General features: G+C 72.4%; 52 protein-coding genes and 2 pseudogenes (1 of these 54 cut by a window edge). 37 read left to right on the top strand and 17 right to left on the bottom strand.

The genetic code is table 11. The features are described from left to right. The 4 genes from IG88_RS0110035 to IG88_RS0110020 all read left to right on the top strand — a co-directional run. A protein-coding gene (locus IG88_RS0110035; RefSeq protein ID WP_031037688.1) for a bifunctional GNAT family N-acetyltransferase/acetate--CoA ligase family protein crosses the window boundary here: on the top strand, window positions 1–2445 show its 3' portion. 375 nt of this gene lie to the left of the window's left edge; the window shows 2445 of its 2820 coding nt (coding positions 376–2820); the start codon falls outside the window, past its left edge; its stop codon occupies window positions 2443–2445. Between the two features lie 109 nt (window positions 2446–2554). Next, window positions 2555–3151, top strand: coding sequence for a DUF5998 family protein (locus IG88_RS0110030; protein WP_030402578.1), 597 nt, complete (start codon window positions 2555–2557; stop codon window positions 3149–3151). Further along, window positions 3151–4344, top strand: a complete 1194-nt coding sequence (locus IG88_RS0110025) for an alkaline phosphatase family protein (protein ID WP_031037685.1) — start codon at window positions 3151–3153, stop codon at window positions 4342–4344. Before IG88_RS0110030 ends, IG88_RS0110025 begins: the two co-directional genes overlap by 1 nt. Before the next feature lie 44 nt (window positions 4345–4388). Further along, window positions 4389–5039, top strand: coding sequence for a thymidine kinase (locus IG88_RS0110020; protein ID WP_031037682.1), 651 nt, complete (start codon window positions 4389–4391; stop codon window positions 5037–5039). Window positions 5040–5045: 6 nt separating this feature from the next. Here IG88_RS0110020 and IG88_RS0110015 read toward each other — a convergent pair whose 3' ends face one another. Beyond that, window positions 5046–5849 carry a VOC family protein gene (locus IG88_RS0110015; RefSeq protein WP_031037679.1) on the bottom strand — a complete coding sequence of 268 codons (804 nt, stop codon included), beginning with the start codon at window positions 5847–5849 and terminating at the stop codon, window positions 5046–5048. A 249-nt stretch (window positions 5850–6098) separates the two neighbouring features. On the opposite strand from IG88_RS0110015, the gene IG88_RS0110010 reads away from it, so the two are divergent. Continuing rightward, window positions 6099–6950 (top strand): sulfurtransferase, encoded by an 852-nt coding sequence (locus IG88_RS0110010; protein WP_031037674.1) that lies wholly within the window; start codon window positions 6099–6101, stop codon window positions 6948–6950. Window positions 6951–7014: 64 nt separating this feature from the next. Here the strand turns inward: IG88_RS0110010 and sepH are convergent, their stop codons facing one another. Beyond that, window positions 7015–8073 (bottom strand): septation protein SepH, encoded by a 1059-nt coding sequence (gene sepH / locus IG88_RS0110005; protein ID WP_031037672.1) that lies wholly within the window; start codon window positions 8071–8073, stop codon window positions 7015–7017. Window positions 8074–8545: 472 nt separating this feature from the next. Between sepH and IG88_RS0110000 the strand changes: the two genes are divergently transcribed. Beyond that, a complete protein-coding gene (locus tag IG88_RS0110000) occupies window positions 8546–9454 on the top strand; it encodes a hypothetical protein (RefSeq protein ID WP_031037670.1) in 909 nt (302 codons plus the stop codon). Here IG88_RS0110000 and IG88_RS0109995 read toward each other — a convergent pair. Both IG88_RS0109995 and IG88_RS0109990 read right to left on the bottom strand, forming a co-directional pair. Beyond that, a complete protein-coding gene (locus IG88_RS0109995; protein WP_031037668.1) occupies window positions 9378–10739 on the bottom strand; it encodes a D-arabinono-1,4-lactone oxidase in 1362 nt (453 codons plus the stop codon). The genes IG88_RS0110000 and IG88_RS0109995 overlap by 77 nt on opposite strands. Further along, window positions 10657–11937, bottom strand: coding sequence for an MFS transporter (locus IG88_RS0109990; protein ID WP_031037665.1), 1281 nt, complete (start codon window positions 11935–11937; stop codon window positions 10657–10659). Before IG88_RS0109990 ends, IG88_RS0109995 begins: the two co-directional genes overlap by 83 nt. A gap of 173 nt (window positions 11938–12110) precedes the next feature. On the opposite strand from IG88_RS0109990, the gene IG88_RS0109985 reads away from it, so the two are divergent. After that, window positions 12111–13238, top strand: a complete 1128-nt coding sequence (locus tag IG88_RS0109985) for a ferrochelatase (RefSeq protein ID WP_031037662.1) — start codon at window positions 12111–12113, stop codon at window positions 13236–13238. Between the two features lie 8 nt (window positions 13239–13246). Continuing rightward, entirely contained in the window at window positions 13247–14065 is an 819-nt protein-coding gene (locus IG88_RS0109980) for an inositol monophosphatase family protein (RefSeq protein WP_031037658.1), read from the top strand. Between the two features lie 336 nt (window positions 14066–14401). Here IG88_RS0109980 and IG88_RS43760 read toward each other — a convergent pair whose 3' ends face one another. Then, complete coding sequence (locus IG88_RS43760; protein WP_007387792.1) at window positions 14402–14575, bottom strand: hypothetical protein; 174 nt, start codon at window positions 14573–14575, stop codon at window positions 14402–14404. A 427-nt stretch (window positions 14576–15002) separates the two neighbouring features. Between IG88_RS43760 and IG88_RS0109970 the strand changes: the two genes are divergently transcribed. The 4 genes from IG88_RS0109970 to IG88_RS0109955 all read left to right on the top strand — a co-directional run bounded on the left by IG88_RS0109970 (window position 15003) and on the right by IG88_RS0109955 (window position 18579). Then, complete coding sequence (locus IG88_RS0109970; protein WP_007387794.1) at window positions 15003–15656, top strand: response regulator transcription factor; 654 nt, start codon at window positions 15003–15005, stop codon at window positions 15654–15656. A gap of 6 nt (window positions 15657–15662) precedes the next feature. Beyond that, window positions 15663–16907 (top strand): sensor histidine kinase, encoded by a 1245-nt coding sequence (locus IG88_RS0109965; protein ID WP_031037654.1) that lies wholly within the window; start codon window positions 15663–15665, stop codon window positions 16905–16907. A gap of 405 nt (window positions 16908–17312) precedes the next feature. Beyond that, on the top strand, window positions 17313–17609 hold the full coding sequence (locus IG88_RS0109960; RefSeq protein WP_003993510.1) for a DUF4193 domain-containing protein: 297 nt from the start codon (window positions 17313–17315) through the stop codon (window positions 17607–17609). 13 nt (window positions 17610–17622) lie between these two features. Continuing rightward, the gene (locus IG88_RS0109955; protein WP_031037652.1) at window positions 17623–18579 is read left to right on the top strand and encodes a hypothetical protein; all 957 of its coding nucleotides are present in this window, start codon (window positions 17623–17625) and stop codon (window positions 18577–18579) included. A 25-nt stretch (window positions 18580–18604) separates the two neighbouring features. Here the strand turns inward: IG88_RS0109955 and IG88_RS0109950 are convergent, their stop codons facing one another. After that, on the bottom strand, window positions 18605–19066 hold the full coding sequence (locus tag IG88_RS0109950) for a DUF3093 domain-containing protein (protein WP_031037649.1): 462 nt from the start codon (window positions 19064–19066) through the stop codon (window positions 18605–18607). Between the two features lie 57 nt (window positions 19067–19123). On the opposite strand from IG88_RS0109950, the gene IG88_RS0109945 reads away from it, so the two are divergent. The 8 genes from IG88_RS0109945 (at window position 19124) to IG88_RS0109910 (ending at window position 26635) form a co-directional block, all read left to right on the top strand. Further along, on the top strand, window positions 19124–19708 hold the full coding sequence (locus tag IG88_RS0109945) for a PaaI family thioesterase (protein WP_031037646.1): 585 nt from the start codon (window positions 19124–19126) through the stop codon (window positions 19706–19708). Then, the gene (dut, locus tag IG88_RS0109940) at window positions 19705–20256 is read left to right on the top strand and encodes a dUTP diphosphatase (RefSeq protein WP_031037643.1); all 552 of its coding nucleotides are present in this window, start codon (window positions 19705–19707) and stop codon (window positions 20254–20256) included. The genes IG88_RS0109945 and dut overlap by 4 nt, the downstream gene beginning before the upstream one ends. 1 nt (window position 20257) lies before the next feature. Then, the gene (locus IG88_RS0109935) at window positions 20258–21010 is read left to right on the top strand and encodes a DUF3710 domain-containing protein (RefSeq protein WP_031037640.1); all 753 of its coding nucleotides are present in this window, start codon (window positions 20258–20260) and stop codon (window positions 21008–21010) included. Window positions 21011–21213: 203 nt separating this feature from the next. Further along, window positions 21214–21906, top strand: a complete 693-nt coding sequence (locus tag IG88_RS0109930) for an ABC transporter ATP-binding protein (protein WP_031037637.1) — start codon at window positions 21214–21216, stop codon at window positions 21904–21906. Window positions 21907–22039: 133 nt separating this feature from the next. Further along, window positions 22040–24649: a sensor histidine kinase gene (locus IG88_RS0109925; RefSeq protein WP_031037635.1), complete on the top strand. Its 2610-nt coding sequence runs from the start codon at window positions 22040–22042 to the stop codon at window positions 24647–24649. After that, window positions 24646–25329 carry a response regulator gene (locus IG88_RS0109920; RefSeq protein ID WP_031037633.1) on the top strand — a complete coding sequence of 228 codons (684 nt, stop codon included), beginning with the start codon at window positions 24646–24648 and terminating at the stop codon, window positions 25327–25329. Before IG88_RS0109925 ends, IG88_RS0109920 begins: the two co-directional genes overlap by 4 nt. A gap of 94 nt (window positions 25330–25423) precedes the next feature. Then, window positions 25424–25822, top strand: a complete 399-nt coding sequence (locus tag IG88_RS0109915) for an OB-fold nucleic acid binding domain-containing protein (protein WP_076976707.1) — start codon at window positions 25424–25426, stop codon at window positions 25820–25822. 3 nt (window positions 25823–25825) lie between these two features. Next, the gene (locus IG88_RS0109910; protein ID WP_031037631.1) at window positions 25826–26635 is read left to right on the top strand and encodes a DUF3159 domain-containing protein; all 810 of its coding nucleotides are present in this window, start codon (window positions 25826–25828) and stop codon (window positions 26633–26635) included. A gap of 148 nt (window positions 26636–26783) precedes the next feature. Here the strand turns inward: IG88_RS0109910 and IG88_RS0109905 are convergent, their stop codons facing one another. After that, complete coding sequence (locus IG88_RS0109905) at window positions 26784–27464, bottom strand: potassium channel family protein (RefSeq protein WP_031037629.1); 681 nt, start codon at window positions 27462–27464, stop codon at window positions 26784–26786. Continuing rightward, window positions 27464–28135 (bottom strand): potassium channel family protein, encoded by a 672-nt coding sequence (locus tag IG88_RS0109900; RefSeq protein ID WP_031037626.1) that lies wholly within the window; start codon window positions 28133–28135, stop codon window positions 27464–27466. The genes IG88_RS0109905 and IG88_RS0109900 overlap by 1 nt, the downstream gene beginning before the upstream one ends. A gap of 547 nt (window positions 28136–28682) precedes the next feature. Here IG88_RS0109900 and IG88_RS0109890 point away from each other — a divergent pair. Beyond that, window positions 28683–30752, top strand: coding sequence for an APC family permease (locus IG88_RS0109890; RefSeq protein WP_031037623.1), 2070 nt, complete (start codon window positions 28683–28685; stop codon window positions 30750–30752). Window positions 30753–30802: 50 nt separating this feature from the next. Continuing rightward, on the top strand, window positions 30803–32143 hold the full coding sequence (locus tag IG88_RS0109885) for a class I SAM-dependent RNA methyltransferase (RefSeq protein ID WP_031037620.1): 1341 nt from the start codon (window positions 30803–30805) through the stop codon (window positions 32141–32143). Window positions 32144–32209: 66 nt separating this feature from the next. Here the strand turns inward: IG88_RS0109885 and IG88_RS44230 are convergent, their stop codons facing one another. Beyond that, window positions 32210–32896 (bottom strand): hypothetical protein, encoded by a 687-nt coding sequence (locus IG88_RS44230; RefSeq protein WP_234332109.1) that lies wholly within the window; start codon window positions 32894–32896, stop codon window positions 32210–32212. A 209-nt stretch (window positions 32897–33105) separates the two neighbouring features. After that, entirely contained in the window at window positions 33106–33882 is a 777-nt protein-coding gene (locus IG88_RS0109875) for an IclR family transcriptional regulator (protein ID WP_031037615.1), read from the bottom strand. Window positions 33883–33950: 68 nt separating this feature from the next. Between IG88_RS0109875 and IG88_RS0109870 the strand changes: the two genes are divergently transcribed. From IG88_RS0109870 to IG88_RS0109835, 8 genes and pseudogenes are all read left to right on the top strand, one after another. After that, the gene (locus IG88_RS0109870; protein ID WP_031037613.1) at window positions 33951–35111 is read left to right on the top strand and encodes a cupin domain-containing protein; all 1161 of its coding nucleotides are present in this window, start codon (window positions 33951–33953) and stop codon (window positions 35109–35111) included. 1 nt (window position 35112) lies between these two features. Further along, entirely contained in the window at window positions 35113–35940 is an 828-nt protein-coding gene (locus IG88_RS0109865) for a fumarylacetoacetate hydrolase family protein (protein ID WP_031037610.1), read from the top strand. Next, the gene (locus IG88_RS0109860) at window positions 35937–36572 is read left to right on the top strand and encodes a maleylpyruvate isomerase family mycothiol-dependent enzyme (protein WP_031037607.1); all 636 of its coding nucleotides are present in this window, start codon (window positions 35937–35939) and stop codon (window positions 36570–36572) included. Before IG88_RS0109865 ends, IG88_RS0109860 begins: the two co-directional genes overlap by 4 nt. Window positions 36573–36585: 13 nt before the next feature. Continuing rightward, on the top strand, window positions 36586–37854 hold the full coding sequence (locus IG88_RS0109855; RefSeq protein WP_031037604.1) for an FAD-dependent oxidoreductase: 1269 nt from the start codon (window positions 36586–36588) through the stop codon (window positions 37852–37854). Beyond that, window positions 37851–38635: pseudogene (locus IG88_RS38570) on the top strand (thiolase family protein); the annotation flags it as partial. The gene IG88_RS0109855 and the pseudogene IG88_RS38570, both read left to right, overlap by 4 nt. Beyond that, window positions 38608–38901, top strand: a pseudogene (locus IG88_RS0109845) (CoA-transferase); the annotation flags it as partial. The pseudogenes IG88_RS38570 and IG88_RS0109845, both read left to right, overlap by 28 nt. Next, window positions 38901–39563, top strand: coding sequence for a 3-oxoacid CoA-transferase subunit B (locus IG88_RS0109840; protein ID WP_031037599.1), 663 nt, complete (start codon window positions 38901–38903; stop codon window positions 39561–39563). The pseudogene IG88_RS0109845 and the gene IG88_RS0109840, both read left to right, overlap by 1 nt. An 88-nt stretch (window positions 39564–39651) precedes the next feature. Beyond that, window positions 39652–40260, top strand: coding sequence for a TetR/AcrR family transcriptional regulator (locus IG88_RS0109835; protein WP_031037596.1), 609 nt, complete (start codon window positions 39652–39654; stop codon window positions 40258–40260). 7 nt (window positions 40261–40267) lie between these two features. On the opposite strand, the gene IG88_RS0109830 is transcribed toward IG88_RS0109835, so the two are convergent. Continuing rightward, on the bottom strand, window positions 40268–41413 hold the full coding sequence (locus IG88_RS0109830; RefSeq protein WP_234332108.1) for a LysR family transcriptional regulator: 1146 nt from the start codon (window positions 41411–41413) through the stop codon (window positions 40268–40270). 121 nt (window positions 41414–41534) lie between these two features. On the opposite strand from IG88_RS0109830, the gene IG88_RS0109825 reads away from it, so the two are divergent. From IG88_RS0109825 to IG88_RS0109800, 6 genes are read left to right on the top strand one after another with little or no spacing between them, the layout of a single operon-like run. Continuing rightward, window positions 41535–42509, top strand: a complete 975-nt coding sequence (locus IG88_RS0109825) for an aryldialkylphosphatase (RefSeq protein WP_031037591.1) — start codon at window positions 41535–41537, stop codon at window positions 42507–42509. 48 nt (window positions 42510–42557) lie between these two features. Continuing rightward, the gene (locus IG88_RS0109820; protein WP_031037588.1) at window positions 42558–43514 is read left to right on the top strand and encodes an aryldialkylphosphatase; all 957 of its coding nucleotides are present in this window, start codon (window positions 42558–42560) and stop codon (window positions 43512–43514) included. Window positions 43515–43526: 12 nt separating this feature from the next. Continuing rightward, window positions 43527–44639 (top strand): FAD-dependent oxidoreductase, encoded by a 1113-nt coding sequence (locus IG88_RS0109815; protein WP_031037586.1) that lies wholly within the window; start codon window positions 43527–43529, stop codon window positions 44637–44639. Window positions 44640–44643: 4 nt separating this feature from the next. After that, entirely contained in the window at window positions 44644–45567 is a 924-nt protein-coding gene (locus IG88_RS0109810) for an alpha/beta hydrolase (RefSeq protein WP_031037583.1), read from the top strand. A gap of 20 nt (window positions 45568–45587) precedes the next feature. Further along, entirely contained in the window at window positions 45588–46529 is a 942-nt protein-coding gene (locus IG88_RS0109805) for an MBL fold metallo-hydrolase (protein ID WP_031037578.1), read from the top strand. Window positions 46530–46546: 17 nt separating this feature from the next. Continuing rightward, entirely contained in the window at window positions 46547–48274 is a 1728-nt protein-coding gene (locus tag IG88_RS0109800; RefSeq protein WP_031037574.1) for a CocE/NonD family hydrolase, read from the top strand. Window positions 48275–48340: 66 nt separating this feature from the next. Here IG88_RS0109800 and IG88_RS0109795 read toward each other — a convergent pair whose 3' ends face one another. The 4 genes from IG88_RS0109795 to IG88_RS43750 all read right to left on the bottom strand — a co-directional run bounded on the left by IG88_RS0109795 (window position 48341) and on the right by IG88_RS43750 (window position 52809). Further along, window positions 48341–48589, bottom strand: a complete 249-nt coding sequence (locus tag IG88_RS0109795) for a hypothetical protein (protein ID WP_031037570.1) — start codon at window positions 48587–48589, stop codon at window positions 48341–48343. A gap of 399 nt (window positions 48590–48988) precedes the next feature. Beyond that, on the bottom strand, window positions 48989–51715 hold the full coding sequence (locus tag IG88_RS0109790) for an ATP-binding protein (protein ID WP_031037567.1): 2727 nt from the start codon (window positions 51713–51715) through the stop codon (window positions 48989–48991). A 588-nt stretch (window positions 51716–52303) separates the two neighbouring features. Further along, window positions 52304–52639, bottom strand: coding sequence for a hypothetical protein (locus IG88_RS41075; protein ID WP_078861457.1), 336 nt, complete (start codon window positions 52637–52639; stop codon window positions 52304–52306). Window positions 52640–52671: 32 nt separating this feature from the next. After that, window positions 52672–52809, bottom strand: a complete 138-nt coding sequence (locus IG88_RS43750) for a hypothetical protein (protein ID WP_199807436.1) — start codon at window positions 52807–52809, stop codon at window positions 52672–52674. 543 nt (window positions 52810–53352) lie between these two features. On the opposite strand from IG88_RS43750, the gene IG88_RS0109780 reads away from it, so the two are divergent. Then, the gene (locus tag IG88_RS0109780) at window positions 53353–55995 is read left to right on the top strand and encodes a helix-turn-helix transcriptional regulator (RefSeq protein WP_234332107.1); all 2643 of its coding nucleotides are present in this window, start codon (window positions 53353–53355) and stop codon (window positions 55993–55995) included. Between the two features lie 200 nt (window positions 55996–56195). Here the strand turns inward: IG88_RS0109780 and IG88_RS44225 are convergent, their stop codons facing one another. Both IG88_RS44225 and IG88_RS0109775 read right to left on the bottom strand, forming a co-directional pair. Next, window positions 56196–56543 (bottom strand): ImmA/IrrE family metallo-endopeptidase, encoded by a 348-nt coding sequence (locus IG88_RS44225; RefSeq protein WP_267884654.1) that lies wholly within the window; start codon window positions 56541–56543, stop codon window positions 56196–56198. Window positions 56544–56580: 37 nt separating this feature from the next. Beyond that, a partial coding sequence (locus IG88_RS0109775; RefSeq protein WP_031037556.1) for a response regulator transcription factor occupies window positions 56581–56836 on the bottom strand: 256 nt, incomplete at its 5' end.

The following is a 56836-nucleotide window of genomic DNA, read 5'->3' as shown; positions in this document are numbered from 1 at the left end:
GGCGTCGCCTCCGCACTCCTGGAGCACATCGCCGCCGTCGCCCGCGAGCGCGGCATCCGCCGCTTCGCCGCCGAGGTGCTGCCCGCCAACACCAAGATGATCAAAGTCTTCATGGATGCCGGGTACACCCAGAAGCGGAGCTTCGAGGACGGCGTGGTCCGCCTGGAATTCGGCCTCGAACCCACCGACCGCTCGCTCGCCGTGCAGTACGCCCGCGAGCACCGCGCGGAGGCCCGTTCCGTCCAGCGGCTGCTGCAGCCCGGCTCGGTCGCGGTCGTCGGCACCGGCCGCGCGCCGGGCGGCGTCGGCCGCAGCATCCTCGGCAACGTCCGGGACGCCGGCTACACCGGCCGCCTGTACGCCGTGAACAGGGCCTTCCCCGAGGACCAGAAAGAACTGGACGGGGTACCGGCGTGCCGCTCCGTGCGCGACATCGACGGCTCCGTGGACCTCGCCGTCGTCACCGTGCCCGCCGCGCACGTCCCCGACGTCGTCGCCGAGTGCGGCGAGCACGGCGTGCAGGGACTCGTGGTGATCTCCGCCGGCTACGCCGACAGCGGCCCCGAGGGACGCGAACGCCAGCGCGCCCTCGTGCGCCAGGCGCGCTCGTACGGCATGCGGATCATCGGGCCCAACGCCTTCGGGATCATCAACACCTCGCCCGACGTGCGCCTCAACGCCTCCCTCGCCCCCGAGATGCCGCGCCCCGGCCGGATCGGCCTGTTCGCGCAGTCCGGCGCCATCGGCATCGCCCTGCTGTCCCGCCTGCACCGGCGCGGCGGCGGCGTCACCGGCCACACCGGCGTCTCCACCTTCGTCTCCTCCGGCAACCGCGCCGACGTCTCGGGCAACGACGTCCTCCAGTACTGGTACGACGACCCGGACACCGACGTCGCCCTCATGTACCTGGAGTCCATCGGCAACCCGCGCAAGTTCACCCGCCTGGCGCGGCGCACCGCGGCCGCCAAGCCGCTGGTCGTGGTGCAGGGCGCCCGGCACGGCGGCGTGGCACCCCAGGGGCACGCCGTACGGGCGACACGGCTGCCGCACGCGACGGTCTCCGCGCTGCTGCGCCAGGCCGGCGTGATCCGGGTCGACACGATCACGGAGCTGGTCGACGCCGGGCTGCTGCTCGCCCGCCAGCCGCTGCCCGCCGGTCCGAGGGTCGCCGTCCTGGGCAACTCCGAGTCCCTGGGACTGCTCACCTACGACGCGTGCCTGTCCGAGGGACTGCGCCCGCAGCCCCCGCTGGACCTGACGACCGCCGCCTCGGCCGACGACTTCCACGCGGCCCTGTCCCGGGCCCTGGCCGACGACACCTGCGACGCCGTCGTGGTGACCGCCATCCCCACGGTGGGGGAGGGAGCGGCCGGGGACGCCGCGCTGGCCGAGGCGCTGCGCTCGGCGGCGGCCGCGGTCCCCACCAAGCCGGTCCTCGTGGTCCACGTGGAGCTCGGCGGCCTCGCGGAGGCCCTGTCCGCGGCGGCGAGCACGGCACCGCAGGCCGCCCCGGACCGTGCCGAGGACGCCGGGTCCGCCGCCCCGGCCGAGCAGCCGCCCGTCGTCAGGGCCCCGGCCGGGACCCATCTGATCCCCGCCTACCCCGCCGCCGAACGCGCCGCCCGCGCCCTCGGCGAGGCCGTCGCCTACGCCCGGTGGCGGCGCGAGGCCGCCGACCCCGGCAAGGTGCCCGAGTACGAGGACATCGACGAGAAGGGCGCCGCCGAGCAGATAGCGGGCCACCTCGCGCGCGGGCAGGGGCTCACGCTCGGCACCCGGGAGACCTGCGAGCTGCTCGCCACGTACGGCCTCCACGTCCACCGCGCCCTGCCCGCCCCCACCCCCGAAGACGCCGCGGCCGCCGCGCGGACCCTCGGCTACCCCGTCGCCCTCAAGGCCACCGCCCCCCACCTGCGCCACCGCGCCGACCTGGGCGGCGTACGCCTCGACCTCGCGGACGAGGAGCAGTTGCGACGGGCCTACGCCGAGCTGACCGAGCTGTTCGGGCAGCCCGCGGAGCTGCGCCCGGTGGTGCAGGGCATGGCCCCGCGCGGCGTGGACACCGTCGTGCGCGCGGTCATCGACCCGGCGGCCGGCGCGGTGCTCTCCTTCGGCCTCGCCGGTGCCGCCACGCAACTGCTCGGCGACATGGCGCACCGGCTGATCCCGGTCACCGACCGGGACGCCACCGCGCTCGTCCGCTCGATCCGCACGGCACCCCTGCTCTTCGGCTGGCGCGGCTCGGCGCCCGTCGACTCCGCCGCGCTGGAGGAGCTGCTGCTGCGGGTCTCACGGCTGGTCGACGACCACCCGGAGGTCGTCGCGGTCACCCTGGAACCGGTCGTGGTCGCCCCGCACGGCCTGAGCGTCCTCGGCGCCTCCGTCCGCCTCGCGCCCCCTCCCGCCCGCGACGACCTGGGGCCGCGGACGCTGCCCGCCTACTGAGCCGCGGCGCTCCCGGGGCGCCGCCGGTGCCTCGCCCCGGATGCCGCCCGCGTGCGGCCCGGGACGGGTGGCGCAGGAGCGTCCCTCGCAGTCAGCGGGTCCCCGTAGGATGGACCGCATGGCCAAGACCAGTACGACGACCCAGGGGCTGCGAGCGGCGATCGAGCGCAGCGGCTACTACCCGGCCCTCGTGGCCGAGGCGGTGGAGGCCGCCGTGGGCGGCGAGCCCGTGCGGTCGTACCTGGTCCACCAGGAGACGACGTTCGACCAGAACGAGGTGCGGCGGCACGTGACCGTGCTGGTCCTCACCGGCAACCGGTTCATCGTCAGCCACACCGACGAGCAGGCCGCCGACGACACCTCCCCGACGCCGTACGCCACGACCTCCACGGAGTCCGTCAAGCTCGGCCGGATCTCGTCCATCGTCGTCAGCCGCGTCGTCGCCAACCCGGAGCAGTACAAGCCGGGCACGCTGCCCCGCGAGATCGTGCTGACCATCGGCTGGGGCGCCGTCTCCCGCCTCGACCTGGAGCCCGCCGCCTGCGGCGACCCCAACTGCGAGGCCGACCACGGCTACACGGGCAGCTCGACCGCCGACGACCTCAGCCTGCGCGTCAGCGAGGCGGGCGACGGGCCCGAGACGGTGCGTCAGGCGCTCGCCTTCGCCCAGGCCCTCTCCGAGGCGACCGCGGACTCCGCCCGCTGATGGTGCAGCACACCGCCTGGGACACCCACCCGGAGCCGCTCCCGGTCGACTCCGCGCCCGTCCCCCAGTACGGCACGGGCTCCCTCGCCGATCTCCTGCCCACCCTGGCCGCCGGGCTGGGCGTCCCCGGCATGACCGCGGGGATCGCCGAGCTGACGCCCGCCGACCGCGCCTGCGTCTTCCTGATCGACGGCCTCGGCTGGGAGCAACTGCGCGCCCACCCGGACGACGCCCCCTTCCTCGCCTCCCTCCTGGACAGCTCGCGCGGCGGCACCGGACGCCCGATCACCGCCGGGTACCCCGCGACCACCGCGACCTCCCTCGCCTCCGTCGGCACCGGACTCCCGCCGGGCGCCCACGGCCTGCCGGGCTACACGGTGCGCGACCCCGCCACCGGCGCGCTGATGAACCAGTTGCGCTGGCAGCCCTGGACGGCGCCGGGGCCCTGGCAGCCGTACCCCACCGTCTTCGGCCTCGCCCACGAGGCGGGCGTCCACGCCGCCCAGGTCTCCTCGCCGACCTTCGCCAACACCCCACTGACCAAGGTCGCCCTGAGCGGCGGCGAGTTCCACGGGCGCCTGTCCGGCGAGGACCGGATGGACTGCGCCGCCGAGCAACTGGCCCGCGCCGACCGCGCCCTCGTCTACACGTACTACTCCGAGGTCGACGGGGCCGGTCACCGCTTCGGCGTCGACTCCGACACCTGGCGCGGCCAGCTCGGCCACGTCGACCGGCTCGCCCAGCGCCTCGCCGAGCAACTGCCGCCGCGCAGCGCCCTGTACGTCACCGCCGACCACGGCATGGTCGACGTGCCCTTCGACGAGGACCACCGCATCGACTTCGACGAGGACTGGGAGCTGAAGGCCGGCGTCGCCCTCCTCGGCGGCGAGGGCCGCGCCCGCCACGTCTACGCCGTCCCCGGCGCGCAGAACGACGTGCTGACCTGCTGGCGCGAGGTGCTCGGCGAGCAGTTCTGGGTGGCCTCGCGGGACGAGGCGATCGCGGCCGGCTGGTTCGGCCCCCGCATCGACGACCGGGTGTACGCCCGCATCGGCGACGTGGTCGCCGCCGCCCGCGACGACGTCCTGCTCATCGCCTCCGAACGCGAGCCCAAGGAGTCGGCGATGGTCGGCAACCACGGTTCGATGACCCCCGCCGAGCAGCTCGTCCCGCTGCTCGAAGTACGCTCCTGACCCCGCCCGCCCCCTCTCTCTTGCCGAAAGGTGTCCAACCCCTCATGCCCGAGCTGGTGTTCTTCTCCGGAACGATGGACTGCGGGAAGTCGACACTGGCTCTCCAGATCGAGCACAACCGCTCGGCACGCGGACTGGCCGGCATGATCTTCACCCGCGACGACCGCGCGGGCGAGGGCAAGCTCTCCTCCCGCCTCGGCCTCGTCACCGACGCGGTCGAGGTCGGCGACGGCCAGGACCTGTACGCCCACGTCGTCGACCACCTCTCGCAGGGCGGCCGCGTGGACTACGTCATCGCGGACGAGGCGCAGTTCCTCGCGCCGGACCAGATCGACCAGCTCGCCCGCGTGGTCGACGACCTCGACGTCGACGTGTACGCCTTCGGCATCACCACCGACTTCCGCTCCAAGCTCTTCCCCGGCTCCCAGCGCCTGGTCGAACTCGCCGACCGGGTCGAGGTGCTCCAGGTCGAGGCCCTGTGCTGGTGCGGCGCCCGTGCCACGCACAACGCCCGCACCGTGGGCGGCGTCATGGTGGTCGAGGGCGCGCAGGTGGTCGTGGGCGACGTGGCCCAGTCTCCCGACGAGATCGGCTACGAGGTCCTGTGCCGCCGCCACCACCGACGCCGTACGACCGCCGCGACGGCTCGTGCGGCGGCCCTGTCGCCGGACGTGCTGCCCGTGTCCCCGGGCTGAAGGCCGCTAGCCGGAGCGTCCCAGGAGGGCGAACCGTGCCCCCTCCGGATCGGCCACCGTCGCCGTCCGGCCGCGGGGGGTGTCCCGGGCCGGTGCGAGGACGTGTCCGCCCAGCCCGGTGAGCAGTGCCACCGACTCGTCCGTGTCGGCCACTTCGAAGTACGTCATCCAGTGCGGGCCCCGGTCGTTCGGCAGGGCGTCGCCGACGCCGTGGACGCCGGCGACGGGGCGGCCGTCGCGACGCAGAGTGACGTAGTCGCGGCCGGTGGAGGTCTCCGGGACCGGCTCGAGGCCGAACACCGACTCGTAGAACTTGACGACGTCCGTCGTCTCGTACGTCAGCAACTCGTTCCACGCCGGTGTGCCGGGGACCCCGGCGACGGCCGTGCCCAGGTGCGCGGCGGCCTGCCAGATGCCGAAGACGGCACCCGCGGGGTCGGAACCGAGCGCCATGCGGCCCGCCTCGCCCGCGTCCAGCGGGCCGACGCCTACCGTGCCGCCGCACAGGCGCACCGTTCCGGCGGTCCGGTTGACGTCGTCGGAGGCGAAGTAGGGCGTCCAGGCGGTGGGCAGTTGCCGGTCCGGGGGGAGCTGACCGATGCCGGCCACCTCGCGCCCGTCGAGCAGGGCCCGTGCGTACGGGCCCAGTTGCTGGGGGCCCGGCCGGAACTCCCAGCCGAACAGGGCACCGTAGAAGTCGTGGGTGGCGGCCGGTCCGTGCACCATCAGGCTCACCCAGCAGGGCGTGCCGGGCGCGCGCCGGGCGTTCGTTTCGCCGGTCGGGCCGTCCGAGCCCCGTGCGTCGGTCATCGTCACCCTCTTCTCGGCCCCGTGCGGGCCGTGCGTCCGCTTCCGCTCCGACGGGCCTGCGTGGCTCGCGCCCGGAGCCGGTACCGGATCCGGTGCGGCGCTTCGGACGGGGTCGCGCTCGTGGGGCGGCCCGCCTGCCCGGTCAGTACAGCATGTGGCCGAACCCGTACGCCTCGTGATCGGTACTGTCCGGCGGGCAGAGTAGCCCGACATCGACGCCTCGGCCACTCGGTACGCCAGGATGGGGCCATGAACGCCATCATCTCCGCATCCGAACTGGCCGGCGAACTGGCCGGCGCGCACCCGCCCGTCCTCCTCGACGTCCGCTGGCAGTTGAGCACGGCGAAGACGGCCGGCGCCCCGTCGTTCGACGGGCGGGCCGAGTACGAGGCCGGGCACCTGCCCGGCGCCGTCTACGTCGACCTGGACAGCGAACTCGCCTCCGCGCCCGGCGCGAACGGCCGGCACCCGCTGCCCGACGTGGCGGAGTTCGGCGCGGCGATGCGCCGCGCGGGCGTGTCGCAGGAACGGCCGGTCGTCGTCTACGACGGCGGACAGGGGTGGGCGGCGGCCCGCGCCTGGTGGCTGCTGCGCTGGACGGGCCACCCGAACGTGCGGGTCCTGGACGGCGGGTTGACGGCCTGGGAGGCACCCCTGTCGACGGACGTCCCGGCGCCCGCGGAGGGCGACTTCGCGCCGGTGCCGGGCGCGACCGGACTGCTGGACGCGGACCAGGCAGCCGCGCTGGCGCGGTCGGGGGTCCTGTTCGACGCCCGCGCGGGGGAGCGCTACCGGGGCGAGGTCGAGCCGATCGACCGGGTCGGCGGCCACATCCCCGGCGCCGTGTCAGCGCCCACGACCGCCAACGTGGCAGCCGACGGGCGCTTCCTGCCCGCCGGGGAACTCCGGGCGCGTTTCACGTCCTTGGGTGCCACGGAGGACGGTGCGGTCGGCGTGTACTGCGGTTCGGGCGTGTCGGGCGCCCACGAAGTGCTCGCGCTGGCGGTGGCGGGCATTCCGGCGGCGCTGTACGTGGGTTCGTGGTCGGAGTGGTCGTCGGACCCGGACCGGCCCGTCGCGGTGGGGCCCAAGCCGCAGTAGGGCACGCCGAAGGGGCCGCACCCGCACGGGTGCGGCCCCTTCGGCGTGCCTCGGGCGAAGCCGGCTACTCCTGCTTCTTGCGCCGTGTGCCGAACACGATCTCGTCCCAGCTCGGCACCGCCGCGCGGCGGCCCGGCCGGACGCCGTCGGCCTCTGCCTGGCGGTCGGTGGAACCGGTGAGACGGTCGCGGTGGCTGGCCACCGAGCGCGGCATGAGCACGTCCGCGTAGGCGGAACCGGCCGACGCCGCGGGCGCGGGGGGCTCCTCCACCTCGGGTTCCTCGACGGGCTCCTCCACCGGTTCCGGAGCGCGCTCGGGCACCACCAGGTCGCCGCGGAAGCTCGGTACGGCCTCCAACAGGCTGGTGAGCGAGTCGCGGTCGCGTTCGCCCGAGGCGGTGGCCGCGGTGTCCGCGTCCGGCTCGGACGGCGGCGGGGGCAGGCTCGGACGCTCGCGCTGCTCCCGGTCGAGGGTGCGGTCCAGCGGCCGGTCGCGCGGCAGCCGGGCGATGCGCGGCACGAACGGGAAGCTGGGCTCGGGCGCGGCGAGGTCGTCGGACTCGCCGATCAGCGCGCGTGCCTCCGCGTCGACGGCCTGGACGAGCCGCCGGGGCGGGTCGTACGTCCAGCTCGCCGAGTGCGGTTCGCCCGCGACCAGGTAGACCAGCAGGACCTCCCAGGTGCCGTCGTCGCGGCGCCAGGAGTCCCACTGGACGGTGTCCTTGTCGGCGCCGCGCAGCAGCAGCCGCTCCTGGACGGCCTCACCGAGGGGCGGTCCGGAGTTCTCGCCGGGGCGGCGGACGGGCGTCTTGCGGGCCCGCTCCGCCATGAAGGCGCGCTCGGCGAGCACGGGGCCCTCGAAGCGCCGTACCCGGTCGACGGGGATACCGGCCATCTGCGCGACCTCTTCCGCGGTCGCGCCGGCTCGTATCCGCGCCTGGATGTCGCGGGGGCGGAGATGGCTCTCCACCTCGATCTCGATCTGGCCGAGGCGGGGACGGTCGCCGCGAACGGCGGCCCGGAGCCGCTCGTCGATCGGAAGCGTGTACTCCGTGCTGTCCGCAGCCTTCAGCACCAGCCGTGTGCCGTCATTCGAGACGGCCACGACACGCAGTTCGGGCATGGGGACCTCCCGGGTGGTGCCTGCCGACGTCACGTGCGTCGCTGCTTCCGCTCTGTCGAGTGTGGCCTGCCCGGGTGCAGCCTGCCACAACCTTGCCGAGTTGCCCGGCGTGTCGGGCACGGGCCCTGGATCGCCGTTATGGCACGGTTACCTGTTCGCAACGCTAAGTGACCAACTCCGTCACCCTGTGCAACTAGCCCCCTCCCGGCGGTCCTTCGAGGTGCCGGACACCCTGTCGGGAGACCGGCTCCAGGGCTCGCAACAGTACTCCATTCGGGCCACGTGCGTGGATTGGCACGCCGCCCGACTTCTCGCAAGAGGGGGCACCCGGCCGTCCCCGGCGCGATTTCCGTGATCTTGGACGTGGCGTACTTCACGCAATCACCAGAAACGGAACTAATGGTTTCGGTCGCGCGTCCCTTTGTCGTGCAGTTGATCGCTCCCGTGCCGGAAAGGAAGGCAAGGTCCGAGGATGCGTGAAAGGTCCGATGGCGCAGGTGAGGCGGACGTGAGTTCCAAGGGTGAGTCCAGGCGGATCGACCTGAGCGTGCCCCAGGTCGCGGGCAGCGCCCTGGCCGCGGTGGTGGCCGCCAAGCTGGCCTCCTCCTTCGGCGTCTACGGCACGATCGCCGGCGCCGGTCTGATCAGCGTCGTCGCCACCTGCGGGGGCTCGGTGCTCCAGCACTTCTTCAAGCGCACCGGGGAGCAGATCCGGGTGAAGCGCACCGTCGCGGCCGTGCGGATCGGCGGGCGGACCGCGTCCGTCCCCGCCGCGGTGCCGGCTGCGGCTCCGGGGTCTGCTTCGGCCTCCGGTCCGGGGACGGGTTCGGCCTCGGGCGACTTCACCGCGGGGACCGTCTACCGCGCGCGGGCCAAGGGCTGGCGGCGTCCGGTGGTCGCGGCGGCCCTCGTCTTCGGGATCACCATGGCCGGGATCACCGTGTACGAGGTCGCCTCCGGCCAGAACCTGAGCGGCGGCCGCAGCACCACCGTGGGGAGCGCCTTCACCGGGCACAACAAGCCGGCGTCCGACTCGGGCGATTCGGGGGAGTCCGGCGGTTCGGGCGGCTCCGGCGGCTCCGAGGACGTGCAGGACGGCCGGGACCCGGGGAACTCCGGCGGTCCGACGGACCCCGGATCCGGGAACGGCTCCCCCGCCCCCACCCCCTCGGCGAGCCCGGACGGCGGCGCCGGGGGCGGCGGTACGCAGGACGGGAGCACGGCCCCGAGCCCGGCGCCCACCCCGGACGCCACGGGCGGCGAGGGCACCGGTGACACCGGCACCCCCGACCCGGGAGCCTCGGCTACGGCCCCAGCACCCGGCGCAAGTAGTCGTTCTGGAACAGACGGTCAGGGTCAAGACGGTCCCGCAGCGCCGTGAACTCGCCGAAGCGCGGATACACCCGCGAGAAGTACTCGGCGTCCCGGGTGTGGATCTTCCCCCAGTGCGGCCGGCCCTCGTGTGCGGTGAAGATGCGCTCGGCGGCGGTGAAGTACGCCTGGTAGGGCGTGCCCCGGAACATGTGCACCGCGATGTACGCGCTGTCGCGGCCGGAGGCGGTGGACAGGGTGATGTCGTCGGCCGGGGCGGTGCGCACCTCGACCGGGAAGCTGATCCGCAGCCGTGAGCGGTCGACCATCGCCCTCAGCTCGCGCAGCGTCTCGACGACGGCCTCGCGCGGAACGGCGTACTCCATCTCCACGAACCGCACCCGGCGCGGGGATGTGAAGACCTTGTAGGGAGTGTCCGTGTACGTCCGCGCGGACAGCGCCCTGCTGGAGATCCGGGCGATCGCCGGGATGGTGCCGGGCGCCGCGCGGCCGACCCAGTTGGCCGCCTGGAAGACCCCGTTGGAGAGGAACTCGTCGTCCAGCCAGCCCTGGAACCGGCCCACCGGCTGCTCCGGACCGGCGCTGCGGTTGTTGCGCTTGGTGTTGGTGCTGCCGGTGTGGGGGAACCAGTAGAACTCGAAGTGCTCGTTCTCCGACCACAGTGCGTCGAAGTCGGACAGAACCCGGTCGAGGGGCATCGGCTCCTCGCGGGCCGTGAGCAGGAAGACCGGCTCCACCGCGAAGGTGATCGCGGTGACCACGCCCAGCGCCCCCAGACCGATCCGCGCGGCCGCGAACACCTCGGGGTGCTCGTCCTCGGAGCAGTTCAGCACCGAGCCGTCCGCCGTGACCAGCTCCAGCGCCCGGATCTGGGCGGAGATCGAGGCGGAGTCGCGTCCGGTGCCGTGGGTGCCGGTACTGGTGGCCCCGGAGACGGTCTGCTCCATGATGTCGCCCATGTTGGTCAGCGACAGGCCCTCCCGCGCGAGCGCCATGTTGAGCCTCTTGAGCGGAGTGCCGGCCTCGACCGTGACCGTCATGGCGTCGCGGTCGATGCCGCGGATGCCCGTCAACAGGTACGGGCGGATCAACAGACCGTCCGTCGCGGCTATCGACGTGAACGAGTGCCCGGTGCCGACAGCCTTGACCCGCAGCCCGTCCCCGGCCGCCCCGCGCACCGCGTCGGCCAGTTCGTCGACCGAGGCGGGAGCGACCTCCCGCGCGGGGCGCGCCGATATGTTGCCGCCCCAGTTACGCCACGTGCCGTTCCGGCCGCTCGGCCGTCCGCCCGGCCGTCCGTTCGCCCTGCCGCTCGCCGTGCGTGTGCTGCTCAACGGTCCCTCCCCGACGCGGTTCCGGCCGCTTGAGCCGGCGGTACCCGAGGAAACCGACCGCGACCGCGACGGCACCGGCCACCGCCGGAACCCCGTACCCGGCACGCGCCCCGGAGGCGTCGATCACCCAGCCGCCCGCGGAGGAGCCGAGCGCGACCCCGACCGCGAGTCCGGTGCTCACCCAGGTCATGCCCTCGGTGAGCTGCGTGCGTGGTACGTGCTCTTCGATGAGGGACATCGTCGTGATCATCGTGGGAGCGATGGACAGACCCGCAACGAACAGCGCCACGGCCAGAAACGGCAGGTTCCCGACCAGTAGGAGGGGGATCATACTCACGGCCATCGCACACACGCCCAGGAGCCAGCGGCGTTCCGGCGGCCCGGCGAAGCGCAGCAGCCCGAATATCATCGCCGCCGTGCACGACCCGGCCGCGTAGAGGGCGAGGACGAGGCTGGCGGCGGCCTTGTGCCCCTCCTCCTCGGCGAACGCCACGGTGACCACGTCGACGGCCCCGAAGATCGTCCCTGTGGCCGCGAAGGTGCAGACCAGGACCTGCAGGCCCCGGGAGCGCAGCGCCGTGCCGCCGCCCCTGTGCTCGCGCGGGTGCGGTTCGGGCTCGGTGGCGCGCTGCGAGGTCAGCCAGAACACGCCCGTCGCCAGGAAGCAGGCGGCGAGCAGCGGCCCGGCCTCCGGGAACCAGGCCGTGGACAGGCCGATGGAGATGATCGGGCCGAAGATGAAGCAGATCTCGTCCACCACGGACTCGAAGGAGTACGCGGTGTGCAACTGCGGCGTGCCCCAGTACAGGGCCGCCCAGCGGGCCCGGACCATCGCACCGAGGCTCGGCACGCAGCCGATGCCGACGCAGGCCACGAACAGCACCCAGTCCGGCCATCCGTAGTGCGCGGCCACCAGCAGCACGGCCGCCGCGGTCAGCGACACCAGGGTCGCCGGGCGCAGCACCCGGCGCTGCCCGTACCGGTCCACCAGCCGGGAGACCTGCGGTCCCGCCACGGCGGCGGCGAGCGCGACGGTCGCCGACAGGGCCCCGGCCAGTCCGTACCGCCCCGTGAGCTGGGAGATCATGGTCACCACGCCGATGCCCATCATCGACAGCGGCATCCGGCCGAGGAAGCCCGCGGCGGAGAAGGACCTGGTGCCGGGGGCGGCGAACAGGGCACGGTAGGGACTGGCCAACGAGGTCTCCGGAACGGCTCAGCGGCGGCGTGGTGACGACCGGGTAAGGTGCGACCGCAGTCGATACAGCTTACTCGCCGCCGCGGCTGGAAACACCCCCTCGGACCTGGTGGAACGCACGGCCGGTGCCCCACCGTTTCCCCGCTGTCAGTGCCGGGTGGCAGGATCGAGACATGCCAGACGTGCTCGATGCCAGCCCCTACGACGCCCTGCTCCTGCTCTCGTTCGGCGGCCCGGAGGGCCCGGACGACGTGGTCCCGTTCCTGGAGAACGTGACCCGGGGACGCGGCATCCCCAAGGAACGCCTCAAGGAAGTCGGACAGCACTACTTCCTCTTCGGCGGGGTCAGCCCCATCAACGCCCAGAACCGCGCCCTGCTGGACGCCCTGCGCAAGGACTTCGCCGAGCACGGCCTGGACCTGCCGGTCTACTGGGGCAACCGCAACTGGGCGCCGTACCTGACCGACACGCTGCGCGAGATGGTCCGCGACGGCCGCCGGCGCATCCTCGTCCTCGCCACCAGCGCCTACGCCTCGTACTCGGGCTGCCGCCAGTACCGCGAGAACCTGGCGGACGCGCTCGCCGCCCTGGAGGCGGAGGGCCTGGAGCTGCCGGCGATCGACAAGCTCCGGCACTACTTCAACCACCCGGGCTTCGTCGAGCCCATGGTCGACGGGGTCGTCCGCTCCCTCGCCGAGCTGCCCGAGGAGGTGCGGGACGGCGCGCACATCGCGTTCTGCACCCACTCCATCCCCGACTCGGCCGCCGACACCTCCGGACCCGTCGAGGAGCACGGCGACGGCGGGGCGTACGTGCGCCAGCACCTGGACGTGGCGGAGCTGATCGCGGACGCGGTGCGCGAGCGCACCGGCGTCGACCACCCCTGGCAGCTCGTGTACCAGTCGCGCTCGGGCGCGCCGCACATCCCGTGGCTGGAGCCCGACATCTGCGACCACCTGGAGGAGCGGCACGCGGCCGGTGTCCCCGCCGTGGTCATGGCCCCCATCGGGTTCGTCTCCGACCACATGGAGGTCCTGTACGACCTCGACACGGAGGCCACCGCCAAGGCCGCGGAACTGGGGCTCCCGGTGCGCCGCTCGGCCACCGTGGGCGCCGACGCGCGGTTCGCCGCGGCCGTGCGCGACCTGGTCCTGGAGCGCGCGGGGGCCGAGCGCGGGCAGGAGGTCACGCCCTGTGCCCTCGGCACGCTCGGCGCGAGCCACAACCTGTGCCCGGTCGGCTGCTGCCCCGCCCGTACCCCCCGCCCCGCCGCCGCGGGCGCCGACAGCCCCTACGCGTGAGGAGTCCCGTGACCGACCCGAAGCCCGACCCGCTCCGTGCCGAGCTGCTGACGATCGCCCAGGAGGCCGCCCGGCGCGCGGGCGAACTGCTGCGGGACGGCCGCCCGGCCGACCTCGCGGTCGCCGCCACCAAGTCCAGCCCGATCGACGTGGTCACCGAGATGGACATCGCGGCGGAGAAGCTGATCACCGGGCTGATCGCCGACCGCCGCCCCGACGACGGCTTCCTCGGCGAGGAGGGCGCCGCCGCGGAGGGCACCAGCGGCGTCCGGTGGGTCATCGACCCGCTCGACGGCACGGTGAACTACCTGTACGGACTGCCCACCTGGGCGGTCTCCGTCGCCGCCGAGCAGGACGGCGAGCGGGTGGCCGGCGTGGTCGTGGCCCCGATGCGGGGCGAGACGTACCAGGCGGTGCTGGGCGGCGGAGCCTGGGCGACGGGCGCCTGGGAGGGCGAACGCAGGCTCGCCTGCCGGCCGGGGGCACCTTTGGACCAGGCCCTGGTCTCCACCGGCTTCAACTACGTCGCCGACGTCCGCGCGGAACAGGCCGAGATCGCGCGGCGGCTGATTCCCCTGGTCCGTGACATCCGGCGCGGTGGTTCGGCGGCGATCGACCTGTGCGACGTGGCCGCGGGACGCCTGGACGGCTACTACGAGCGGGGCCTGCACCCCTGGGACCTCGCGGCGGGCGACCTGATCGCCCGGGAGGCGGGCGCGCTGACCGGAGGACGCCCCGGTGAGCGTCCCACCGGCACCCTGACCATCGCCGCCACCCCGGCCGTCTTCGAACCGCTCCAGCGGCTCCTGACGGACTTCGGGGCGTAGACCCCCGGCGGGTCCGGGAGGGCGAGGGGGTGCCGGTGCGTGCGGGGGAGCGCAGCCGCCGTCCACGCGGGCCACGCCGGGGCGGGGGCCGGTGGTGGCCGCCCCGAGGCGACGGACGCGCGGTTCCCGGGGCAGCCGGGCGCGCGTCCGCCCCCGAGCACCGGTGCGCCGTGGCCGCCGTGCTGCCCCGCACCCCACCTGCCCTGTGCGGCCGGCCCGCCGCCACGCCCCGGCAGGCGTCCCCGTGACCGCCCCTGGCCGTCCACCGCCCGACGCCACGCACACGGCGAGGCCCCGGCGGTGGATCCCGCCGGGGCCTCGTCCTCCGTGGGCCGGTCAGGCGTTGGTCGCGCTGACCTCCACACCGTGCTCGGCAGCGAGACGGCGCAGATCGTCGAGCTCGCCCAGCTCCACCTCGACGAGGAACTCGTCGCCCTCGTCGCGGGCCCGGGAGAGGTCGGACTCCGTCGTCTTTATGCGCTGCAGAAGTCCTGCGGTGAAAGCGTCCATGCTGCGCCCCCTCGTCCTGGGTCGTGGGTCTTTGGCACGGGGGTGTGCCGATCGGAAGGGACGATCACGTCTCCGGTGGAGTGCCCAGCGCTGCCCCACCGGGCGGCGACGGTGCCGGACACCCACGCCCGCTCTGCGGAAGCGGACCGCGGCGTACCGCGCGGTAACGCGGTACAGGCAGAGCGTGATCGCGGGGTGTAAAGCCGTCCTCCCCCCGCTCCCCTTCGCGGAAACCTCAACCGCGCGAGAAAATCCCGCATTCCCGCTTCCCCGGCCTTTCCGCGCCCGTCTTCGTCACCGGCCCCTCACCCGGCTTACAGCCGACTTATGGCCGAAAAGGGCAGGATGGAGGCAACACACCCACCAGGCCCCTGCCCTCGTGCGTCCGAGAAGCGCTACGCGGGTGGACACAGGAAGGACAAGCGACGTGCGCGTACTCGTCGTCGAGGACGAGCAACTGCTCGCCGATGCGGTGGCCACCGGACTGCGCCGGGAGGCCATGGCCGTCGACGTCGTGTACGACGGTGCGGCCGCCCTGGAACGCATCGGCGTCAACGACTACGACGTGGTCGTCCTCGACCGCGACCTCCCCCTCGTGCACGGCGACGACGTGTGCCGCAGGATCGTCGAGCTGGGCATGCCCACGCGCGTGCTCATGCTCACGGCCTCCGGCGACGTCAGTGACCGGGTCGAGGGCCTGGAGATCGGCGCCGACGACTACCTGCCCAAGCCCTTCGCGTTCAGCGAGCTGATCGCGCGCGTGCGCGCCCTGGGCCGGCGCACCAGCGTGCCCCTGCCGCCCGTCCTGGAGCGCGCCGGGATCAAGCTGGACCCCAACCGCCGCGAGGTCTTCCGCGACGGCAAGGAGGTTCAGCTCGCGCCCAAGGAGTTCGCCGTGCTGGAGGTCCTCATGCGCAGCGAGGGCGCCGTGGTCTCCGCCGAGCAGTTGCTGGAGAAGGCCTGGGACGAGAACACCGACCCGTTCACCAACGTCGTGCGCGTGACCGTGATGACCCTGCGCCGCAAGCTGGGCGAGCCGCCCGTCATCGTCACCGTCCCCGGCTCGGGCTACCGGATCTGACCGGCCGTGGCGACGACACCCGCGCCTCCCGGGGCGCCCCCCAAACCCACGTGGGACCCGCGCTCGGCCACGCCCCTGCCGTGGCTGCGGCCCACCATCCGGATAAGGCTCACGCTGCTGTACGGCGGCATGTTCCTGATCGCCGGCATCCTGCTGCTGTCGATCATCTACCTGCTCGCCGCCCAGGCGGTGCGCACCGGCAACGAACCGCTGTACAAGATCGTCGACTTCACCGACCTCAAGGTCTCCAGCAGCACCTGCCCCGTGGTCGACAACGGCGGACTGTCGCTGTCCGACTTCAACGCGGCGATCAGCGAGTGCATGGACCACCAGCGCAAGGTGGCCCTGGACAACCTGCTCAGCCGCTCCCTGCTGGCGCTGCTCGGCCTCGCCGTGATCGCCTTCGCCTTCGGCTACGCCATGGCCGGCCGCGTCCTGTCCCCGCTGGGCCGGATCACCCGCACCGCGCGCGCGGTGGCCGGCTCCGACCTCTCCCGCCGGATCGAGCTGGACGGTCCGGACGACGAGCTCAAGGAGCTGGCGGACACCTTCGACGACATGCTGGAGCGGCTGCAGCGGGCCTTCACCGCCCAGCAGCGCTTCGTCGGCAACGCCTCCCACGAGCTGCGCACCCCCCTGGCGATCAACCGCACCCTCCTGGAGGTGCACCTGTCCGACCCGGGTGCCCCGGTGGAGCTCCAGCAGCTCGGCAAGACCCTGCTGGCGACCAACGAGCGCAGTGAGCAGCTCGTCGAGGGGCTGCTGCTGCTGGCCCGCAGCGACAACCAGATCGTCGAGCGCAAACCGGTGGACCTCGCCGAGGTGGCCGGCCAGGCCATCGACCAGGTGCACGCCGAGGCGGAGAGCAAGGGCGTGGAGCTGCGCGGCACCCGCGAGGCGGCGGTGGTCCAGGGCAACGGCGTCCTGCTGGAGCGCATCGCCCTGAACCTCGTCCAGAACGCCGTGCGCTACAACGTGGCCGAACAGGGCTGGGTGGAGGTCACCACGGCTGTGGAGGGAGGTCAGGCGGTCCTGGTGGTCACCAACACGGGCCCGGTCGTCCCGGCGTACGAGGTGGACAACCTCTTCGAGCCGTTCCGGCGGCTGCGCACCGAGCGGACGGGCAGTGACAAGGGCGTCGGGCTCGGGCTGTCCATCGCGCGGTCCGTGGCCCGGGCACACGGCGGGCACATCTACGCCCGGCCGCGCGAGGGCGGAGGGCTTGTGATGCGTGTGACGTTGCCCATCTGAGACCATGGCCCCGACATCTCACCGAGACCCGAGGATGTTCGCTTTGAGCGGAATTTCCAGGCCATCGGCCCGGAAGTCACGTGTGTGATCGATCACAACGAAGGCTTTCCCGTCCTCCACTCTCCGTGATCATGCACCCTGGCGGAAAGCCGGGAAAATCCTGGTTTTCGGGGGTCGGGATCACGGGAAGTACACGGTGAGACGCCTTTGGCGTGCGGCATTCGGACCGTGTACGGTCCCCATCGCCATCCAAGCCGATCACTCATGAGAGGTCCGGTTGGGTGTCGATTGAGTAACAGACCTTGATGTGAGGCAAAATCTCCGCCTCGGGTCGGGCACAAGTCCGGCCCCTCACGCGTTACGTGCGCTGAAGACACCGCAGACACCCAGAGGGGGAGAGCGACCATGGCAACCGATTACGACACTCCACGCAAGACCGACGACGACGTCGACTCGGACAGCCTCGAAGAGCTGAAGGCCCGGCGGAACGACAAGTCCGCCTCGGCCGTCGACGTCGACGAGTTCGAGGCCGCGGAAGGCCTCGAACTTCCCGGCGCCGACCTCTCGAACGAGGAACTGGCCGTCCGTGTGCTGCCCAAGCAGCAGGACGAGTTCACCTGCATGAGCTGCTTCCTGGTGCACCACCGCAGCCAGCTGGCCCGCGAGAAGAACGGCCAGCCGATCTGCCGCGACTGCGACTGAGGCGGGGTCGGCCGTGACCACCGGCTCGACCCCTCCCTGGAAGCGCCGTTCCTCCCGGCGAGGGGCGGACCAAGGGCCGTCAGACGGTCCGTACAGCGCGCGTGACGACGAGCGGGGCCCGACCGGCACGGGGAAGGCCCCGCTCGAGCCCGTGGCCGACCGGAGTGACCTCCCGGCGACCGCGCGGCCCCCGGCACCCGCTGCCCGCCGCAGGGCAGCGGCGTTCCGCGAGAAGGCAGGACAGGGCGTCCGCAACGGCGGCGCCCGCGCCAGGGCCGCCCTGGCACACCTCGCCGACCGGGTCATCGACCTGGCACCCCGCGTCCCCGTGCGCGACCTGGAGACGTTGCGCAGCCAGTTCCCCGGCCTGGGGCCGGAGGAGATCGCCGACCGGCTGGTGGCCGGCGCGGCCAAGGCCACGGCGACCGTGGGAGCCGGTGTCGGAGCGGCGGCGATGCTGCCCGTACCGCCCGCCATGCCCACCGAACTGGCCGCCGAGGTCACCGGCGTCGCGGCGATCGAGCTGAAGCTGATCGCCGAACTCCACGAGGTCTACGGCGTACGCCCGCCCGGCAGCCTCGCGCAGCGCAGCACCGCGTACCTGAACGCGTGGTCCGACGAACGCGGCGTCGACGTGTCCAAGCCGTCGACCCTCGGCTCCGCGATGAACAGCCACATGAAACGGCAGTTGCGCCAGCAGATCATGAAGCGGATGGTGCGCGACCTGCCGAACCTGATGCCCTTCCTGGTGGGCGCGGCCGTCGGCGCCGTCATGAACCGCCGCGACACCAGAAAACTGGCCGCCAGGATCCGCGCCGACCTGCGCAAGCAGCAGGTCGCCTGGAGCGCCCTGGCCGGCCTTCCCGCGCTGGAACGCCCCGAGAACGCCCTGGACATGGGCGAGATCACCAAGGGGGCGGGCCCCGGCCGTCCCGGCCGCGGGAAAAAGTTCGGCAAAGACGGCCGTTGACCCGCGGGTGCTGGAGCCGCAGGTGCTAGGCCGCCGCCTTCGCCGCCGTCAGGGCCGCTACGAGCCGCTCCGGCTCACGCGTCGACAGGTACAGGTACGGAGTCGGGTCATCCGGGTCCGTGACCTCCACCCGTACGGCCCGCGGGATGTAGGCGCGCAGCAGCATGAACGCCCGGACGTCGGCCTTGTACGTGCGCCAGGCACGGGCCTCCTCCGGGTCGAGGATCTCCGCCCCGCCCAGCGCCGAGACCGGCACCCTCGCCTCGCCCGCGATCAGCGAGTCGCCCACGACCCGGATGCGGACCGCGCCGTACGAACTGGCCGCCACCGCGGCCACCGCCGTGCCGCCCGCCAGGCCGCCCAGCATGGGCAGTGTGCCGAAGGGCAGCAGGATGAGCGCGAACGCCAGCCCCACCAGGAAGGAGACGAGCCACCAGGAGCGGGGCGCGGTGAGGCGTTCTTCGTACGGGGCCGTGGAGAGCTGCATGAAGCAAGCTTGGCACGGGATCGGCGTTCGGCCGACGCGCGGGTAAGGTCTGCGCCTGTGAGTGGTACTTCCCGAGGTCTCCAGCCCCCCGCCGACGCCGTGAAACCCGTACGGCACCCCGACGCGCCCGCCCCCGGCGAGCTGCTCGGCGCGCACTACGGCCAGTGCTTCGGCTGCGGCGGCGACCAGCCCCATGGACTGCACCTCCAGGCGCGGGCGGGCGAAGGCGTGTCGATCACCGCCGAGTTCACCGTCCGCCCCGCCCACCAGGGCGCTCCCGGCCTGGCGCACGGCGGCGTGCTGGCCACCGCCCTGGACGAGACGCTGGGCTCGCTGAACTGGCTGCTGCGCACCATCGCGGTGACCGGGCGGCTGGAGACCGACTTCCGGCTGCCGGTGCCCGTGGACACGACGCTGTATCTGGAGGCCGAGGTGACCGCGGTCGCCGGCCGGAAGATCTACTCCACCGCCACCGGCCGCATCGGCTCTCCCGACGGCCCGGTCGCCGTCCGTGCGGACGCCCTCTTCATCGAGGTCAAGGTCGAGCACTTCGTCGAGAACGGCCGCGAGGAGGAGATCCGCGCCGCCATGGACGACCCCGACCAGCTCCGCCGCGTCCGTGCCTTCGAGGTGAACCCGTGAGCGGCGCCGGCCTCGAGGTCCTGATCCGCCGGGTCGACCCCGACGTGCCGCTGCCGGAGTACGCGCAGCCCGGCGACGCGGGCGCCGACCTGCGCACCACCGTCGACTGCGAGCTGGCGCCCGGAGAACGCGCGGTTCTGCCCACGGGAGTGTCTGTGGCGCTCCCGGAGGGGTACGCGGCCTTCGTGCACCCACGTTCCGGCCTGGCCGCCCGCTGCGGTGTCGCCCTCGTGAATGCCCCGGGGACGATTGATGCCGGGTACCGTGGGGAGATCAAGGTGATCGTGGTGAATCTCGACCCGCGCGAGAGTGTGCGGTTCGAGCGCTTCGACCGGATTGCCCAACTGGTCGTCCAGCAGGTCGAGAGGGTCCGCTTCCGTCAGGTCGCGGAGCTTCCCGGCTCGGCGCGGGCCGAGGGGGGCTTCGGGTCCACCGGCGGCCACGCCGGGTTGGACCGTGCAAGCGGCACAAGCGGTCAGGTCGCCGACGGCGGCCCGACGGGTGGGAATCGATACGCTTCGGTCGTATCCGACCGGGAAGGACAGTGACGTGTTCGGACGTCGCAAGAAGAGGGATGCCGCCGAGGACGCGGCCGGCGAGACCGAGCAGGTCGTCGACAGCGTCGACACCGAGGCGGACGAAGAGCGCGAACGCGTGCGGCTCGAGCCCGAGCCGCGCCCCGACGGGCCCTGGGACAGCACCGAGGTCCGCGACCCCGGCGAGGGCCGCGTCGACCTGGGCGGACTGTTCGTTCCCGGGGTCGAAGGCATGGAACTGCGGGTGGAGGTCGCGGGCGACGCGATCGTCGCCGCCACCGTCGTCCTGCGTGACAGCGCCATCCAGCTCCAGGGCTTCGCCGCCCCCAAGCGCGAGGGCATCTGGGCCGAGGTGCGCGAGGAGATCGGCTCCGGCATCACCCAGCAGGGCGGCATCATCGACGAGGTCGAGGGTCCGCTGGGCTGGGAGCTGCGGGCCCAGGTCCCGGTGCAGCTCCCGGACGGCACGGGCGGCTTCCAGGTCGTCCGGTTCGTCGGTGTGGACGGGCCCCGCTGGTTCCTGCGCGGCGTGATCTCGGGCCAGGGCGCGGTGCAGCCGCAGGCCGCCGGCCTGCTGGAGCAGATCTTCCGGGACACGGTCGTCGTCCGCGGCGACGGCCCGATGGCCCCCCGCGACCCGATCGTCCTCAAGCTGCCGAACGACGCCCAGATGGTTCCCGAGGGCGTCCAGCAGGAAGAGGGCTCCCGCTTCGCCGGCGGCATGGGCCAGCTCCAGCGCGGACCGGAAATCACCGAGGTCCGCTAGGCACCGAGGTCCGCCGGGCAAGGACCCCGTACGGCTTCGGGCCGTACGCGCGGCACGAGGGCCGCGTCCCCACCGGGGCGCGGCCCTTTCGCCGTACCGGGGACCGGGCCGCGCCGGACGGCCCGGTCCCGGCCGTTGCCCCCGCTCGCGTCCGACGGTGATACTGGCGCCGGTCCACGAAGGACGGCGGGGGAGGGCACGACATGAGCCAGGTGGCCACCGAGACCATGGTGCGCGTCGAGGGCGTACGGAAGTCGTACGGTCGCGACAGCGCCGCCGTGCACGCCCTGCGCGGCGTCTCCTTCGACGTGCCGCGCGGCGAGCTGGTCGCCCTCAAGGGGCGGTCGGGCTCCGGCAAGACCACCCTGCTCAACATCGTCGGCGGCCTGGACACCCCGGACGCCGGCCGGGTCGAGGTGGACGGCCGGAACCTCGCGGAGCTGGACGAGGACGGACTGCTCGCCCTGCGCCGGGACCGGGTCGGCTTCGTCTTCCAGTCCTTCGGGCTCGTTCCGATCCTCACCGCCGCCGAGAACGTCGGCGTACCGATGCGGCTGCGCCGGACCCCGCCGCGCGCACGCGAGCAGCGCGTCGAGCTGCTGCTCGCCCTCGTGGGCCTCGCCGACCACGCCGCCCAGCGCCCCGGAGAGCTGTCCGGCGGCCAGCAGCAGAGGGTCGCCATCGCCCGCGCCCTCGCCAACGAGCCGGCGCTGCTGATCGCCGACGAGCCCACCGGCCAGCTCGACGCGGAGACCGGGCACTCCGTGATGGAGCTGCTGCGGGCCGTCGTACGCAGCGAACAGGTCACCGCACTGGTCGCCACCCACGACGCCACCCTGCTCGACCTCGCGGACCGGGTGCTGGAGCTGCGCGACGGGGAGATCGTCGAGCACTGACGCCACCGGGAGCGCGCGGCCGTCAGAGTTCCGTCAAGGACGACCGTCATCCGCACCCCCGTACCCTTTGTCGCGATTGCGGGTCGTAGGGTCGACGCTGCGCACTCGGCGCCGACCGGAAGACAATGAGGCCATGGGACGCGGCAAGCTTCGGATCTACCTCGGCGCGGCGCCGGGCGTCGGCAAGACGTACGCCATGCTCGCCGAGGCCCACCGGCGCGTCGAACGGGGCACCGACTGCGTGGTCGCCCTCGTCGAGCACCACGGCAGGGCGCGCACCGAGGTGATGCTGCGGGGCCTGGAGCAGGTGCCGCGCCGGGAGGTCGAGTACCGGGGCACGGTCTTCACCGAGCTGGACCTGGACGCGGTCCTGGCCCGCGCCCCCCGGGTGGCCCTGGTGGACGAGCTGGCCCACACCAACGTCCCCGGCGTGCGCCACGCCAAGCGCTGGCAGGACGTGGAGGAACTCCTCGCCGCCGGGATCGACGTCGTCTCGACCGTCAACATCCAGCACCTGGAGTCGCTCGGCGACGTCGTGGAGTCGATCACCGGCGTACGGCAGCGGGAGACCGTCCCGGACGAGGTGGTGCGGCGCGCCGACCAGATCGAACTGGTCGACATGTCGCCCCAGGCGCTGCGCCGGCGCATGGCCCACGGCAACATCTACCAGCCGGACAAGGTCGACGCGGCCCTGTCCAACTACTTCCGCCCCGGCAACCTCACCGCCCTGCGCGAACTGGCGCTGCTGTGGGTGGCCGACCGGGCCGACGAGTACCTCCAGCAGTACCGCAGCGAGCACCGCGTCTCGAAGATCTGGGGCTCGCGCGAGCGCATCGTGGTCGGGCTCACCGGCGGCCCCGAGGGCCGGACGCTGATACGGCGGGCCGCACGCCTCGCCGAGAAGGGCGCCGGCGGCGAGGTGCTGGCCGTCTACATCGCCCGCAGCGACGGGCTGACCTCCGCCTCGCCGAAGGAGCTGGCGGTGCAGCGCACCCTGGTGGAGGACCTCGGCGGCACCTTCCATCACGTGCTCGGCGAGGACATACCGGCCGCCCTGCTCGACTTCGCCCGCGGCGTCAACGCCACCCAGATCGTCCTCGGCTCCTCACGCCGCAAGGCCTGGCAGTACGTCTTCGGACCCGGCGTCGGCGCCACGGTCGCCCGGGAGTCCGGCCCCGACCTGGACGTCCACATCGTCACCCACGAGGAGGTCGCCAAGGGCCGCGGGCTGCCCGTGGCCAGGGGCGCGCGGCTCGGGCGCTCCAGGATCGTCTGGGGCTGGCTCGCGGGCCTGGGCGGCCCGGTGCTGCTGACGCTGCTGCTCAGCACCGTCCACCTCGGCCTCGCCAACGACGTCCTGCTCTACCTGGCGCTGACGGTGGCGGCCGCCCTGCTGGGCGGGCTGTACCCGGCGCTGGCCTCGGCCGCGGTCGGGTCGCTGCTGCTGAACTGGTTCTTCACGCCGCCCGTCAACCGGATCACCATCGCCGACCCGAGGAACATGCTTGCGCTCGCCATATTCGTGGGCGTCGCGCTGTCCGTCGCCTCGGTCGTCGACCTCGCGGCCCGCCGCACCCACCAGGCCGCCCGGCTGCGTGCCGAGTCGGAGATCCTCTCCTTCCTCGCCGGTGACGTGCTGCGCGGCGAGACCAGCCTGGAGACGCTGCTGGAGCGGGTGCGCGAGACCTTCGCCATGGAGTCGGCCGCCCTGCTGGAGCGGGAGGGCGACGTGGCCCCCTGGACCTGCGCGGGCCGCGCCGGGTCGGGACCGCCGGTGGAGCGCCCGGAGGACGCGGACGTGGACATGCCCGTCGGCGACCACATGGCCCTGGCGCTGACCGGCCGCGTCCTGCCCGCCGAGGACCGCCGGGTCCTCGCCGCCTTCGCCGCCCAGGCCGCCGTCGTCCTGGACCGGCGCCGCCTGCGCGAGGAGGCCGACCGGGCCCGGACGCTCGCCGAGGGCAACCGCATCCGCACCGCGCTGCTGGCCGCCGTCAGCCACGACCTGCGCACCCCGCTGGCCGGGATCAAGGCGGCCGTGAGCAGCCTCAGGTCCGACGACGTGGCCTGGTCGGAACAGGACCAGGCGGAGCTGCTCGAAGGCATCGAGGAGGGCGCCGACCGCCTCGACCACCTGGTGGGCAACCTCCTCGACATGTCCCGCCTCCAGACCGGCACCGTCACCCCGCTGATCCGCGAGATCGACGTCGACGAGGTGGCGCCGATGGCGCTCGGCGGGGTGCCCGAGGGAAGCGCCGAGCTGGACATCCCGGAGACGCTGCCCATGGTCGCCGTGGACGCCGGTCTCCTGGAGCGGGCGTTGGCCAACCTGGTGGAGAACGCCGTCAAGTACAGCCCCGACGATCGGACCGTCATGGTCGCGGCCAGCGCGCTCGCGGACCGCGTCGAGGTACGGGTCGTCGACCGGGGGCCGGGAGTGCCGGACGACGCCAAGGACCGCATCTTCGAGCCCTTCCAGCGGTACGGCGACGCCCCGCGCGGGGCCGGTGTCGGCCTCGGTCTCGCAGTGGCCCGCGGTTTCGCCGAGGCGATGGGCGGCACCCTGAACGCCGAGGACACCCCCGGTGGGGGCCTCACCATGGTCCTCAGCCTCCGCGCGGTGCGCTCCTCGGCGTCCGCCGCGTCTGCGTCTGCGGCTTCCGCTTCCGCCGCTCCCGCCGCGGAGAACGCCTCCGCCACGACCTCCCGCCCCGCGACCGCAGAAAGGCAGACCGCCGGATGACCCGCGTCCTCGTGATCGACGACGAACCGCAGATCGTGCGGGCCCTCGTGATCAACCTCAAGGCACGGCACTACGAGGTCGACGCCGCCCACGACGGCGCCACCGCCCTCCAGCTCGCCGCCGCCCGCCACCCCGACGTGGTGGTGCTGGACCTGGGCCTGCCCGACATGGACGGCGTCGAGGTCATCAGGGGACTGCGCGGCTGGACGCGGGTGCCCATCCTGGTGCTGTCCGCCCGGCACTCCTCCGACGAGAAGGTGGAGGCACTCGACGCGGGTGCCGACGACTACGTCACCAAGCCCTTCGGCATGGACGAACTGCTGGCCCGGCTGCGCGCCGCCGTCCGCCGGTCCGAACCGGTCCCGGGCGGCGAGGACGGGGTCGTCGTGGACACCGGGGAGTTCACCGTCGACCTGGCCGCGAAGAAGGTCAACCGGGGCGGCAGGGACGTACGCCTGACACCCACCGAGTGGCACCTGCTGGAGGTGCTGGTGCGCAACACCGGGCGTCTGGTGAGCCAGAAGCAGCTCCTGCAGGAGGTGTGGGGGCCGTCGTACGGGACGGAGACGAACTACCTGCGGGTCTACATGGCGCAGTTGCGCCGCAAGCTCGAGGCGGACCCCGCGCACCCGCGGCACTTCATCACCGAGCCGGGCATGGGGTACCGCTTCGAGAAGTGAGGGGAAGCGCACGGGACGTGAGGGTGAAGTGAGCCTCGCCATCCCGCCCCGAGAGGGATGCGTGGCTGTCGGCGGACCCCGGTACGCTTCAGGCATGAGTGCTGCTCCGCGTTCCGACAAGCCGGTGGGCCGGTTCCGGCGCATGTTCGACCGGCTCTCCTCGTCGCAGGAGGACCTGGAGTCGGAGGAACTGCGCGAGGACGCCGACACCGCCGGCTGCACCCGCATCGGAGACTGCCAGGACCGGCAGGTCGTGTCGGTAACTGGTACCTTGCGCACGGTCACCCTGCGACCGCGTGCGGGCGTTCCGGCCCTGGAGGCCGAGCTGTTCGACGGTTCCGCCGCCCTGGACGTGGTGTGGCTGGGCAGACGCTCCATCGTGGGCATAGAGCCGGGGCGCAAGCTCATCGCATCGGGCCGGATCTCGATGAGTCACGGCCGCCGGGTGCTCTTCAACCCGAAGTACGAACTGAGACCCCTCGGACGGGAGTAGCCGGTGACGTCGCTCGACAAGCCGACCCAAGAGACGACAGAGGCCGACGACGCCCGGGCGGTGACGGAGGCCGCGCTGTTCGAGGCGTTCGGCGGCGTGCGCGGCATGATCGAGACGGTGCTGCCGGGCCTGCTCTTCGTCACCATCTTCACGCTCAACAACGACCTGCACTTGTCGGCGATCGCGGCCCTGGCCGTGTCGGTGGTGCTGGTCGTGGTCCGGCTGGCGATGAAGGACACCGTCAAGCACGCGTTCAGCGGGGTCTTCGGGGTCGCCTTCGGCGTGGTCTTCGCGATGATGACCGACAACGCCAAGAACTTCTACCTGCCCGGCATGCTCTACACCCTGGGCCTGGCGCTGGCGTACATCGTCACCTCGCTGGCCGGTGTGCCGCTGATCGGCCTGATCCTCGGCCCGGTCTTCAAGGAGAACCTCTCCTGGCGCACCCGCAACCCGGGCCGCAAGAAGGCGTACACGAGGGCCAGCTACGCCTGGGGCTTCATCCTCCTCGCCAAGTCCGCGATCCTCTTCCCCCTGTACTGGTGGACGGACACCGAGCAGCTCGGCTGGGTCCTGGTCACCCTGAAGATCCCGCCCTTCCTGCTGGCCGTCTGGCTGACCTGGGTCTTCCTGGCCAAGGCGCCGGCGCCCATCGACGTGTTCGCGGAGATGGAGGCGGCGGAGGAGGCCGAGAAGGCGGAGAAGGCCGAGCGGGACCGGCGCGGGCAGGAGGCGGACGGCACGCCGGCGGTGTCGTCCGGGGCCGACGGGGAGAGCGGGGACCCGCGCGGCGGCAGGCACCGCAGGGCCTGACGGCACCACGGGACGAACGGCACGGCACGAGAGGGGCCGGTACGGCGGGGGGGGGCCCGGAGATCTCCGGGCACCCCACCGCCGTACCGGCCCACCGCCGTACCGGCCCGTCCCGTCGGCGCACCGGCCGGCGGGACGGGCGTACGGGTCAGACCAGCCCGTCGGGCCGCCGCCGTGCCGACAGCAGGTCCTCCAACTGCTCCTCACGGGCCTGCGCGGCGACGAAGAGCAGCTCGTCGCCCGCCTCCAGGGAGTCCTCCAAGGAGGGCGTCAGCACCCGCGTGCCGCGGATGATGGTCACCAGCGAGGTGTCCTCGGGCCACTGGACGTCACCGACCTGCGTGCCGGCCAGCGCCGACTCCTCCGGCAGCGTCAGCTCGACGAGGTTGGCGTCGCCGTGGCTGAAGCGCAGCAGCCGGACCAGATCGCCGACGCTCACCGCCTCCTCCACCAGGGCCGACATCAGCCGCGGGGTGGAGACGGCGACGTCCACGCCCCAGGACTCGTTGAAGAGCCACTCGTTCTTCGGGTTGTTCACGCGGGCGACGACGCGCGGAACGCCGTACTCCGTCTTGGCCAGCAGGGACACGACCAGGTTGACCTTGTCGTCGCCCGTCGCCGCGATGACGACGTTGCAGCGCTGGAGCGCCGCCTCGTCCAGGGACGTGATCTCGCACGCGTCGGCGAGCAGCCACTCCGCCATCGGGACGCGCTCGACCGAGATGGCCGTCGGCGCCTTGTCGATGAGCAGGATCTCGTGGCCGTTCTCCAGCAGTTCGCCCGCGATCGAGCGGCCGACCGCGCCGGCTCCGGCAATGGCGACCCTCATCAGTGACCGCCCTCCTCTTCGGGACCCTTGGCGAACGCCGCCTCGACCTTGTGGACCTCGTCGGTGCGCATCATCACGTGCACGAGGTCGCCCTCCTGCAGGACGGTCTGCGAGGAGGGCAGGATCGCCTCCCCGAGCCGGGTGACGAACGCCACCCGCACGCCCGTCTCCTCCTGGAGCCTGCTGATCTTGTGACCGACCCAGGCCGCGGAGGTGTGCACCTCGGCGAGCTGGACGCCCCCGGTGGGGTCGCGCCACAGCGGCTCGGCACCCGCGGGCAGCAGCCGGCGCAGCATCTGGTCGGCCGTCCAGCGGACGGTGGCCACGGTGGGGATGCCGAGGCGCTGGTAGACCTCGGCGCGGCGCGGGTCGTAGATGCGGGCGGCGACGTTCTCCACACCGAACATCTCGCGCGCCACCCGGGCGGCGATGATGTTGGAGTTGTCGCCGCTGGAGACGGCGGCGAAGGCGCCGGCCTCCTCGATGCCCGCCTCGCGCAGGGTGTCCTGGTCGAAGCCGATGCCGGTGACCCGGCGTCCGCCGAACGAGGAGCCGAGGCGCCGGAAGGAGGTGGGGTCCCGGTCGATCACGGCGACCGTGTGCCCCTGCTGCTCCAGGGTCTGGGCGAGCGCGGAGCCCACGCGCCCGCAGCCCATGATGACAATGTGCATCGCCTCACACCGCGCTTCCTGCGGGCCCGCCGGTCTTCGTGGATGTCGTCATGTCTCTCTTTCGGCTCGCCTGGCGACACGTCGCGGCCAGTGTGCGGGCCGCAGTGGAACATCATGCCGGTGCGCACCGCGGCCGCGGCCGCTAGGTCCCCGGTAGCCGGGTTCCCCGTGCGGACCGTACGTGGCGGATGTCCGGCCCCAACGTATCGGCAAGCCTCCGGGGCCCGCAGGAGCCGTCTCACCCCCTGGCCGACGACCCCCGGCGGCAGATGCTGCGGATGCTGGCGCGGGTCAGGAAACCGAGGCCGACGAGGGTGGCGGCGCCGCCGATCAGCTCTGCGCTCAGGTGCATGGGACCTCCAGGGGCGGCGACGGCCGGGAAGCGGCAGGGCTTGCCCGGGGTGAGCAGTCATATAGGCATGCGAACCCCGTCACCTGCGCAATCCGCAGCCGGAGAACGCTCCGAATTCACCCGTAGGGCAGACTGCGGGCGGATCGGGGGTGGCGGTTGGGCGGGCGCCCGTTCGAACGCTTACGATCCTCTGTTGTGTCCAAACTGACCGACGTGCCCAAACGGATCCTCATCGGGCGCGCACTGCGCAGCGACCGGCTGGGCGAAACGCTCCTGCCGAAGCGGATCGCCCTTCCCGTCTTCGCGTCCGACCCGTTGTCCTCGGTGGCGTACGCGCCCGGCGAGGTGCTGCTGGTCCTGTCCATCGCGGGCGTGTCGGCCTACCACTTCAGCCCCTGGATCGCGCTCGCGGTCGTCGTCTTGATGTTCACCGTGGTCGCCTCGTACCGCCAGAACGTGCACGCCTACCCGAGCGGCGGCGGCGACTACGAGGTGGCCACCACCAACCTGGGCCCGAAGGCCGGCCTGACCGTGGCCAGCGCACTGCTGGTCGACTACGTCCTGACGGTCGCCGTCTCCATCTCCTCCGGCATCGAGAACCTGGGCTCGGCGATCCCCTTCGTCGTGGAGCACAAGGTCCTGTGCGCGGTCGCCGTCATCCTGCTGCTGACCCTGATGAACCTGCGCGGGGTCAAGGAGTCGGGCACCCTCTTCGCCATCCCGACGTACGTCTTCGTCGCGGGCGTCTTCATCATGATCGTGTGGGGCGCCTTCCGCGGCCTGGTCCTGGGCGACACCATGCGCGCCCCGACGGCGGACTACGAGATCAAACCCGAGCACGGCGGCCTGGCCGGCTTCGCCATGGTCTTCCTCCTCCTGCGCGCCTTCTCCTCCGGCTGCGCCGCCCTCACCGGTGTCGAGGCGATCTCCAACGGCGTCCCGGCCTTCCGCAAGCCCAAGTCCAAGAACGCGGGCAACACGCTCGCGCTGATGGGCCTGCTCGCCGTCACCATGTTCTGCGGCATCATCGCGCTGGCCACCGCCACCGACGTCCGCATGTCCGACAACCCCGCCACCCAGCTCTTCCACAACGGGGTCGCGGTCGGCGCCGACTACGTCCAGCACCCCGTGATCTCGCAGGTCGCCGAGGCGGTCTTCGGCGAGGGCAGCTTCCTGTTCGTCGTCCTCGCCGCCGCCACCGCGCTGGTCCTCTTCCTGGCCGCCAACACCGCCTACAACGGCTTCCCGCTCCTCGGCTCGATCCTCGCCCAGGACCGCTACCTGCCGCGCCAGCTCCACACCCGCGGCGACCGGCTGGCCTTCTCCAACGGCATCGTGCTCCTCGCCGGCGCGGCCATGCTCCTCGTCGTCGTCTACGGCGCCGACTCGACCCGGCTGATCCAGCTCTACATCGTCGGCGTCTTCGTGTCCTTCACGCTCAGCCAGATCGGCATGGTCCGCCACTGGAACCGCAACCTGGCCGCCGAACGCGACCAGGCCAGGCGCCGCCACATGATCCGCTCCCGCGCGATCAACGCCTTCGGCGCCTTCTTCACCGGACTGGTCCTGGTCGTGGTCCTGGCCACGAAGTTCACCCACGGGGCCTGGGTCGCCCTGCTCGGCATGTGCATCTTCTTCGCGACGATGACGGCCATCCGCAAGCACTACGACCGCGTCGCCGAGGAGATCGCGGCCCCGGAGGACCCCGAGGAGGCGCAGAGCGACGACATGGTGCGCCCGTCGCGGGTCCACTCGGTGGTCCTGATCTCCAAGATCCACCGCCCCACGCTGCGCGCCCTCGCCTACGCCAAGCTCATGCGCTCCGACAGCCTGGAGGCGCTCAGCGTCAACGTCGACCCGGCCGAGACCAAGGCCCTGCGCGAGGAGTGGGAGCGCCGCGGCATCGCCGTACCCCTGAAGATCCTGGACTCCCCCTACCGCGAGATCACGCGGCCGGTCATCGAGTACGTCAAGAGCCTGCGCAAGGAGTCCCCGCGCGACGCTGTCTCGGTCATCATCCCCGAGTACGTGGTCGGCCACTGGTACGAGCACCTGCTGCACAACCAGAGCGCCCTGCGCCTCAAGGGCCGCCTGCTCTTCACACCGGGCGTCATGGTCACGTCCGTCCCGTACCAGCTCGAGTCCTCCGAGGCCGCCCGGCGCCGGGCCCGCAAGCGCCAGGACTGGAGCGCGCCCGGCGCGGTGCGGCGCGGCCCGGCCCAGCAGCCGCAGGACCGGCCGAAGGACTCCTCCTCGTCCACGTAGACTGGACGGCTGTTGTCCTTGTCGCCCCCGTTCTCTGGAGTCACCCCGCCATGCAGGCAGAACCGAAGAAGTCGCAGGCGGTCTCACTGGTGGGTGAGGAGTACGAGGTCGAGGTCGGCCCCGTCGCCCACGGCGGCCACTGCATCGCCCGCACCGCCGAGGGCCAGGTGCTGTTCGTCCGGCACACCCTGCCCGGCGAGCGGGTCGTGGCCCGGGTCACGGAGGGCGAGGAGGGCGCCCGCTTCCTGCGCGCGGACGCGGTCGAGATCCTGGACGCCTCCAAGGACCGCGTCGAGGCGCCCTGCCCCTTCTCCGGGCCCGGCCGCTGCGGCGGCTGCGACTGGCAGCACGCCAAGCCGGGCGCCCAGCGCCGCCTGAAGGGCGAGGTCGTCGCCGAGCAACTGGAGCGTCTGGCGGGCCTTACGCCCGAGGAGGCCGGCTGGGACGGCACGGTGATGCCGGCCGAGGGGGACAAGCTGCCCGCCGGGCAGGTCCCGTCGTGGCGCACGCGCGTGCAGTACGCCGTGGACGCCGAGGGCCGCGCGGGGCTGCGCAGGCACCGCTCCCACGAGGTCGAGCCGGTCGACCACTGCATGATCGCGGCGGAGGGCGTCAGCGAGCTGGGCATCGAGCGCCGTGACTGGCCCGGCATGGCGACGGTCGAGGCGATCGCGGCGACGGGCTCGCAGGACCGCCAGGTCATCCTGACCCCGCGCCCCGGCGCCCGCCTGCCCCTCGTCGAGCTGGACCGCCCGGTCTCGGTCATGCGCGTCGGTGAGAAGGACGGCGGCGTCCACCGCGTCCACGGCCGTCCCTTCGTCCGCGAGCGTGCCGACGGCCGCACGTACCGGGTCGGCTCCGGAGGCTTCTGGCAGGTCCACCCGAAGGCCGCCGACACCCTGGTCACCGCGGTCATGCAGGGCCTGCTGCCCCGCAAGGGCGACATGGCCCTGGACCTCTACTGCGGCGTCGGCCTCTTCGCCGGCGCCCTGGCCGACCGCGTCGGCGACCAGGGCGCGGTCCTCGGCATCGAGTCCGGCAAGCGCGCCGTCGAGGACGCCCGCCACAACCTCGCCGCCTTCGACCGCGTCCGCATCGAGCAGGGCAAGGTCGAGTCCGTCCTGCCCCGCACCGGCATCGACGAGGTCGACCTCATCGTCCTGGACCCGCCCCGCGCGGGCGCCGGCCGCAAGACGGTCCAGCACCTGTCGTCGCTGGGCGCCCGCAGAATCGCCTACGTCGCCTGCGACCCGGCGGCCCTGGCCCGGGACCTGGGGTACTTCCGGGACGGGGGGTACCGGGTGCGGATGCTGCGGGTGTTCGATCTGTTTCCGATGACGCACCATGTCGAGTGCGTGGCGATTCTGGAGCCTGCTGCAAAAGGGCTCTGACTGCCAGTTTCCCCTGTTCTCAGGGATGGGCGGATGTGCTCGACATGTTTCCCGCACACCATGACGTCAAGCGTCTCGGCCCCTCGCGGATGCTGTCTGACCTGGTGTTACGCCGCCCGGTGCCGGGATGGTGGTGGGGGGGTGTGGGGGGCCGATGTCGCGCCACGGGTGGCTGTCGGCCGTTTCGGCGCTTGTTTGACGCTCGTCCTGACGAGCCGTCATTGCAGGTTGGGCTCCTGGACGAGCGCCGGTCGGCCCGACGCGGATGTGGTTGCGTATGCCGACAGAAGTGGCTGAGCGGACGCGCAGGCCGAAGGCGGTGAGTGCCGCGGCGACGGCGGCTGCCGCGGCGCACACCAGGAACGCGGTGCTGAAGCCGCTGCCCAGGGCGCCCAGGGCCAGGCTGTGGGCCGCGGATCCCGGGGTGCCGGGCGGCAGGCTGTTCACGGCGATGGGTCCTCCGGCCTCGGCGATCTCCCGCGCCGCCGCCACCTGGGCGGGTGGCAGGTCCGCGCCGGACAGGTTCGCCGCGAACGCCGACCCTGCGTTGCTGAGGGCGACCGCGCCGACGACGACGGGGCCGAGGGCGGAGCCGAGGCCGCGCAGCATGTTGGTGGTGGCGCGCAGCGCGTTCGCGACCTGGGCCACGAAGACCGCGCCGCAGGCGGCAGCCAGTGTTCCCGCGTAGCCCGGTGTCCGGGCGGCCCCCGCGGTTGGGTCCGGGGGCGTCGTCGTCCCGTTGTTGAGCGTCATTGCTGTTCTCCCTGGCTGGGAATGCGGGTGTCCCGGAAGCGGGAGCCTCGGAAGAGCGTGGAAGGGCTCGGCTCTGCGTGCGGTGGGGGAGAGGGCGCGACGAGAGCCGGCGCGATGCCGGGGAGAATGACACTTTGCTTTACTTCGCGTCAACGAAGTGAGCAGGAAATAATAACTCTGTTCTTCGCGTAAGACTGACGAGTCGGGGACTACGGCTGGTCGGCCAAGTCCTCTTCAAGGGAGTGGGCCGCGGTCTCCAGCGTGGCGACCAGGGAGCGCAGGCGCTGCGGGTCGTAGCGCGTGCTGGGCATCGAGACGGAGAGGCCGGCCAGCGCGGTGCCGTCCTGGCCGCGCACCAGGACACCGACGGCGACGAGACCGCGTTCGGACCGCTCCCGGTTGACGGCGAAACCGCTGCGGTGCACGCGCCTGAGCTCCGTCCGCAGCCGAGCGAGGTCGGGCCGGTCGGCCGGGCGGTCGCGGTAGCGCTCGGGGGCGTAGACCTTCTCCAGCTCCTCGTCGGGCAGGTCGGCGAGCAGGAGGAGTCCCGCCGTGGTGCGGTGGGCGGGGAAGACCATCCCTTCCCGGGAGCCGACCCGAAGGGCCTGCCGGCACTCGACGCTGGCAATGAACCGCACCGTGTCCCCGGTGCGCACGACCAGGTTCGCGGTCTCGTCGAGGAGATCGACGACCCGGCGCAGGTGGGGAATGGCCGCCGTGCGCAGCCGCGACACGAGCGACTGGGAGTGGGCGGCCAGCTCCAGCACCGGCCCGGCGCGGTAGATGCGGTCCTCGCCCCGCACGGCGAAGTCCCGGTAGACGAGCATCGCCAGGAGGCGGTGGGCCGTCGACCGGGCGACACCCAGGCGCTCCGCTAGCTGTGCCACCGTCGCGCCGCCCTCCATCTGCAGCATGGTCGCCGCCCGCAGCGCGTGGTCCACGCTGGCGATGAGGTAGGGCGGCGGCGTCTTGAGCGGCTTGTCCATGGTTGCCTCCGAATTCTGCTCTCCAGAATCTACATGTTCGAACAGCAGACGCCATGCACGCTGGCTCCGTGACTGAGTCCTCGCTTACCCAAGACATCGCCACGGGCTCTCCGGTGCGGCTCCAGGCCGTCTCCGCCGAGGGGCAGCCCGAGGTCACCCCGGCGCTCGAGGAGCTGTACCGGGGCTTCGAGCAGGAACTGCTCGTCCCGTTGTGGACCGAGATCGGCGACCTGATGCCGGCCCACCCGCGCTCGCGCGCCGTACCGCACCTGTGGCGCTGGGAGCGGCTGCGCGCGCTGGCGTCCGAGGCGGGCGACCTGGTCCCCGTCGGCCGCGGCGGCGAACGCCGGGCCATCGCTCTGGCCAACCCCTCCCTCGGCGGCCGGCCCTTCGCCACCCCGACCCTGTGGGCCGCCATCCAGTACCTGATGCCCGGTGAGGACGCCCCCGAGCACCGCCACACCCAGCACGCCTTCCGTTTCGTCGTCGAGGGCTCGGGCGTGTGGACGGTCGTCGGGGGCGACCCGGTGCCGATGAACCGCGGCGATTTCCTCCCGCAGGCCGGCTGGAACTGGCACGCCCACCACAACGCCACCTCGGAGCCGATGGCCTGGATCGACGGCCTGGACATCCCGTTCCAGTACGTCACCGAGGCGCAGTTCTTCGAGTTCGGCCGCGACGAGATCAGTGACGCCGAGCGGACCACCCCCGAGAGGTCCCGCTCAGAGCGGCTGTGGGGCCACCCCGGCCTGCGCCCCCTGTCGGCCGCGCCCGCGACACCGGGCAGCCCCCTGCTGTCGTACAAGTGGGAGTACACCGACGCCGCACTGCGCGACCAGCTCCTGCTGGAGAAGGAGGGCTTCGGCGGCACCGTCGAGCCCGGTCACGCCGCGGTGCGCTACTCCAACCCGCACGACGGCTCCGACGTCCTGCCGACGATCCGCGCCGAGTTCCACCGCGTCGCCCGCGGCGCCGAGACCGCGCCCCTGCGTGAGACCGGCTCCTCCGTCTACCAGGTCTTCGACGGATCCGGCACGGTGACCGTCGGCGACAGGTCCTGGACTGTCACCCGCGGCGACCTGTTCGTGGTCCCGTCCTGGGAGCCGTTCTCCGCGAAGTCCGAGGCCGGGGCGTCCGACTCCGACTCGGGCGCCCTTGACCTCTTCCGTTTCTCCGACACGCCCGTCTTCGAGGCGCTCAAGCTCGACCGCACCCAGAAGGACGGCTGACATGAAGCTCGCCACCCTCCGCACCGCCGACGGCACCCGGGCGGTCCGCCTCGACGGCGACACGCTCGTCGACCTCGGGTACGCCGACCTGGGCGAACTGTTCGCCGAGGACGACTGGCAGGGCAAGGCAGCCGCCGCGTCCGGCACGACCTACCCCGTCGAGGGCGCCGGCTTCGCGCCGGTCGTCCCGAACCCCTCCAAGGTCGTCTGCGTCGGCCACAACTACACCAACCACATCAAGGAGATGGGCCGGGACCTGCCGAACCACCCGACCCTCTTCCCCAAGTTCGCCGAGACCCTGCTGGGCGCGAACGACGACATCGTCAAGCCGGCCGAGACCGACGCGCTCGACTGGGAGGTCGAACTGGCCGTCGTCATCGGCAAGCAGGTCCGGCGCGCCGACGAGCGGCGGGCCGCCGAGGCCATCGCCGGCTTCACCGTCATGAACGACATCTCGCTGCGCGACTGGCAGTTCCGCACCATCGAGTGGACCCAGGGCAAGATCTGGGAGGCCACCACCCCGGTCGGCCCCTACGTCGTCACCCCCGACGAGGTCGGCGGCGTACGACCCGCGCTCGAGGTGAAGACGGTCGTCGACGGCGAGGTCATGCAGCAGGACGACACCGGCACCCTGCTGTTCGACCCGGTCTTCCTGATCCAGTACATCTCCACCGCCATCACCCTGAACCCCGGCGACATCATCGCCACCGGCACCCCGGCCGGCGTCGGCAACGCCCGCGACCCCAAGGTCTTCCTGCTGCCCGGCCAGACCGTGGTCACCGAGATCACCGGCCTCGGCACCTGCACCAACAAGGTGGTCGAGGGATGACCGGCGCCCCGCGCACCCTCGACGACGCGCGCGCCTGGGCCCGTACCGGCACTGAGCTACTGCTCGACGCCGTTGCGGGACTGGACGAGGATGCCTTCTCGGTGCCCAGCCTGCTGCCGGACTGGACGCGCAAGCACCTGGTGGCGCACGCCGCCGCCAACGCCGACGCCCTGTGCAACCTGGTGCACTGGGCGGCCACCGGTGAACCCACGCCGATGTACGCCTCCACCGAGGAGCGCGCCGCCGGCATAGCGAAGGGCCCCGCCCTCTCCGTCGACGAGCTCCGCTCCTGGCTGGCGGCCTCCGCGCACAAGCTGGCGGCGGGACTGGACGGGCTGACCGACGAGCAGTGGGGGCGCGAGGTCGTCACCGCCCAGGGCCGCACCGTCCCCGCCACCGAACTGCCGTGGATGCGCGCCCGCGAGGTGTGTGTCCACGCCGTCGACCTCGGCACCGGCGTCGTCACCTTCGCCGACCTGCCGAAGGGCTTCCTGACCGCGCTCGTCGCCGAGATCAGGGCGAAGCGCGGACTGGTCGAGCTGCCCGACGGCCCGCTTCCGGAGGTCGCCGCCTGGCTGGCGGGCCGGCCCCACTCGCTCGCCGGCGCCCCCGCGCTCGGCCCCTGGCTGTAGAGGAGTGCATCCCATGTCCCACCCTGATGTGATCGTCGTCGGCGGCGGCCTCGGCGGCCTCGGCGCCGCCTTCTCGCTCACCCGCCAGGGCCTGGACGTCCGCCTGCTGGAGAGCGCCCCCGCCTTCGGCGAGGTCGGCGCCGGCATCCAACTCGCCCCCAACTGCACCCGCATCCTCGACGACTACGGCCTCCTGGACGAGGCCAAGAGCCTCGGCGTCGTCCCGGACGCGATGGTCATGCGCGACGCCGTCGACGGCGACGAGCTGACCCGGCTCGACCTGCGCCACCTGGAGCAGCGCTACGGCTACCCGTACCTGGTCATCCACCGCAGCGACCTGCACGGCCTGCTGCTGCGCGCCTGCGAACGCGCCGGCGTCGAACTGATCAACGACGCGCAGGTGACCTCGTACGAGAACACCGACGGCGGTGCCCGCGTGACCCTCGCCTCCGGCGAGAACCACGAGGCCGGTGTCGTGATCGCCGCCGACGGCCTGCACTCCGTCGCCCGCGGGCTGCTCGTCGACGACGAGCCCGTCTCCTCCGCCTACGTCGCCTACCGCGGCACCGTCCCCGCCGAGCAGCCGCGCGTGGCGTCGGTCGACCTGCGCGAGGTCGTCGTGCACGTCGGCCCCCGGTGCCACTTCGTCCACTACGGCCTGCGCGGCGGCGAACTGCTCAACCAGGTCGCCGTCTTCGAGTCGCCCAAGGCGCTCGCCGGCCGGGACGACTGGGGCACCCCCGACGAACTCGACGCCGCCTTCGCCGACACCTGCGACTTCGTCCGCGACGGCCTGCCCTTCATGTGGCGGGACAAGTGGTGGCGGATGTACGACCGCGACCCGATCATGCAGTGGGTGCACGGCCGGATCGCGCTGCTCGGCGACTCCGCACACCCGCCGCTGCAGTACATCGCACAGGGCGCGATCATGGCCATCGAGGACGGCTGGGTACTGGGCGAGCACGTCGCCCGCAACCGCGCCGCGGACGGCACGGTCGACTGGAGCGCCGCGCTCGCCGCCTACGAGGCCGTCCGCCCGGAGCACTGCCGGCGTGTGCTGACCACCTCCCGCGCCTGGGGCGAGCTGTGGCACCTCGACGGCCTCGCCCGCGAGCAGCGCAACGCACTCCTGCGCGCCCGCGACACCCACGACTACTCCTTCACCGACTGGCTGTACGGCCCGACCGCCCTGACACCGGACCAGGAGCCGGAGATGTTCACGCCGATCCCGCTGTCCTCGGCGCCGGTCGGTGAGGCGGCCCTCGCGGGGGGCGCGGCATGAGCGAAGTTCATCTGTACGCGGCGGCCCGCACCCCGTTCGGCCGGTTCGGCGGCGCACTCGCCGGGGTGCGCCCCGACGACCTCGCGCCGCGACCGCGCTGACCGGCCTGCTCGACAAGACCCCGGACCTGGATCCCGCCGCCGTCGGCGACGTGGTGTGGGGCAATGCCAACGGCGCCGGCGAGGACAACCGCAACGTCGGCCGGATGGCGGCGCTGCTGGCCGGACTGCCGGTGAGCGTGCCCGCCACGACCGTGAACCGGCTGTGCGGCTCCAGCCTCGACGCGGCGATCATCGCCTCTCGCACCCTGGAGTCGGGCGACGCCGACGTCGTCGCGGGCGGCGTGGAGTCCATGACCCGTGCCCCTTGGGTGCTGCCCAAGCCGGACCGGGCCTTCCCCGCCCGCGACGTCACGGCCGTCTCCACCACCCTCGGCTGGCGGCTGGTCAACCCCGCGATGCCGAAGGAGTGGACGGTCCCGCTGGGCGAGTGCAACGAACTGCTCCAGGAGCGGTTCGACATCTCCCGGGAACGCCAGGACGCGTTCTCGGCCCGCTCGCACCGCCTCGCGGCCGCCGCCTGGGACGAGGGCTTCTACGACGGCCTGGTCGTGCCGGTGGACGGACTCGCCCGCGACGAGGGCATCCGCCCGGACACCTCGCCGGAGGAGCTGGCGGCCCTGAAGCAGTCGTTCCGCCCGGACGGCACGATTACCGCGGGCAACGCCTCCCCGCTGAGCGACGGTGCCTCAGCAAGGAGACCCGGGAGATCGACGGACGCGCGCATGTCCTGGAGTTCCCCGTCAAGGGCGACGTGGCGCTGATCTCCGCCCACCGCGCGGACACCATGGGGAACCTGGTGTACCGCAAGACCGCCCGGAACTTCGGGCCGGTGATGGCCACGGCCGCCACCACGGTGATCGCCCAGGTGACCGAGATCGTGCCGGCCGGGGGGATCGACCCGGAGACCGTGGTGACGCCCGGCATCTTCGTCGACCGACTCGTACGGGCCGAGGCCCGTCGGCTCACCGTGGAAGGGGCCCGCTGATGACGTCCTCCGTGCTGGAGCAGGCCGACCGCGCCCCGCTCACCACCGGCCAACTCGCCGCGCGCATCGCCCGCGACATCCCGGCCGGCTCCCACGCCAACCTCGGCATCGGGCAGCCGACCCGGATCGCCGAGCACCTGCCGCCCGACGCCGGGGTCGTGCTGCACACCGAGAACGGCATGCTCGGCATGGGCCCGGCCGCGACCGACGACGAGATCGACCCCGACCTCACCAACGCCGGCAAGGTGCCCGTCACCGAGCTGCCCGGGGCGGCGTACTTCCACCACGCCGACTCCTTCGCCATGATGCGCGGCGGCCACCTGGACGGGTGCGTCCTCGGCGCCTTCCAGGTCTCGCAGCACGGCGACCTGGCCAACTGGCACACCGGCGACCCCGACGCGATCCCCGCCGTCGGCGGCGCCATGGACCTCGCCGTGGGGGCCCGGCAGGTGCTGGTGATGATGAAGCTGTTCACCCGGGACGGCGCGCCCAAGCTGGTGCCCGCGTGCACGTACCCGCTCACCGGGCCCGGCTGCGTCCACCGCGTCTACACCGACCACGGCGTCTTCGCCGTCGGCCCGGAAGGCGTCCGGGTGCTGGAGACGTACGGCATCTCCGTGGCCGCACTGCGGGAGCGCCTGGACGTCGAGCCGACCGCCTGACAGGACGAGAGCTTTACACGACGTCGTCAGCGCGTGCTGTGCGTAAGCTGAGCGTTCGCCGTGCCGGGGCAGGGTTAGGATCTCCGGTATGGCGAACCTTCGTGAGGCCCAGAAGCAGATGACCCGCCGTCTGCTGATGGAGTCGGGACTCGAGCTCTTCAAGGCGAAGGGGTACGGCGCCACCACGGTGGACGACATCGCCACCGCCGCGGGCACCACACGCGTCACCTTCTACGCGTACTTCCCCTCCCGCAGCGAGCTGATGCGGGCGCTCATCGACGAGCAGCTCAACGAGGCCCTCCAGCGCGTCCGCTCGCCCGAGCACGGCTCCACCGCCCAGGACCTGGTGGCCACCGTCGCCGACGGTTCGGCGGAGGCGATCATGGCGTGGCTGCGCCGGACCGCCGAGAGCTGGCCGGTGATCCGGCCGATCATCCGCATCGGCCGGGAGGCCGCGGTGATCGACCCGGACCTGCCCGACCTGGTGGAGCGCTGGCTGGAGGAGGCCATCAGCGACATCGAGGACGGCCTCACCGCGGCCGGCCGGTTCGCACCCCACCAACGGCACTTCCGGGGCGTGCTCGCCATGTCCCAGCTCGACTACGTGGCCCAGCACTGGGACGGCTCCGACTGGAAGCTGACCCGCGACCAGATGCTGGAGGAGCTTGCCGACGGCTGGGTGCGCCTGCTGAACTGACCGGCGCTCAGCGGCCCGCCGCGACCTCCTGGAGCAGCGCCCGCAGCCACGTGACGAAGTGCTGGTCGGTCAGCCTCGGGTTCCACACCATGTCGGTCCCGAGCCCGGGCAGGGGGAAGGGGAACTCCTCGATCCGCAGGTCGGACAGCCGCCGCATGGCGACGGCCACCTGGTGCCGCAGCAGCGCGTCCCCGCCGGCACGGGCCACCAGGAAGGGCACCAGCAGGAAGTCGGAGCTCCGCTGTCCGACCCGGTAGGGGATGCCCTTGTCCTCCAGCACCGAGTACGGGAAGACACGTCGGTCGGTGTCGACCACGACGTGCGGCTGGGTCGTCAGCAGCTCCAGGGCCTCTGCCTGAGCGGGCGTGTCCGGCGCGGCCACCACTACGACCCGATCGTCGTACAGCCGCTCCCGCGGATACCGCGAGAAGTGCCCCTCCGAGATCAGCACCACGTCGACGCCCTGATCGGTGAAGGTCGTCTCGGTCGGCACCGTGATCGTGCGCAGCCGCAGCGTGGCGTGCCGGGCGCGCTCCCGGACGAGCCGGGTCAGCCGGGGGCCGACGACGAACGCCGTGCTCGTCGTCATGGCGACCGTGATGATCCGGCCGTCCGTCGCCGGGTCGAAGACCGGGAAGTTCACGGTGCGCGCCGTCTGCTGCAGGGCGCTGCGCAGCGGCCCCACCAGTTCCAGCGCGCGCGGCGTCAGCGTGACCCCGCTGCCCCGCCGGACGACCAGGTCGTCCCCGAGGAGGCGCCGCATCCGGGTCAGGGCGTGGCTCATCGCGGGCTGGGAGAGGCCGACGCGCTCCGCGGCCTTCGTCACCGACCGCTCCTCCAAAAGCGCGAGAAGGGGCACCAGGAGATTCAGGTTGACCGACGCCAGCCGGTCCAGGCCCGAGTTCGTGTGCCCCGTTCCGCCGCGCTCATGGGGCGCAGCCTGCGCGGCCGTCTGGGTCATCCGGCGCAGCCGCGGGATCGGTACGCGGTAGTCCAGGGCGACGACGTCGGCGGTGCCGTCGGCGTGGGGCCGGCGCATCAGAGCGGGCCCGCCGCCGGGCTCCCCGTCGACGTACCCCGGCTCGCCGTCCACGGGCAGGGTGCCGACCAGCCCTTCCGGAGCCGCACAAGGGGTTCCGTGACGCTCGTGCAACCCGTAGTGAATTGTTTTTTCGTGGCGTTCGTTTCATTGACGTCACGTAAAGCGAATCGCTAGCGTGACGGCAGCCACAGGGTGCGAGGACGCACCCCACACCGACATGTGAGGCATGCGCATGAGCGTCGAGAGCACCACCGTCAACACCGTCCTGGGCCCGTTGCCTGCCACCGAACTGGGCGTCGTCCTGATCCATGAGGCGCTGCTGTCGGTGGTGCCGGGCGCCGAGCACGCCTACGACATCGCTCTCGACCGCGCCGAGATCTTCGAGACCCTCGCCGCCAAGCTGGACGGCTTCAAGGCGCACGGCGGCGGCACGATCGTCGACAGCACCGGCATGTTCCACGGCCGCGACGTGCGGCTGTACGAGACCCTCTCCCGCACCACCGGCGTGCACATCGTCGCCTCGACGGGCCAGGGCCCGGAGGAGCTGCTCGGCGGCTACTTCCTCACCCCGCAGACCAACCCGCCGACGCCGTGGCCGGCCGAGAAGTTCGCCGACCTGTTCACCAGGGAGGTCACCGAGGGCATGGTCGTCCCGCGCGTCGAGCGGCGCGGCGCCGCCGGCCTGGTCGCCACCGCCGCCACCCGCACCGGCATGACCGCGACCGACGAGAGCCTGTTCCGGGGTGCGGCCCGGACCGCGCTCGCCACTGGCGTCCCCGTCTCCATCCGCTACGGCAAGGATGCCCTGCACGACCTCGAAGTGGTCCTGGACGAGAAGCTGCCCGCCGACCGGGTCGTCGTCGGCGGACTGGACCGCAAGGACGCCGTCGCCGCCGGCGCACCCCTGGAGGTCGCCCGCCGCGGTGCGTACGTCGCGATCGACCACGTCGGCACGCAGGACGAGGGCCATGTGACGGACGCCGAACGCATCGCCCTCGTCCTGGAGCTGGCCGAGGCCGGCCTGACCGGCCGGGTCCTGCTGTCGGCCGGCGCCACCGGAGTCGCCAAGGGCCACCCGGGCAACGACCTGCCGTACAGCCACGTCCTGAGCGACTTCGTCCCGCTCCTCAAGGACAAGGGCCTCGGCGAGGACGACGTACGGCGGATTGTCGTGGACAACCCGCGGGACCTGCTGTCGGTGCGCTGAGCGCCCCGCGGATACGGCCATCAAGTCTCTTTCTCAAAGGTGAGTGTTGTGTCGAGAGTGAACACGGTCCTGGGTCCCGTCCCGGCCGAGGAACTGGGCATCGTCGCGGTCCACGAGCACATCGGGTACGGCATGCCCGGCTCCGAACTGGACACCAAGTGGTGGAAGACGCCCGAGCAGCGGTACGAGGAGACCGTCCCCAAGCTGCGACGGTTCCACGAGCTGGGCGGCGGCACGTTCGTCGACGCCACCGGCATCTGCAACGGCCGTGACGTCGACTACTACAGGTCCCTGTCCGCGAAGACCGGCGTGCACATCGTCGCCTGCACCGGCTTCGTCGGCGGCGACACCGCCCTGCCGCACTTCGCGAACGCCGATGTCGACTACCTGGTGCGGCAGTTCGTCCACGAGATCACCGTCGGCATCGGCGACACCGGCGGCCGCGCCGGCGTCATCAAGGTCGGCGTGAGCCGGGGCGGCCGGATGACCGACCTGGACAAGCGGATCTACCGGGCCGCCGCCCGCGCCGCCCTCGCCACGGGCGCCCCCATCCTCACGCACCTCGCGATCGACGCCGAGAACGCCGTCGCGATCTTCCACGACGAGGGACTGCCCCTGGGCCGCGTCCTGTTCGGGCACGTCGACGACGGCGTCAACGCCGACAAGACCCGCGACGTGTGGATCGCCGAGCAGGGCGGCCGCATCGGCTTCGACACCTTCGGCTACGAGACCGAGCTGCCCGACCCGCCGTTCTGGGCCCGCCCCCGCAAGGAACGCCTCGACCACTTCCTGCGCTTCATCGACGGCGGCCGCCGGATCCACCAGGTCCTCGCCTCCGCCGACGCCAACTGTTCCCCGCTCGGCTGGCCCGGCGTCAAGGGGCACACCGTCAACTACATCTTCGAGGACCTCATCCCGGACCTGCGCTCCGCCGGCCTCGACGACACGGCGATCAAGACGATCTTCGTCGACAACCCCGCCGCCTTCCTGACCCTCCAGAAGTAGAGAGAACCAACGATGCAGCTCCCGGACCTCAAGAACCTCAAGATCGCCGTCGTCGGCGCGGGGTACGGCGGCGCGGCCGCCGCCAAGGCGCTCAGCCTCCTGGGTGCCCGCGTGGACGTCTACGAGCAGGCCAGCCGGGTCCGCGAGGTCGGCGCCGGCATCGGCCTGCGCCCCTCCACCATGAACCGCTTCCGCGAGTGGGGGATCTTCGATGCGATCGCCGACGTCACCTCGCCCAGCGACTACTTCGAAATCCTCACTGCCACCGGTGACCCGATCATGAAGGAGGCGTGGCCCGCCGACGGCGAGCAGGTCCACACCCACCTCATCCATCGCGGTGACTTCATCGACGCCCTCATGGGCGTGCTCCCCGAGGGCATGGTGCACCTCGGCCACAAGCTGGAGAGTGTCGAGGACAAGGGGGCGGGCGCCGTCCTCACCTTTGCTGACGGCACCGAGGCCGAGGCCGACCTGGTCGTCGGCGCCGACGGCATCAAGTCGGTCGTCCGCCACCAGATGTTCAGCCAGAAGCCCCCGGTGTTCTCCGGCGAGCACGCCTACCGCACGGTGATCTCCACTGACGCCGCCCACGGCATGGTCGTCGACGACAACCTGCGCATGTACATCGGCCGCGGCACCAAGGTCTACCTGCTGCCGCTGCGCCACCGTGGCCAGGTGTCCTTCGACATCACCGCCCTCAACCCGGACGGCACCTGGGCGCCGCAGGTCACCAAGGAGGACCTGCTCAAGACGGTCGAGGGCTTCGACGAGCGCCTGGTGGCCATCACCCGCGACCTCGACATGGACACCGTGAACATCCGCGCGGTGTACGACATCGACCCCGTCGACACCTGGCACACGGACTCCGTCGTCCTCGTCGGCGACGCCGCTCACTCGATGCTCCACCACCAGGGCCAGGGCGCCAACTCGGCCATCGAGGACGGCGGCGCGCTCGCCGACGCCCTGAAGCAGGCCGGCTCCCTGAAGGAGGCGCTCGCCCTCTACCAGGCCACCCGCAAGCCGGTGACCGACGAACTGCAGCGCATCTCGCGTCAGGGCTGGACCGAGGAAGAGATCAACGACGTCTTCCCCGGCCAGAAGCCCGCCACCGCAGGACAGGAGTGACCCCGTGACACTGCACCCCGAGATCGCCAAGTTCCTCGCCACCCTGCCGGCCCCGCCCGAGGGTCCGCTCGACCCGGTCGCGATGCGCGCCGCCGACGAGGCGCACGTCGCACCGTCCGAGGAGCGCCTGCCGCTGCACGCCGTCGGGGACATGACGGCGACGACGCCCGCCGGCGACGTACCGGTCCGCGTCTACACCCCCGTCGAGGCCGAACGCCACGGTGTCCTCGTGTACTTCCACGGCGGCGCGTTCTTCCTCGGCAGCCTGAACACCCACGACCACGTCGCCCGCTCGCTGGCGAAGGAAACCGGCCTCAAGGTCGTCTCCGTCGGCTACCGCCTGGCACCCGAGGCGGACTTCCCGGCCGGTCTCGACGACTGCTACGCCGTCGTGCGCTGGGTCGTGCAGGACGGCAACGGCGTGGGCTGGGACGGCACGACCCTGGCCGTCGCCGGCGACAGCTCCGGCGGCACCTTCGCCGCGGCCGTTGCCGCCCGCGCCCATGACGACGGCTTCGACCGGATCACCCACCAGGTCCTCTACTACCCGTCGCTCGACCTGGACTTCGACGTCGACCGCTACCCGTCGCTGCGGGAGAACGCCGTCGGCTACGGCCTGGAGACCGCCGGGTTGAAGCCGTTCAACGCGTTCTACCTGGACAGCGGCGCCGACCCCGCCGACCCGCTGGTGTCGCCCATCAAGCGGGCCGACCTCACCGGCCTGCCGCCGGCCCTGGTCGTCACCGCCGAGCACGACCCGATGCGCGACGAGGGCGAGCTGTACGGCGCCCGGCTGCGCGACGCCGGCGTCCCGGCGACGGTCAGCCGGTACGAGGGCGCGGGCCACGGCTTCGTCCAGCACTTCTCGTGGATCCCGGAATACCACCGGGTCTTCGAGGAGACCGCCGCCTTCCTCGGCCGGCGCTGAACCCGCAGGGAGGGAACACCATGACGCACGACCCGGTCGCCGTCCACCCCCTGGTCTCGCCCTGGGGCCGGTTCGGGCTGTACAGCTTCTTCATCGACGCGCCCGAACCGGCGATCGTCGACACCGGGATCGCCTCCTCGCCCGCCGAGGGCATGGCCCCGGCGCTCGAGGCGATCGGACACCGTATCGAGGACGTGCGGTGGATCCTGCTGACGCACGGTCACATCGACCATGTCGGCGGGACGCACGCCCTGTGGGAGCTCACCGGACGCCGCGCCCGGGTCGTGATCCACGAGGCCGACGCACCGATGCTCCGCTCGCGCCGCGCGCACGTCGAGGAGTACCTCGCCGGACGGGGCCGGTACCTGGCCGGCCCCGACGGCGAGGCCAAGGTGACGGCCGCCGCGAACGCCGTCATCTCCGGCGAAATGGAGCCCTCCCTGCTGGTGAAGGGCGGCGAGACACTGTCCCTCGGCGGTGACGTCACCGTGTCGGTGCACGCGATCCCCGGCCACACCCCGGGCTCGGTCGCGTACGTCGTCGACGGGCAGCGCTCCGTCTTCACCGGCGACGCGGTCCAGGTCCACGGCGCCGCCAACGGCTTCCCCGGCTACACGGACCCCGCGGCCTACCGCGCGAGCCTGGAGCACCTGCGCGACGAGGTCCGCCCGCGCCACCTCTACCTGGGGCACCCCTACCGCCGCGCCGACGGCACCCCGTACGGCGTCGAACTCGACGAGACGCAGGCCCAGGAGGCCATCACCCAGAGTCTGAACGCCGAGGCGCGGGTCGCCACGGCCGCCTGCGCATGCCTGGCCGAGGGCCTGCGACGGACGGACTCCCCGTACTCGCCGTTCGCCTCCGCCGCCGAGGAACTCGGCTATACCGGCGACCCCGCGCTGGAGCCGTCGCCGTTCTTCACCTCGATGCACGGCTACCGCCTGCGCAACCAGAATTCGTGACTCAGGAGCACCCCCTCATGACCGACCCTCAGACGATCCGCGCGGGCGCACTGAGCATCGCCGTCCGCAAGGACCTCCGTGTCCCGATGCGCGACGGCGTCGCCCTCGCGGCCGACACCTACAGCGGCGTCGACGACACCCCACGGCCCGCGCTCGTGGCCCTGAGCCCGTACGGCAAGGAGCTTCAGGCCCTCGCGCTGACCACCCCGCCGCAGCGCCGGCCCAGCCCCATGTGGGACGGCTGCATCGAGGCCGGCGACATCGCGCGCGTCGTCAAGGAGGGCTACGTCCACGTCATCGGCGACCTGCGGGGCTCCGGCGCCTCCGAGGGCGAGCACATCGGCAACTACAACGCCGGTGGCGTGCCGTTGGGCCAGGACGCCTACGACTTCATCGAGTGGGTCGCGGCCCAGCCCTGGTGCGACGGCAACGTCGGCATGATCGGCATCTCCTACTTCGGCTCGATGCAGGTCCTGGCCGCCGCCGAGCGCCCGCCGTCCCTCAAGGCCGTCTTCGTCAGCGGCGGCCACTACGACTTCTACGAGACCACGTACCACGGCGGCGTCATGTGGTTCATGCCCCGCGCCGCCCGCGAGGGCCGCGGCGGCGACTCCGGCTGGGCCTTCACCGACGGGGTCAAGTCCCGCATGCTGGAGACGTATTCACCCGAGGAGATCAAGAAGCGCGTCGCCGAACGCCTGAAGGACCCGGACGTGGCCGCCTGGCCCAACCTGGTCCATGTCCTCAACTACCCGAAGAACCATGAGGCGTGGTTCGACATCGTGATGAACGACCTCGACGGCGAGTGGTACGAGGAGCGCAACCCGATCACCCTCGCACCGGACATCGACATCCCGGTCTGGCTCCAGATCGACCAGGGCCGCGGCTGGACGATGGACGGCACCATCGAGCTCTTCCACGCGCTCAAGGGCCCCAAGAAACTCGACATCGGCCCCTACCCGCCCATGCAGTCGCGGCCCTTCATCGAAGAGCACGACAAGATGTTCCGTTGGTACGAGTACTGGCTGAAGGGCGTCGACAACGGGATCATGGACGAGCCGGCGGTGACCGTGCACGTCGAGGGCTCCCGGCAGTACGTGACCGGCGCCCAGTGGCCGCCGAAGGACGTCGAGTACCGCCCGCTCTACCTGCGCCCCCGGCACAAGCTGTCCTCCGAGCCCGAGGCGATGGGCGCCGAGCACGCCGTGCCCGACGGCTTCTACCAGGCGCCGCTGACCGTCACCGACAAGGTGGAGATCCTGAGCTGGTCCACCGAGCCGTTCACCGAGCCCACCGAGATGATCGGCCAGGGCGCGGCACACCTGTTCGCCGAGATCGACCAGCCCGACACCAACTTCATCCTGCGCATGTGGGACGAGGCCCCCGGCGGCAGGCGGCAGCTCATCACGACCGCCTACCTCAAGGCGTCGCACCGCGAGCTGGACGAGGAGCGCACCACCGAGGGCGACCCGCACCACCCGCACACCCGCGCGGTGCCGGTCGAACCGGGAAAGATCGAGGAGTACGTGCTGCGGGTCTACCCGTTCGCGGCGACCTTCTTGCCGGGGCACCGGCTGGTCGTGGAGCTGTCCAACGCCGAGCCGTTGGCCGACGAGCACAACGCGCTGCTGCCGCCGGACGCCTTCCACCTGCCGGTGGGCCGCCCCGTCACCCACAAGATCTACCGCGACGCCGCGCATCCCTCCCGCCTGCTGCTGCCGTTCACGACCACGGCTCGGCAGTGAGCCTCCGATGTCAGGGCCGCTTCCTGACGCCCGTGCGGTCCACCTTGTAGATCTCCAGGTCACGACCTACGTGCACCTGCCCGTCGTAACCGCTACGAGCCCGTCGACGCCACTGTGAATGGTCCACCGGACTACCGTCCAGATTGGCGACATCCCGCGCACATTGACGGCTTCGTGCACCAGCAGGCGGGAACCGTCGGCGAGACGCTCGAGATTGTCGCTGTAGGTCGTGTCACCAGAGAAGGTCACCGAACCGTGCTCGGCGTCGAACCGATAAGCGAAGGCGGGGAATGCCGGACCGTGCGGCACGAGCACTGCTCTCACTCGAACGCGGTCGTCCTCCATCACGACCAACGGCTTCAAGTCGGGAGCAGTGTTCTCGTGCGTCGCCCCGGTTCCGGCCAGCCCGATCTCGTGGACAGGGAGCGGCTCGCGGCCGACGCGACACCGACGGGCAGCGTCGCCAGGCCCACGCCGGCCGCACCTCCCAGCAGCAGGCGTCACGAAAGGGACCGGTGGGCGTGAGTGGCATCGGCACAGGCGTCGCACTACGAGCTTCTTCTCTCGGGGCCGTCGGCAGGGCTCGCTCAAGAGAAGGCGGGCACGCGACGTGGTCCGGAAACCAGGTCCGCTCCAGCGAACGGTCACGCGGATTCCGCCTGCCAGAACTGGTGAGCCGTACCGCTGCGACAGGGCACGCACGCTGCCGGCCCGTCAGGGAAGCCGCAGGTCCCGGAGCTGTCGCCGGGAGGTGATGCTCAGCTTGCGGAAGATGCTGCGGAGGTGGGCCTCAATGGTGCGCGGGCTCAAGAACAGCTGTGCGCCGACCTCCCGGGAGGTCGCCCCGGTAGCCACCAGCCGGGCGATCGTCAACTCCTGTGCGGTGAGCGCGTCCGAGGGCTGGGCGGACCGACTGCGTGGGTGCTCGCCGGTGGCGCGCAGCTCGCGGGCGGCGCGTGCGGCGAACGCTTCCGCACCCATGTCCGACAGCATCTGGTGGGCGGTGCGGAGCTGCTGGCGGGCGTCTTGGCGGCGGCCCTCGCGGCGTAGCCACTCGCCGTAGACGAGATGAGTCCGGGCGAGCTGGGTGGCCACTCGGCAGTTTCGTAGCTGCTCGATCGCCTCGCGGTAGTACTCCTCGGCGGCCGGGCCGGTGCTGACCAATGCCCATGAGCGCGCTGCCAGACCGAGCCCCCACGGGGTGCCGCTGGCCAGCGCCCGTGAGTTGAGCTGGTCCAGCGCAGCGGTCGCACGCTCAGGCCGGCCGCTCCGGCACGCCGCTTCAATGAGCTCGGAGTGGGCCAGGTTGCTGTGGGTCAGCTCGTCGGACTCGAAAGCCCGCGTCGCAGCGACCAGAGCCGCCGGGTAGTCGCCCAGACCGTTGTGCAGCACCGCCATGGCGTACTGCGCCAGGAAGTCCTCAGTTCGGCCCCCACGTCCAGCCGCTTCCCGGACCATGGTCGCGTGGACCTCGGTGGTCTCGTCCGAGCGGCCGCGCCAGGCAGCCAGGATGAGCTGGCCGTGGAGCACGGGCACGGTTCTGGTCGCGGCCGCGATCGCGGTCTGCTCGGCGGCCCGGGAGAAGTCACCAGAGAGCACCAGCATGACGGACTGGACGAGCAGTGCTGCCGGGAGCGTGGCCAGCGCGCCGGCTTCCCTGACCAGCCGGACATGACGAGCGGCCAGCGCGTGCACCATCTGGTCGTCGAAGACCGACATCGCGGTCCGGCCGGCCAGCCACAGCCAGCGGCGGTCGTCGCCGTCGTGCACGGCGCGATCGTCCCGCTCGTGACGATTGAAGGCGTCCAACGCCCGCCGCAGCCCAGGCACTCCTGCCGCGTAGCCCTGCGTGAACGTCGTCACCAGCCCGTCGAGCAACAGATCCACCGGCCTCGGCGACTCCGGTGGTGCGGGCGCGGCCCGGGCTGCGTCGGCCACCGCACGCACGCCGCCGCCGGGTCCGCGGTCGCCAGTAACGATCGCCGCATCGAGCGCGTCGAGGTAGGTCTCCCGGGACAGCGCCGGGTCCAGCGGGGCGAGGCTCTTGGCGGCGTCCAGCAGCATCCGCGGCCCCTCGCCGCCCCTTGCCCCGTGGAACGCGATCCGCGCACGCAGCAGCTCCAGGCGGGCCTGCGCCACGGCGTCCAACGGCCCGGCCGCGGCGACCGTCAGCAGCTCCAGGGCTTCGGACGCACCGGCCTCGTGCTTGGCGTGCGCGGCTTCCAGGGCCCGTTCCGCCCGGGCAGCCGGCCTGGGGGTCAGCTCGGCCGCACGCTTCAGGAACGCCGCCGCCGCGGCCAACCCGCCGCGGGCGCGGGCCCGTCCGGCCGAACGCTCCAGCTCCGCGGCGGCGTCCTCATCAGTGCCCACCACCGCCTGCGCGCGGTGCCAGGCACGCCGGTCCGGATCGACCTGCTGGTCGGTGACGGCGGCCAGCGCGCCGTGCGCCCGGCGCCGGTCGGTCGGTGTGGCCGCCCGGTAGACCGCCGAGCGCACCAGCGGGTGCCGGAACCGCACACGGAAGTCGAACTCCAGCAGCCCGGCGGCCTCCGCGGGCGCAGCCGCCTCGCGGGCGATCCCCAGCTCCGCGGCCGCGCGCCACAGCAACGCCGCATCCCCGGTCGGCTCGGCCGCGGCAACCACCAGCAGCATCCGCGTGTCGGCAGGCAGACTGTTCGCGCGGTGCCGAAATCCGTCCTCGATCCGGCGCGGAACGCTCACCACGTCCGGCAGCTCGAACCCGCCCGCGAACTGCACCGCCGGAGCACTCCGCGGTAGCTCCAACAACGCCAGCGGATTGCCGCGCGCCTCGGCTACGATCCGGTCGCGCACCACATCGTCCAGCGGTGCGCGGACCGCGGTGGCCAGCAGCGTCTGGGCATCGGAGGCCCCCAGCCCCGCCAGGCGCAGTTCCGGCAACCCGCTGAACGCCTCGACGTCGGTCACACCGGGATCGCGCAGCGCAAACACCATCACCACCCGCTCGGCCCCCACCCGCCGGGCCACGAAAGCCAGAACCTGCGCAGATGCCTGATCGAGCCACTGCGCATCATCGACCACACACAGCAACGGCCCGTCCTCGGCCAACAGGCTCAACACCGCCAACCCCACCAGGAACCGGTCCGGCGCAGCACCCTCGCGTAGCCCGAACGCCACCCCGAGCGCGGCCTGCTGCGGCTCGGGCAGCTCGACCGCCCGCGCCAGGAACGGGGCGCACAACTGGTGCAGGCCCGCGAACGCGAACTCTGCCTCGGCCTCCACCCCGGCCGCGTCGTGAACCCCGAATCCCCTCGCCACGGCGGTCTCCCGCATGTGCTGCAAGAGAGCGGACTTGCCGATGCCGGCTTCCCCGCGCACCACCAACACCCCGCTGTCGCCGCCCTGCGCCCGAGCCAGCAGTTGCTCGAGCGCCGCCTGCTCGGCGCGCCGTCCCACGAGCATCGCCTGGTCCTCCCCTGGCGCCGACACGGCGTCTGTCCGGTAATTGTCACCGACGCGAAGCGCGCGGGCAGCACCGGGTCGTCAAGATGCCGGTCCCCCCGCGCCGGAGCCGGTGCCGGGATAAGGGATTTCCACCGACGCGGACCAGGCGCCTTCCCCGCGACTCTGAGAGCCGACAGCAGAGCGACCGGGAAGGGAGCGGCCACCGTGATCAGCACCGAGGTGTTCTGCCCCGCCGACGAGGAGTCCTCCCGCTACGGCAGCAGCGCGAGCGGGTCGCCGTCCACGCCCTGGCCCACCGGGAACTGCACGGCGGTGGGGCGGGCTGGCGGAGGCCGATGGCCGGCGCCGGCTCACGCACCCCTGACCGCGCCGAAGACATGTGGGCCGACGACACGTCGGTCGACGACACCTGAAGGGAACAGCCGTGGCCTGGAGACCCCGCCAAATCGCCGTACTCGCCGATCTCGCCGGCACCACTGTGGGTGCGGGGCGGCGCTACCACGGCGTCGGCATGCTGGAGGGGCCGCCGCGGCGCGCCGACGGACAAGCAGTACGGCCTCGCCCACCTCGTCCGCGTCCTGCGGATCAAGCGCCGCGCCGACCTCGGTGACCAGGGTGCTGGACCTCGCGGTGGTCACCGACTTCGTCGACACGCTGCACGCCCTCCCACCGAGCCCGGCGGCCAGCGCGTTCGACCAGTTCCTCGCCCCCGCCGACGACGCCGCCCGCCACGCGCTCGCGGTCGGACTGCTCACCAGGAGCCGGACCGTGCGCGTGATGCTCCCCCGTCTGCGCATCGCGACCGCCGGCCTGAGCGCCGCCGCCACCCGGACGGTCCGCGAGGTCGAGCGCGACCTCTGCAAGCCCGCGCAGTCCGACGTCGACGTCCTGCGCCGCGGGGAACTCCTGCTCCGCTCGCATCCCGGCCGGGTTTCAGACTCCCCGGGTCTGTGTCACGCCCGGCAGAGGAGATCGACGGTGCCCCGCACGGGCTGCTGTGGACTCACGCCGACGAGGTCGACGCCGCCCTGCTCGCCTTCCTGGGAGACCCACTCCCCAGGGCGTCCGCCCCAGTTCGGAGGAGTCGCCATGACCACGGCCCCCGGCGCCTCGCCCCCCGGCGCCTCGCCCCGCGGCGCCGACCTCGGCGTGCGCCCGCGGCGAGTGCCCCGTCCATACGCTGCCCGTGCCGTGGCAGCGGCTCGGCGTGCTCGATGCGCAAGCTCGTCATCGGCGATCGACGAACGGGACCCGACCCCACCCGCGGCGGCGGGGCCATCGGTCGAGGTACTCGGGCCCGTGGTCTGCGGGCCCGGAAGCACCTGCGGCAGGCCGCTGAGCATGCGCACACCATTCACGGGCAGGTCGGCACCACCGAACGGGACCCGGCTCGGCGGGTTGGCACTGCCACGGCAGGGGCCCGAAGGTGCGCTCATCAGGATCCGAGCGGAGCTCACCGGCATCGTGCTCGTGCACGGGGTCGGCGTCCTCGTCGGGGCGTCGGACGATCCCGCCGACCTCGGACGGTACGGCACGGACGTCCGGGGCCGGAAGATGGTCACGGCTGAGAGGACGCTATGAGGGCAACCGGTGCTCCGGCTCCGCTCGTCGGACGACAGGCAGAGATCGCTGCCGTGACCGAGGTGCTCGACCGAGCCCGCCGTGGCACCGGTGGCGCCCTGGTGCTTTGGGGTGAGCCGGGCATCGGCAAGACCGCACTTCTCGACCACGTCACCGCGGCGTCTCCCGATTTCGCCCTGCTGGCGGTACAGCCCGCACGGTGCGAGTCCGGGACCCCCTTCGCCGGACTGGACACGCTGCTCCGGCCGGTCGAGCACCTGATCGCGACTCTTCCGGCGTCCCAGGCGGCAGCGTTGCGAGGCGTGCTCGCGGGCGAGGCCACCGCAGCGGGCCGGTCGCTCACCGCCGTGGCGGTCCTGTCCCTGTTGTCGGCGCTGGCAGTCGACCGCCCGCTCCTGATCGTCGTGGACGACGCACACCGGCTCGACGCGGAGACCGAGTTCGTGCTCGGATTCGTCGCCCGGCGGGTGGGGACCGATCCGGTGGTGGTCCTGGTCGCCGACCACGACGCGCCCGCCGGCGGATCGTGGGAGGGGGTCGATCCGCTCGCGGTGAGTCCTCTCGCCGACGACCACGCCGCCCAACTGGTCGCCGCCGCCCACCCCGGCCTCGACGGCCCCCAGGTCGCCCGCGCGGTGAAGGCAGGTGGGGGCAACCCGCTGGCACTGCACGAGCTGCCAGTACCAATCGACGATCTTGCCGCCGGCACGGTGCCCGTGGGGCCCCGGCTGCGTAAGGCCTTCGCCGAGCGCCTGCACACCATGCCGACCCCGGCACGCGAGTTCGTCGTGCTCATGGCCGCGGCTCGTGCCGACGGTGATCAGCTCACGCTCGCACGGTCAGCACGTTCCCGCGCCCCCGAGGAGCCGGTCTGGGAGGAGACGACCTGGTCGGGGCTGCTCGCAGGGACGCCCGACCGGCCTGCGCTACGGCACCCGGTGGTCCGGGCCGCTGTCTACGCGAGCGCCTCCCCGTCCGAGCGCAGGAACGCCCACCGGACCCTGGCCGCCGCGCTTCCCCCGGGCAGTCGCGGGCATGTCTGGCACCGGGCCGCGACCGTTCACGACGTCGACGAGGAGATCGCCGGGCTGCTAGAGCAGACGGTGCCTTCGGGCGCCGGCGCGGTACCGGTCCTGCGGCGGGCCGCCGAGCTGTCCGCCGACCCGGCCGCTGCGACCCGCAGGCTCGCCGGCGCGGCCGTGGCCGCCTGGCACGGCGGCGACGCCACGACGGCGCGTCGGTTGCTGGCCGATGCCCGGAGCCTGACCGACGAGGTCCTGGCCACCCGCGCCAGCCGCGGCCTGCGCGGGGTACTCGAACTCGCCGAGGGGTCTCTGGAACGAGCCCACCGATCGATCAGTCGCGACATCGCCGCGTTCGATGATCCGCGCATGAGAGTGGAGCTCGGCGTCGCTGCCCTGCACGCGGGATGGTCCGCGGCCCGCGACGACCTCGTCGGCGAGACCCTCACTCGTCTCGCGGGGCTGACGACCCCTGGGCTGCCCGACGTCCTCCCGATCGTCCGGACGTGGTGGGGGCCGGCGACGGACCCGGCACGGGCAGCGTCGTCGGCAGAACTCGGTGACGTCATGGCGCAGATCTCCCGGGTGGAGTCGCAGTTGCTCCCGGCATCGCCGCTCGGACTGGTGTGGGGCCTCGACGAGCCACTCGCCGATGCCGTGCACGCCCTTGTCCGCAGGCACCGCCGTCACGCCGATGGCACCTCGCTTGCTGCGGCGCTGGCTCGGATCGCGCGACTCGACATCGCCGCGGGCCGGTGGGGCGCTGCGGAGGACGCCGCGGCCGAGGGGCTCGCGTCGGCCGAGCGTATCGGTGCCGAGCACATCGCTGCGGAGTGCCGGAACTGCCTCGGGTGGCTCGCCGCCGCCCGCGGTGACGGCCGCAGCGTCGACCATCTGACCGTTCGGACCCTGCAGTTGGCCGGGCCGCGCCGCGACCGTGCGGTCAGCGCCTCGGCCCACTGGAACCGTGGAATGGCCGCTCTGGCGGCCGGTCGCGCCGATGCTGCACTCGACCTGCTCGCCCGCTTGGACGAGCACGGGCACGAGGCAGCACATCCGATCGTCGCTCTGCTGGCAAGCCTGGACACGATCGAGGCCGCCGTGCACGCGCGGCGGCCGGAGATCGGCCGGCGCCGCGCCGAGGCGCTCGACGCCTGGGTACGGCGCACCGGCGCGCACTGGGCGAGATTCACAGCGCACCTGGCACGCGCACTGCTGGACGAACCCGCCGCCGAACGGTCCTACCGGGCGGCGCTGGACGTGCCCGGTGCGTCCCGGCGCCCGTTCGACCACGCACGGGCCCGGCTGCTCTACGGCGAGTGGTTGCGGCGACAGCGGCGGCGCCGGGACGCCCGCCAGCAGCTCGACGCCGCTGCCGAGACGTTCCACGCACTGGGAGCGCGCCCGATGCTCGAGCGGGCCCGGCGTGAGCAGCGTCTGATCACGGCGCCCGCACGCCGTGCCACTGCCGCCGGCACGGGCATGGCAACGCTGACGGCACAGGAACGCCGGGTGGCCCAGCTTGCCGCCGGCGATCTGACCAACCGGGAGATCGGGGCCCGTCTGCGGATCAGCGACCGCACTGTCGGGCATCACCTGTCCAACGTGTTCGCCAAGCTGGGGCTCTGCTCACGGCGCGACTTGGCGGCCACCGGCATCGCCGGACGGAGATGATTCCGGCTCGGTCGCGACGCCTACCGTGCACGAGCTCGTTAGATGGCCACCGGCGCCCCAGGTGTGCTGCCGCAGCACCTCGTCCACGCCGCGGTCGTTGACCGACGCGCCGCGGTCGTCAACCGCGCGACTGCCGCCCGAACGTCGGCAGTCCCTCCAGCTCGCACAGCAAGGCACCGAGCGTCACGGGCTTGCACGCCTCAACGAGGGCCTTGAGCGCGCGGGTGATGCGCTGTTCGAAGCACGCAACGTCTCACCCGTCCCGCCCCTCTCAGCCCGTTGCGGCGGGACGCGGCGTCCAGGTCCGTGAGGGCGGTCCGGTCCGCGCGCTGGGCCCGGACCGCGGCCGCCAGGTGGGCCGCCAGTCTGCTCGGACAGGATCGACTCGTGGGGGTGAGGAACTCCGCGGCCAGGGTGTCGGCTTCACGCTCCTGGGCAATGGCATCCGGGCCGGTGTCACCGTGCGGAACAAGATGGCCCAGTTCGTGGGCCGCACTGAAACGGTGCCGGTAGGCGTCGTCGGTCCTGTTCGGCGTCAACACGATCAACGGCCGAAGTCCCGTGTGCTTGCCGGGGCGCTGAGGTTCACTCTGCGCTCGGCTCCAGGCCCGCGTCGCGGGCCAGGAGCGCCGCTTGGACCCGGTTGTCGCAGTCGAGCTTGGTCAGGACGCGGCTGACGTAGGTCTTCACCGTCGCCTCGCTCATGTGCAGGCGGGCACCGGCGTCCGCGTTGGACAGTCCTTCGCCGAGCAGGGCCAGCACCTCGCGTTCGCGTCCGGTCAGCCCGGCCAGGCGGCGGCGCGCCTCCTCGGCGCGCACGGTGGCGGCGGGGGAGGCGAGG

The sequence above is a fragment of the Streptomyces sp. NRRL F-5650 genome (genome assembly GCF_000721365.1).
In the GTDB taxonomy this organism is placed as follows: domain Bacteria; phylum Actinomycetota; class Actinomycetes; order Streptomycetales; family Streptomycetaceae; genus Streptomyces; species Streptomyces ardesiacus.
This window is presented reverse-complemented; position numbering and strand designations above follow the sequence as displayed.

Coding starts and splice junctions, on each gene's coding strand:
- IG88_RS0109840 (WP_031037599.1), top strand. CDS start 38,901: ATGACGTCCTCCGTGCTGGAGCAGGCCGACCGCGCCCCGCTCACCACC.
- IG88_RS0109835 (WP_031037596.1), top strand. CDS start 39,652: ATGGCGAACCTTCGTGAGGCCCAGAAGCAGATGACCCGCCGTCTGCTG.
- IG88_RS0110025 (WP_031037685.1), top strand. CDS start 3,151: ATGGTGCAGCACACCGCCTGGGACACCCACCCGGAGCCGCTCCCGGTC.
- IG88_RS0109960 (WP_003993510.1), top strand. CDS start 17,313: ATGGCAACCGATTACGACACTCCACGCAAGACCGACGACGACGTCGAC.
- IG88_RS44230 (WP_234332109.1), bottom strand. CDS start 32,896: ATGACGCTCAACAACGGGACGACGACGCCCCCGGACCCAACCGCGGGG.
- IG88_RS0109790 (WP_031037567.1), bottom strand. CDS start 51,715: ATGCTCGTGGGACGGCGCGCCGAGCAGGCGGCGCTCGAGCAACTGCTG.
- IG88_RS0109920 (WP_031037633.1), top strand. CDS start 24,646: ATGACCCGCGTCCTCGTGATCGACGACGAACCGCAGATCGTGCGGGCC.
- IG88_RS0109915 (WP_076976707.1), top strand. CDS start 25,424: ATGAGTGCTGCTCCGCGTTCCGACAAGCCGGTGGGCCGGTTCCGGCGC.
- IG88_RS0109885 (WP_031037620.1), top strand. CDS start 30,803: ATGCAGGCAGAACCGAAGAAGTCGCAGGCGGTCTCACTGGTGGGTGAG.
- IG88_RS0109855 (WP_031037604.1), top strand. CDS start 36,586: ATGTCCCACCCTGATGTGATCGTCGTCGGCGGCGGCCTCGGCGGCCTC.
- IG88_RS0109865 (WP_031037610.1), top strand. CDS start 35,113: ATGAAGCTCGCCACCCTCCGCACCGCCGACGGCACCCGGGCGGTCCGC.
- IG88_RS0109825 (WP_031037591.1), top strand. CDS start 41,535: ATGAGCGTCGAGAGCACCACCGTCAACACCGTCCTGGGCCCGTTGCCT.
- IG88_RS41075 (WP_078861457.1), bottom strand. CDS start 52,639: ATGCGAGCGGAGCAGGAGTTCCCCGCGGCGCAGGACGTCGACGTCGGA.
- IG88_RS0109905 (WP_031037629.1), bottom strand. CDS start 27,464: ATGAGGGTCGCCATTGCCGGAGCCGGCGCGGTCGGCCGCTCGATCGCG.
- IG88_RS0109900 (WP_031037626.1), bottom strand. CDS start 28,135: ATGCACATTGTCATCATGGGCTGCGGGCGCGTGGGCTCCGCGCTCGCC.
- IG88_RS0110000 (WP_031037670.1), top strand. CDS start 8,546: ATGCGTGAAAGGTCCGATGGCGCAGGTGAGGCGGACGTGAGTTCCAAG.
- IG88_RS0109875 (WP_031037615.1), bottom strand. CDS start 33,882: ATGGACAAGCCGCTCAAGACGCCGCCGCCCTACCTCATCGCCAGCGTG.
- IG88_RS43760 (WP_007387792.1), bottom strand. CDS start 14,575: ATGGACGCTTTCACCGCAGGACTTCTGCAGCGCATAAAGACGACGGAG.
- IG88_RS0109800 (WP_031037574.1), top strand. CDS start 46,547: ATGACCGACCCTCAGACGATCCGCGCGGGCGCACTGAGCATCGCCGTC.
- IG88_RS43750 (WP_199807436.1), bottom strand. CDS start 52,809: ATGGCGACTCCTCCGAACTGGGGCGGACGCCCTGGGGAGTGGGTCTCC.
- IG88_RS0110020 (WP_031037682.1), top strand. CDS start 4,389: ATGCCCGAGCTGGTGTTCTTCTCCGGAACGATGGACTGCGGGAAGTCG.
- IG88_RS0110030 (WP_030402578.1), top strand. CDS start 2,555: ATGGACCGCATGGCCAAGACCAGTACGACGACCCAGGGGCTGCGAGCG.
- IG88_RS0110010 (WP_031037674.1), top strand. CDS start 6,099: ATGAACGCCATCATCTCCGCATCCGAACTGGCCGGCGAACTGGCCGGC.
- IG88_RS0109815 (WP_031037586.1), top strand. CDS start 43,527: ATGCAGCTCCCGGACCTCAAGAACCTCAAGATCGCCGTCGTCGGCGCG.
- IG88_RS0110015 (WP_031037679.1), bottom strand. CDS start 5,849: ATGACCGACGCACGGGGCTCGGACGGCCCGACCGGCGAAACGAACGCC.
- IG88_RS0109860 (WP_031037607.1), top strand. CDS start 35,937: ATGACCGGCGCCCCGCGCACCCTCGACGACGCGCGCGCCTGGGCCCGT.
- IG88_RS0109930 (WP_031037637.1), top strand. CDS start 21,214: ATGAGCCAGGTGGCCACCGAGACCATGGTGCGCGTCGAGGGCGTACGG.
- IG88_RS0109925 (WP_031037635.1), top strand. CDS start 22,040: ATGGGACGCGGCAAGCTTCGGATCTACCTCGGCGCGGCGCCGGGCGTC.
- IG88_RS0109805 (WP_031037578.1), top strand. CDS start 45,588: ATGACGCACGACCCGGTCGCCGTCCACCCCCTGGTCTCGCCCTGGGGC.
- IG88_RS0109950 (WP_031037649.1), bottom strand. CDS start 19,066: ATGCAGCTCTCCACGGCCCCGTACGAAGAACGCCTCACCGCGCCCCGC.
- sepH (WP_031037672.1), bottom strand. CDS start 8,073: ATGCCCGAACTGCGTGTCGTGGCCGTCTCGAATGACGGCACACGGCTG.
- IG88_RS0109985 (WP_031037662.1), top strand. CDS start 12,111: ATGCCAGACGTGCTCGATGCCAGCCCCTACGACGCCCTGCTCCTGCTC.